Raw genomic sequence first — 55,618 nt, forward strand, 5'->3', positions numbered from 1 at the left:
GCGGTAGAGAAGGGCTGGCCCCATCAGATCGAGATTCTCGAGCATAGCCATGCGGCCATGGCCTGCGCCTTCGAAGCAGGGGCCGCAGGGCTACCGCTGGCGGTGTTGCGAGGCTATGTGGGGAGCGAGCTGCCCAACGTCAACGAGCAGATCAAGTTCATCGAGTGCCCCTTTACCGGTGAGCGCCTGGCCGCCGTTCCATCGGTACGCCCGGATGTGTCCATCGTGCATGCCCAGAAGGCGGATCGGGCCGGCAATGTGCTGGTCGAGGGCATCATCGGCGTGCAGAAGGAAGCGGTGCTGGCGGCCAAGCACGCCATCGTCACCGTCGAGGAAATCGTCGACGACCTGGGGGCGCACCCCAATGCCTGCGTGATTCCAGGCTGGGCCATCGACGCCATCGCCGTGGCGGAAAAGGGCTCGCTGCCGTCCTACGCCCACGGTTACTACCCCCGGGACAACCGCTTCTACAAGGAGTGGGACGCCATTGCACGGGACCGGGATGCCTTTACCCGGTGGATCGACGACAACATCATCCAGACCCGGGGGCACGCCTGATGAACACCGCTACCGACTACACCTCCGCCGAGATGATGACGGTGACCGCCGCCCGCGCGCTGGAGAACGGCATGACCTGCTTTGTCGGCATTGGCCTGCCCTCCGAAGCCGCCAACCTGGCACGCCTGACCCACGCTCCCGAGGTAGTGCTGATCTACGAATCCGGCACCCTGCAGACCAAGCCCGATGTGCTGCCGCTGTCGATTGGCGACGGTGAGCTGTGTGAGTCGGCGCTGACCACCGTGTCCGTGCCCGAGATGTTTCGCTACTGGCTGCAGGGCGGCAAGGTCAGCGTCGGCTTTCTGGGCACGGCGCAGATCGATCGCTACGCCAACCTCAATACCACGCTGATCGGTGACTACACCGCGCCCAAGGTACGCCTGCCGGGCGGTGGCGGGGCGCCGGAAATCGCCACCAACGCCGGCGAGGTGTTCATCACCTTGAAGCATTCGCCACGCGCCTTCGTGCGCGACGTGGACTTCATCACCACCCTGGGCTTCGGCCGCGACGGCAAGGGACGCGATGGCGTGCCCAACATCGGCAAGGGGCCGACTCGGGTGATTACCGATCTGTGCGTGATGAAGCCTGATCCCGTGGATCGCGAGCTCACCGTCGTCTCGCTGCACCCTGGGGTGAGCCGCGAGCAGGTGCAGGAAGCGACGGGCTGGGATATCCGCTTTGCTCCCGAGCTTGCCGCGACGCCCGAGCCCAGCGACCACGAACTGGCGGTGCTGCGCGAACTGAAGGCCCGCACCGAGCGCGCCCATAGCGGCCAGTAAGGGCCCCGGTTTTCCCCCTATTTCCGACACGCCCTGCGCCGATGCGTGGGGACAGCAAGGAGTCCGCCATGACCGACGTCTATCTCTGCCATCCTCGCCGCAGTGCCATTGGCCGCTTCGGCGGTACCCTGTCCAGCGTGCGCCCCGATGATCTGGCGGCCGACATCTTCAAGGCAGTGCTGGCTCAGGCGCCCGATCTTGACCCTGCGGCCATCGAAGAAGTCTTCATGGGCTGCGCCAATCAGGCCGGTGAGGACAATCGCAACGTGGCGCGGATGTCGTCGCTGCTGGCGGGGCTGCCTACCTCGGTACCGGGCACTACCATGAACCGGCTGTGTGGTTCCGGCATGGATGCGGTGGGGACCGCCATGCGTGCGATCAAGGCAGGCGAGATGGATCTGGCCCTGGCCGGTGGCGTCGAGTCCATGTCGCGGGCGCCTTACGTCATGGGCAAGGCGGAGGGAGCGTTCTCCCGCGGACAGACGATCGAGGACACCACCATCGGCTGGCGCTTCGTCAACCCACTGATGAAGAAGGTCTACGAGACCCACTCGATGCCGGAAACCGCCGAGAACGTGGCCGAGCAGTTCGCTATCTCGCGGGCCGACCAGGATGCCTTCGCCGTGCGCTCCCAGGAGAAGACCGCACGGGCCCAGCAGCAAGGGCGTTTTGCCCTGGAAATCACGCCTATCGAGATTCCCCGGCGCAAGCAGCCGCCGCTGGTCTTCGACAGCGATGAGCATCCGCGCTCCGGCACCACCCTGGACAAGCTGGCGAGCCTGCCGACACCCTTCAAGCAGGATGGCAGCGTCACCGCCGGCAATGCGTCGGGGGTCAACGATGGTGCCTGTGCGATGCTGGTGGCCAGTCAGGCCGCGGTGGAGCGCCACGGCCTGACGCCCATGGCGCGCATCGTAGGAATGGCCACCGGCGGGGTCGAGCCGCGTATCATGGGCTACGGCCCGGTGCCCGCGGTACGCCGCCTGCTGGCGCGCACCGGGGTAAGTATCGATGAGATCGACGTGATCGAGCTCAACGAAGCCTTCGCCGCTCAGGCGCTGGCCTGCATGCGGGACCTGGGCATTGCCGACGATGACCCCCGGGTCAATCCCAATGGCGGCGCCATCGCCCTGGGACACCCCCTGGGGATGTCCGGTGCGCGGCTATTGATGACCGCCGCCCACGAACTGCATCAGCAGCAAAAGCGCTATGCCCTGTGCACCATGTGTGTGGGTGTGGGGCAGGGGATTGCCACCCTGATCGAGCGCGTTTGATCCCGCCAACGGAGACCGCCATGAGCTTTGCCAAGATCCACCACCGCACCCTGAGCTATCGCCTGCTGGGCAGTGAGGCGCTGCCATTACTGGTGTTGGCCCATCCGCTGGGCATGAATCAGTCGGTCTGGGATGAGCTGCTGCCGCGCCTGATCTCACGCTATCGGGTGCTGACCTGGGACCTGCCGGGTCACGGGGCCAGCGGCCCATTGGAGCCCGGCGGCGCGATCACCCCGCAGGACCTGGCGGATGAGCTGCTGGCGCTGCTGGCCGAGGTGGGGATTGCTGACACCACGCGCCTGCATTTCGTCGGCACCTCCATCGGTGGTGTCATTGGCCAGGCGTTGATCGCGCATCATCCCGAGCGACTGGCCTCGGCCAGCCTGACCAATACCGGGGCGCAGATCGGCAACCTCGAACTGTGGTCGACCCGCGCTGGGCGCGTGCGCGCTGAGGGTCTCGCCGCCATGTCCGACGAGATCGTACCGCGCTGGTTCGCCGCCAGGGCGTTTGAGGCCAACCCGGCGCTGGCGCCAGGCTGGCAGCTGGCCATGGGCCGTGGCGACGATGAGTCCTACGCCCAGCTGTGCGAGATGCTGGGGCAGGCGGATTTCCGGGGCCGCCTCGGCGACGCGGGTCATCACCCTCCAGCGCTCAAGGTCAACCTGTTGGCGGGCAGTGAGGATCTGGCGACGCCTCCCGCCTCGCTGGAGGCCTTGGTCGAACACATCCCCGGTGCTGAGCTGACGGTATTCGATGGCGTCGGCCATGTGCCCTCGGTGGAGGCACCCCAGCGCTTGTGCGACTGGCTGCTCGATGCGCTGGCGCCGGAGCTGGGCGATGTGGCCGAGCGCGGTGTTGCCTATTCGGTCGGGATAGAGACACGCAAGCAGGTGCTGGGGGAGGCGCATGTGGCGCGCTCCACCGCCAAGGCGACGTCGCTGGACGCGCCGTTCCAGCAGATGATCACCCGGCTGGCCTGGGGCGAGCTGTGGACCAATGACGACCTGACGAGACGCGAGCGCAGCATGATCACCACCGGCATTCTCGCCGCCCTGGGGCGCGAGGAGCTGACCCTGCACTTGAACACCGCCAAGCGCATCGGGCTGAGTGAGGCGGAGTTGCGTCAGGTGTTAATGCACGTCGCCATCTACGCCGGCGTGCCGGCGGCCAACCACGCCTTTGCCCTGGCCAAGGAACTGGGCTGGGGCGCCTCCGAACGTGAGGACTAGGTACGCAGGGAGGGTATGGCAGGGAGCGCATGGCAGAGAGGGTATGACAGGGTTAATCCGCATCTGCCGCACGGTTGTCGCCGCCGTGGAAGAGTGATACATAGCTGTCACACAATGGCAGCGCTGAATGTTCCTGTAGGGAGTGCCGAGTCCTTTCTGTCTGCTTCCCTCTATTCCGTCGTTCACTACATGGCCGAGTGCCCGTGATAGTGGCCTAACGTTTCGGGCCGTTGCTAGACTGGAACGGGGACGGATGCTGGGCATGAGGGCGCGGCCCGGTGCATGCCCTTATTTGGCGGCAAGAGGTAACTCCTAGATGCGGTTCATGACGTGTGTGGCAGCGTTGCTCGGTGGGCTGATGGCCCACTCGGCGGCGGCCGATTGGCGTTTTACCCAGGCCCACCAGATGTTTGGCGATGCGCCAGCGGCCAAGGTAGAAGATGGCGACGGTCATTCGCTGGCGCTGGTGTGCTTCAATGGGGTGCCCATGGTGTCGGTGGCGGGTTACGCCTCCGGCATGGGTGCAGACCGGCGCAAGCCTCTGGATGTGCTGGTGGATGGCATCGGCTATCGCCTGGAGTCCCGTCATTCGCCCAAGGATGGTGTCTGGTTCGCGCCTTCGCCGGCTCGTCTGACGCGCACTCTGCAGTCAGGCAACGTCGCCGTGATCACTCCCCAGGACACGCTGCCAGCGCGCTTCTCGCTGATGGGGTCTGGCGAGCCCATCGAACGCGTGCTCGCTGCTTGCCAGTGAGCCCTGTCATCCCCCGTAGTTGAGATGGCCAGCGCCCTGATGCCCAAAGCACTGACGTTTTATGCTCAATCACCGTATCAAGCTGCGTCATCTCAACGCCTTTCTTGAGGTCTCTCGGCGCCGCAGCTTCGCGCGGGCTGCCGACTCCCTGGCGATCACCCAGCCGGGCATTTCCAAGGCTATCCGTGAACTCGAGGACATCGTCGGTGCCACGCTGTTCGAGCGTGGCGCTCAGGGCGTCAGTCTGACCCAGGCCGGGCTCACCCTGTTAAGGCACGCCGGCCCTGCGCTGAAGGCCCTCGAGGAGGGCGTGGGTGCCCTGGCGGATGCCCATGGTGGCCATGCCTGGTTGAGGATCGGTGCGCTATCCACGGTGGAGTCACGGCTGATGCCCGCGGCTCTCGGCCGTTTCCAGACATCGCCTCACGGCCCCACAACCAGTGTCACGGTGGTCACGGGCGCCAGCGCCTATCTGCTGTCTCGACTGTCACTTGGCGAGCTGGACATGGTGGTCGGACGGATGACAGAAGCCCGCGAGATCCGTGATCTGGCCTTTGAGCATCTCTACTACGAGTCCTTGCGGTTGGTGGTGCGTCCCGGCCATGGGTTGGCCGGAAACGCGCTTGAGGATACCGCCCCCCTGGGGGAGTGCCGCTGGGTACTGCCGCCCCAGCAGACGACCCTGCGACAGCAGGTCGACAGCTTCTGTGTGCGTCACGCCATCAGCCTGTCGTCGCCCTGTCTCGAGACCCTGTCGCTGACGCTCAGCCGCCGTTACACCCTGGAGAATGACGCCATCTGGGTGGCGCCCTTCGATGCCGTGGATGACGACCTGCAGGCAGGCCGTCTGGTGGAGCTGTCGCTGGCCTTCGAGCACCAGGGGGGATCGGTGGGGCTCTGCACCAACGCGTCAGTGGACTCCAGCCTGGCGCTGGATGATTTCGCCGAGGCTCTTCGCCAGGCTGCCGCCGAGCGCCAGCACTGAACGTTAGGCCATAGCGATCGGTGCCAGGATCGGCTGGCCATAACCTCTGGGTTATGGACGCTCGTCAAGGTCTCAATTGGCAGTCCGCGAGGGCCTGGTCACACTGGCGTCATCGCCTTGCCGGCGAGACGTGTCTGAACAACCAATAATCATCCCTTACGTCAGGACCTGGCCCTATGACTCTTCGTCGTCGTTTTGTCGAACGCGATCGCCAATCGCATCCGCCCGCCTATGCGCCCGGTTACAAGACCACGGTGCCACGCTCTCCTTCCCAGGCCTTGGTCAGCCTGCAGACTCCCAGCGTGTCGGAATTGTCCGGCCCGAACTTTCAAAAGCTGCGCATGGGACCCCATGACAACGACCTGTTGCTCAACTTCCGCGATGGCACCGCCCCCGGCCTGCCAGTGGGAGAGCGGGTCATCATGTTCGGGCGGGTCATCGACCAGTTCGGCAAGCCCGTGCCCCACACCCTGGTTGAAATGTGGCAGGCCAACGCGGGCGGCCGTTACCGCCACAAGAAAGATAGCTACCTGGCCCCGCTGGACCCCAACTTCGGCGGGGTGGGGCGCTGCCTGACCGATGAGGACGGCTGGTATCACTTCCGCACCATCAAGCCAGGCCCTTACCCCTGGCCCAACGGCATCAACACCTGGCGTCCGGCGCATATCCACGTCAGCGTCATGGGGCCTGCCATCTCCACTCGCTTGATCACCCAGATGTACTTCGAGGGCGATCCACTGATTCCGATCTGTCCGATCGTGCAGACGCTCAACGACAAGGAAGCCGTCGGCACCATGATCGGACGTCTCGACATGGCGCGCTCGCGTCCGATGGACGCGCTGGCCTATCGCTTTGACTTGGTCGTGCGCGGCGAGCTGCAGACCTATTTCGAGAATCAGTGACACGCTCGGCAGCAATGCTTCCGGCAACCAACAGTGATATGCCCTGCGGACGTGTGGCCATGGCGTCCGACGGCAAGGAGATTCCATGCAACAGCCCAATTTCACCCCCACCGCGAACCTGATGCTGCGTGAGACGGCGTCCCAGACAGCGGGCCCCTACGTGCATATCGGTCTGGCACTGGCCGTCGCCGGCCTGCCCGAGCGCGACGAAGAAATCTGGAACGAACTGGCCAAGGACAGTGCCAGCGGCGAGCGCATCGAAGTGGTAGGGCGGGTCATCGACGGCAACGGCGACCTGGTCCGCGATGCCCTGCTGGAGGCCTGGCAGGCCGACAGCCGCGGCCACTATCAACCCGCCTTTGACCTCAAGGCGCCGTTCAACAGTTTCGGGCGCACCGCGACCACCGCCGAGGGTGACAGTGAATGGCGTTTTGTGACCGTCAAGCCCGGTGCCATCGCCCGTCCCGACGGCCGCACCATGGCCCCTCACATCAACCTGGCGATCTTTGCCCGGGGCGTGAATATCCATCTGCAGACCCGCCTGTACTTTGACGACGAGGGCGAGGCCAATGCCGACTGCCCCGTGCTGGGCGCGATTGAGTCACCCAACCGTCGTCAGACCCTGATCGCTCGTCGTGAAGACAGTGAAGGCGGACTGCCGCGCTATCGCCTGGATATCGTGCTGCAGGGGGAGGGGGAAACGGTGTTCTTCGACTTCTGATCGTGTTCGCTTGACCACACGGACGTCGCGGCCTGAACCGCGACGTCCGTGTCGCTATTTGCCCGCGTTTGCAGCGACGCTTCCATGGCCTATGCTAGCGATCCTTTCCTCCCAGGCATCGAGGCTTCTCCATGGATATCCATCGCATCAACCCCACTCCCCGCTGGTCCGACATCACCGTCTACAACGGCATGGCCCACTTCGTTGAAGTCGCCGAAGCGGATACCAGCGACGACATCACCGGTCAGGTCGAGCAGATCTTCGCGCAGGCCGAGGAGTCGCTGGCCAAGGTGGCCAGTGACAAGACTCGGATCATCTCGGTGACCATCTATCTGACCGACTTCGCCCACTTCGATGCGCTGAACGTCGCTTGGGAGCGCTGGTTCGAGCCCGGCACCGCCCCTAGTCGTGCCTGCGTCAAGGCCGAGCTGGCCAACCCCGAGCTGCTGGTCGAAATGGCCTTCGTGGCAGCGGCGGGGGATGATTTTCGGTAACACCTAAGCGTTAGCCACCCGCCACAGGCAGGGCCTTGGCCCTGCCGCCCCGCGACGTTTTTCACGGATACTTCCCCGTTCTGCGATTCTCCACCAGTACCTCGAGGATGGCGTTGGCCGCCTGCATCGTCTCGCTGGGCGCTTCGCCACGTCGGCGGCTGCACACGATCGGTGAAGTGATGTGCTTTTCGGCCAGGTAGAGGTAGCGGATACCGTCGCGGTTCTGTCGCTTGACCTGTTCCGGTACCAGGGTGATACCGAAGTCCGATACCACCAGGCCCAGCGCCGTCTGCATCTCGTTGGCCTCCTGGGCCACCGTGACCTTGAGGCCGCGCCGGCGAAACAGCCCCAGCACGATATCGGCAAGGCTGGGGCGTGGGCTTGCCGGGTACAGCACCAGCGGATAACTCGCCAGCTCGGCCATGGTCGGGGTGGTGCCCACCAGCGGGTGTCCTTCCGGCACCGCCGCCATCATCGGCTCCTCGAACAGGACTTCCTGTTCCACATCCGGGTCGTCGAGACGCAGACGCCCAAAGCCGATGTCGATCCTGCCTGCCTTCAGCGCCTGCACCTGCTCCACCGTGGTCAGTTCGGCCAAGGTCAGCTCTACCTCGTCCTTTTGTCGCAACTCCCTCACCAGCAGCGGCAGCTGTCCATAGAACAGCGATGGCACGAAGCCGATACCGAATAATTCCTTGTGGCTGCGGGACATGCGGCGCACGGCGGCCACGGTGGTGTCCAGCTTCTCAAGCATCTGCAGGGCATGCTCATGGAAGAACTTGCCGGTGGGCGTCAGGGTCAGGCCACGGGGGCCGCGAATGAATAACTGGGCCCCCAGTTCTTCCTCCAACTGATTGATCTGCCGCGTCAATGGGGGCTGCGCCATATGCAGTCGAGCGGCGGCCCGGGTGATGTTCAGCTCTTCTGCTGCAGCGCAGAAATAGCGTAGGTGTCGAAGCTCCATGATACCTCCAGGGTATGCCTGATTACCCAGACCATATTGGTTCCGCGGTCCGTAGACAACCAGAATTCGTGAAGACGCCGTAAACAGGGGGTTTCGCATCATGGGTCACAAGAGATGGCGTGTGAGAGAAGTCGCCTCTAAGTAAGAAAAAGCTTACTCAGGTATGGCTTGTTCACCCGTTTCCGTTCTGTCACGTGCCGGAGTTCCTATGAGCATCACCATTGCATCCATCGAGACGTTGCTGGTCGATCTTCCGACCATCCGGCCGCACAAGCTGTCGATGGCCACCATGGCCACCCAGACCCTGGTGATTGTGCGACTGCGATGCTCCGACGGCATCGAGGGGCTGGGTGAAGCCACCACCATCGGCGGCCTGGCTTATGGCCCGGAAAGCCCGGAGAGCATGAAGGTCAATATCGATACCTACCTGGCGCCGGCGCTCGAAGGCCTGCCTGCAGACAACATCAATCTGGCCATGGCGCGTCTGGACAAGCTGGCCAAGGGCAACGTCATCGCCAAGTCGGCGCTGGAGACCGCGCTGCTGGACGCCAAGGGCAAGCGCCTCGGGGTGTCGCTGGCATCGCTGCTGGGCGGCCCTCGCCATGACCACCTGCCGGTGCTGTGGACGCTGGCCAGCGGTGACACCGATAAGGACATCGAGGAGGCCGAGCGGCGCCTGGAGCAGCGTCGCCATCGCGACTTCAAGCTCAAGATCGGTGCCAATCCGGTGGCGCGTGACGTCAAGCACGTGGCCGCGATCAAGGCCGCGCTGGGGGATCGCGCCAGTGTCAGGGTCGACGTCAACCAGGCCTGGGATGAAGCCACCGCGGTGCGGGCGATTGCCGAGCTCGAGGCCGCCGGCGTCGAGCTGATCGAGCAACCCATTCCCGCCCATGAACGGGCCGGACTGGCGCGCCTGTCCAGCCGTTTCGAGGTGACCATGCTGGCCGATGAAGGCGTTCAGGACCTGCGCTGTGGCCTGGCGCTGATCGACTCCGGCTTCAGCGGTGCCTTTGCCCTGAAGATTGCCAAGAGCGCCGGGCCCCGGGGGGCGCTGCGCCTGGCCCACCTGGCCGAAGCGGGCGGCATCGGGCTCTACGGCGGCACCATGCTCGAAGGCACCATCGGCACCGCCGCCTCGTTGCATGCCTGGGCCACCCTGCCCGAGATGGCCTGGGGCACCGAGATGTTCGGCCCCTTGCTGCTGACCGACGACATCGTCACCCGACCGCTGCACTACACCGACTTTGGCGTTGCCTTGCCGGATGGCCCCGGCCTTGGCCTTGAGCTGGACGAAGACAAGCTGCGCGAGTACGCCCGCCGTTAAGGGCGCCTTACCCCACGACCACCAGGAGACACGCCGTGCTATTTCACGTCGAAATGACCGTCAAGCTGCCGCCGGACATGGACCCCAGTCGGGCCGCCGAGATCAAGGCCACCGAGAAGGCCTATTCCCAGGAACTGCAGCGCGCCGGCAAGTGGCGCCACCTGTGGCGAGTGGCGGGCAGCTACTCCAACGTCAGCATCTTCGATGTGGAGGACAACGCCGAACTGCAGGAGCTGGTCGCGAATCTGCCGCTGTTTCCCTACATGGAGATCCGCGTCAAACCGCTGTGCCGCCACCCGTCCTCGGTACGCGAGGACGATCGCTGAATCACGTCGGGAAGGGCGTAACGCTCCCTTCCTGGTCATCCCCGAGCCCGGCCGGCCCCCTGACGAGCCTACGGCAGATGCCGTCCCGGCCAGCTCACCCCGCGCCAATGTCAACGAAGACGTCAATAACAACGATAACAGCGCCATCCCGTGAGGAGTGTGAGATGAACAAGCTAACCACCACCACGCCAGTCCGTATCTTTGACACCCCGGAGGTCCAGGACTTCCTTAACACCGTTGCCGGCTTCGACAAGAGCGGCGGCGACGAGCGCGCCAAGGAGATTCTGCATCGCCTGCTGTCGGACCTGTACAAACTGATCGACGACTATGACGTTACCCCGGAGGAGTTCTGGGCGGGTATCAGCGTGCTCAACGCACTGGGTGCCGGCACCCAGTTCGGCCTGCTGGCGCCGGGTCTTGGCTTCGATCATTACCTGGATATGCGTATGGACGCCGAGGACGCGGCCCGCGGCCTTCAGGGCGGCACCCCGCGCACCATCGAAGGGCCGCTGTATGTGGCTGGCGCACCTGAGTCCGAGGGCCTGGCGCGCATGGACGATGGTTCCGACACTCAGGCCGAAGTGATGTGGCTGACCGGTCAGGTCCGTGACACCAGCGGCCAGCCCATTGCCGGGGCCAAGGTCGAGATCTGGCACGCCGACAGCAAGGGCAACTACAGCTTCTTCGACCCTTCCCAGTCGGACTATCACCTGAGGCGCAGCATCTTCACCGACGCCGATGGCCGCTATCGTGCCCGCAGCATCATTCCCTCCGGTTACGGCTGCCCCCCCGACAGCCCGACCCAGCAGGTGCTTGACCTGCTCGGCCGCCACGGCCAGCGCCCGGCGCATATCCACTTCTTTATCTCGGCGCCAGGCCACAAGCACCTGACCACCCAGATCAACCTGGCCGGTGACCCCTACACCTTCGACGACTTCGCCTTCGCCACCCGCGAGGAGCTGGTGGTGGACGCCAGTCGCATCGACGACCAGGCCGAGGCCAGTGCCCGTGGCATTGAAGGACCCTTCACCGAGGTGGTGTTCGATATCGAGCTTGCCGCCACCAGTGATGAGGCCCTGCAGGCGCGCCACAGGCGCCCGCGTGCCCTCGAAGACGTCTGAGACGCGCACCCACTGCCCGATCGCCGGACCCGTGCCGGCCCCTGACTCACACAGGAGCGTCTCGTTCGCGGACGGTGCCTTGCCCCTGACCGGCCCGACAGGCCGACAAGCGACGGGCGAGGCGAGGACGAGATAAAGGACGAGATAGAGGACGAGAGAGGAGAACAACGATGAGCAATAAACTCGACCAGATCGAAGCCCGCGTGCGCGGTGCCGTCGAAGACAACCCAGAGAAGGGCGTCTTCCGCTGCCATCGCAGCATGTTCACCGACCCCGAGTTCTTCGAACTCGAAATGAAACACATCTTCGAGGGCAACTGGCTGTTCATGGCCCACGAGAGTCAGGTCGCCGAGCCCGGCGACTACTTTACCCTGAACATGGGGCGCCAGCCGGTGGTCATCACCCGCGACAAGGACGGGGAGCTGCACGCGCTGATCAACGCCTGCGCCCACCGTGGCGCCACCATCTGCCGCCGCAAGCAGGGCAACAAGGGCACCTTTACCTGTCCGTTCCACGGCTGGACCTTCAAGAACGATGGTCGCCTGCTCAAGGCCAAGAACGAGAAGGTCGGTGCCTACCCGGATGCGTTCAAGCAGGACGGCTCCCATGACCTCAAGCGACTGCCGAAGTTTGCCAACTACAAGGGCTTTCTGTTTGGCAGCCTGAGCGCCGACGTCATGCCCATCGAGGAGTACCTGGGCGAGACCATGAAGGTCATCGACAACATCGTCGATCAGGCTCCCGAAGGCCTCGAGATCCTGCGGGGGACTTCCTCCTACACCTACACCGGCAACTGGAAGCTGCAGGCGGAGAACGGGGCCGACGGCTACCACGTCAGTACCGTGCACTGGAACTACGCCTCCACCATGGACCGCCGCAACTATGACGAGGGCGGCACCAAGGCGGTGGACGCTGACGGCTGGTCCAAGTCGAAGGGCGGTTTCTACTCCTACGAGAACGGCCACATGATGCTGTGGACCCGGCTGCTCAACCCTGAGGTACGCCCGGTGTACGAGCACAAGGAGCGCATCGAGCAGGAGCTGGGCGAGGCCCGCGCCGACAACATCGTCAACCAGACCCGCAACCTGTGCCTGTACCCCAACGTCTACCTGATGGACCAGTTCTCGACCCAGATTCGGGTGCTGCGGCCGCTGGCGGTGGACCGCACCGAGGTCACCATCTACTGCTTCGCGCCCAAGGGCGAGTCGGCGGAGAACCGCCGGGTGCGCATTCGCCAGTACGAGGACTTCTTCAACGTCAGCGGTATGGGGACGCCGGACGACCTGGAGGAATTCCGCGGCTGCCAGAACGGCTACAACGGCGCCCTGGCCGAGTGGAACGACCTGTCCCGCGGCGCCAAGCAGTGGATCGATGGTCCGGATGAAGACGCCGCCGCCATCGACATGAAGCCGCTCAAGAGTGGTGCCTCACCAGAGGATGAAGGGCTCTACGTGCTGCACCACCAGCACTGGGTCGAGGAAATGCTGCGCGCCATCGACAAGGAACGCAGCCAGTTCATCGCGACCACCACGGCCACCGCCTGAGCGCCACACAGAGGAGCATGATCATGAGCATCAGCTATCACGATATCCAGGCCTTTGTGTACCGCGAGGCGCGGCTGCTGGACGACCGCCAGTGGGACGAATGGCTGACCCTGTATGCCAAGAAGGCCGAGTTCTGGATGCCCTGCTGGGACGATGACGACACCTTGACCCAAGATCCCCACAGCGAGATTTCGCTGATCTACTACCCCAACCGTGAGGGGCTCGAAGATCGCGTCTATCGGATCAAGACCGAGCGCAGCGGCGCCAGCACCCCTGAGCCTCGTACCACCCATCAGATCACCAACATCGAGGTGCTGAAGGAAGAGGGCGATGTGGTCGAGGTGCGTTTCAACTGGCATACCCTGAGCCACCGCTACAAGCAGACCGACAGCTACTTCGGGGTGTCCTACTACACCCTGGACGTGTCCGGCGAGAGTCCGCTTATCACCCGCAAGAAGGTGCAGCTCAACAACGATTACATCCACCAGGTGATTGACGTGTACCACGTCTAGCGCGTCGCAGGAGAACGGCCATGAGCTACACCATTGCGCTCAACTTCGAAGATGGAGTGTCGCGCTTCATTGACTGCAACGAGGGCGAGACCGTCCTCGATGCCGCCTACCGCAACAAGGTCAACCTGCCGATGGACTGCTCCGATGGCGTCTGCGGCACCTGCAAGTGCCACTGCGACCAGGGCGAGTTCGAGCTGGGTGACGAGTACATCGACGAGGCGTTGTCCGACGAGGAACTGCACGAAGGCCAGGTGCTGACCTGCCAGATGGTGCCGTCATCGGACTGCGTGCTGTCGGTGCCGGTGGCCTCGACCCTGTGCAAGACCGCGGTGGACACCCGCAGCGCCTCGGTGGTGCACGTCGAGTCGCTGTCCGAGGACTCCATTGAGCTTGCCATCGACATCGAGGGCGAACCGCTGCAGTTCCTGCCCGGTCAGTACGTGCACCTGGAGGTGCCGGGAGCCGAGCAGCATCGCAGCTACTCGTTCAGCTCACTGCCAGGGGAGAGCCGTGCCAGCTTTCTGATTCGCAATGTGCCTGACGGCCTGATGAGCGGCTATCTCAGCGAGCGCGCCAAGGGCGGTGACGCCATGGCGGTGACCGGCCCCATGGGCAGCTTCTATCTGCGCGCCATCCAGCGCCCGATCCTGATGCTGGCGGGCGGTACCGGCCTTGCGCCCTTCCTGTCGATGCTCAAGCAGCTGGCGTTGCTGGAAGCCCGGGGCGAGGGCGCCGGCCAGCCGATCCACATGATCTACGGGGTGACCAAGGACGATCACCTGGTCAAGTGCGAGGAGCTGGACGCCGCCGTCGAGGCGCTGCCCGACTTTGACTATCTGACGGTGGTCGCGGACGAGGGCAGCAGCCACGAGCGCAAGGGCTACGTCACCCATCACATGGACGAGAGCAAGCTGCATGGCGGTGATGTCGATGTCTACCTGTGCGGCCCGCCGCCGATGGTGGACGCGGTGCTCAAGCACTTCGACAGTCAGGGCATCAAGCCCGCCAGCTTCCACTACGAGAAGTTCACCCCCAACTGAGTGAATCGCCAGCCAGGCCAGGGACCCACGCCGATGGTGTCCCTGGAGACATAACGACAATCACAACCTGACGAGAATCGACCATGACAACCAGTACAAAGCGCTCCGGCGCACGTTCTCTCTTCGCTCGTCGAGCCGCGCTCGGCGCTCTGATCCTGACGCCGGCCCTGGGCCTCACCCTGGGGGCCTCCAGCCCGGCCCAGGCCGACCATGACGTCAAGCTGGGCCTGATGCTGCCCTATTCCGGTACCTACGCGGCCCTTGGTGAATCCATCACCAATGGGCTCAAGCTTGCCATCGAGCAGGAGGGCGGAAGCCTCGGTGGCCACGGCGTTGAATACGTGGCCCTGGATTCCGAAGCCAACCCCTCCAAGGCGCCCCAGAACATGAGTCGCCTGGTCAAGGGCGACGGTGTCGATGTGGTCATCGGTCCGGTCCACTCAGGCGTTGCCATGGGCATGCTGCGGGTGGCCAAGCAGACCGGTGCGATCACCATCATTCCCAACGCCGGGCTCGAGGCCGCCACCAACCAGCTGTGCATGCCCAACGTCTTTCGTACCTCGTTCAGCATGTGGCAGAACAGCTACCCCATGGGCCAGGTGGCCTATGACCAGGGCCATCGCAGGATCGTCACCATCACCTGGGACTATGCCGGTGGCAAGGAGGACCTGGCCGGTTTCGAGCAGGCCTTCACGGAGGCCGGCGGCGAGATCGTCGAGCAGATTCTGGTGCCCTTCCCGAGCACCGAGTTCCAGACCTACCTGGCCCAGATCGCCAGCATCGCCCCGGATGCGGTCTACACCTTCTTCGCCGGTGGCGGCGGGGTTGGCTTCGTGCGCGACTACGCCGCGGCCGGGCTCAACGACAGCATTCCGCTGTACGGTTCGGGCTTCTTGACCGACGGCAACCTGTTGGCCCTGGGCGACGCCGCCGACGGCGTGCAGACCACCATGCACTACGCCGAGACCCTGGATACCCCGCAGAACCAGGCCTTTGTCGCCGCCTATCAGGAGGCCTACGGCGAGGTCCCCGACACTTACGCGGTGCAGGGCTATGACGCTGGCAAGATGCTGGCCCAGGCCTACGGCGCGATCGACGGTGAGCCGACCCGGGAGGCGCTGATCGCCGCGCTCGGCTCGGTGCAGCTCGACAGCCCGCGCGGGCCGGTGAGCTTCTCCGAGTCCCATCACCCGATCCAGAACGTCTACCTGCGCGAGGTAAGGGACGGTGAGCACCACGTCACCGCCATCGCAAGCCCGCAGCTGGAAGTTCCCGACAGCGCCTGCCCGATGAAGAGCTGAGCCCAGCAGGCGGCCGCGCGAGCTTGCGTACTGCCGCCTGCTTGCCCTCATCCAGACGAGGAGAACGACGATGGATCTTGCCTTCTTCGGGGTACAGCTGCTCAACGGCCTGCAATACGGCCTGCTGCTGTTCCTTATCGCCAGTGGCCTGACGCTGATCTTCGGCATCATGGGCATCATCAATCTGGCCCATGGCGCCATGTACATGATTGGCGCCTACCTGGCCTTCGACCTGACCCAGCGGCTCGGCAATTTCTGGCTGGCCATCCTGATCGCGGTACCCATCGCGGTGCTGCTTGGCCTGGTCATCGAGCGACTGTTTCTGGACACCCTTTACAAGCGTGACCACCTCTACCAGGTGCTGCTGACCTTCGGCCTGATCCTGGTGCTCAACGAGGCCCAGCGCATCATCTGGGGCGGCGATGTGCACTCGGTGGCGCTGCCGGCGCCGTTCGACGGCTCCATCGCGCTGACCGACAACCTGCAATATCCGGTCTATCGGCTGTTCGTCGCGGCGGTATGCCTGGCGCTGGCCGGCGCCATCTACTGGGTCATTCGCCACACTCGGCTGGGCATTGTCATCCGCGCCGGTGCCGTCAACCGCGAGATGGTCGAGGGCCTTGGCATCAATATCCGCACCCTGTTCACCCTGATCTTCAGCGTCGGCGTGGCGCTGTCGGCCTTCGCCGGGATGATGGCGGCGCCGCTGTCGTCGATCACTCCGGGGATGGGGGATTCCATCCTGATCACCTGCTTTGTGGTGGTGGTCATCGGCGGCATCGGTTCGATCAAGGGGGCCTTCTTCGGTGCCCTGTTGATCGGCATGGCCGAGACCTTCGGTCCGGTGCTGATTCCTAGCCTCGCCAGCATGCTGATCTACCTGATCATGGCGCTGGTGCTGTTGATCAAGCCGCGCGGGCTGTTCGCCTGACGCCGGCCACACCCTGACACGACCTTGACGGGCGAGTATCCGCCCGGAGGAGAGGGACCATGTTGCACCGTTATCCCAAGCGCGTGACGTTTCTGCTGCTGGCGGGACTTGCGCTGTTGATCGCCTATCCGGCCTGGGGGCCGGCCCTGTTCGGGGAGTCCAGCGCCTTCTTCATGGAGAAGCTGACTCTGATGCTGATCTTTGCCCTGTTCGCCGTCAGCCTCGATCTGCTGGTGGGTATTCTTGGCCTGGTGAGCCTGGGCCATGCGCTGTTCTTCGGCCTTGGCGCCTATACCCTGGCCATGGCCAGCCCTGACTTCAGCCCGGCCTCGCTGTGGTGGATGCTGCCGCTGGTAATGCTGGTCACCGGAGCGGTGGCGGCCATCGTCGGCGTGCTGGTGCTGCGCACCAAGGGCATCTTCTTCATCATGACCACCCTGGCCTTTGGCCAGATGCTCTTCTACACCGTCAGCACATCCAGCATGACAGGCGGTACCGATGGGGTCTTCATCATGTTCAGGCCGAGCCTCGCCATGGGTGAGACGCCCCTTGTCGATCTCGACAATCCGCTGACCTTCTTCTACTTCTGCCTGGCGCTGTTGGTGGCGGTCTATCTTATCCTGCGCGCCCTGACCCGTTCCCACTTCGGCCAGGTGCTCGATGGCATCCACGACAACGAGCACCGTATGCAGGCGCTGGGCTACGCCACCACCGGCTACAAGCTGATCGCCTTCGTGGTGTCGGCGATGATCGCCGGTGTCGCCGGCATGCTGGCGGCGATGCAGTACGGCTTCGCCAATCCCGCGCAACTTGGCTGGCACCACTCCGGCGAGGTGCTGATGATGGTGATCCTTGGCGGCATGGGCACCATCTTCGGGCCGATCCTCGGCGCTTTCGCCTATGAACTGCTGCTGTACTTCTATGAGCACCTGACCGACCACTGGCCGATCCTGATGGGGATGACCATCATCGTCGCGGTGCTGGTGCTGCCCCGGGGCATCGCCGGGCTACTGCTCGATCCGCCAGGACGCAAGACGTCGCTGTTCGGGCGCTGGAGCGCGGCCAGAGATGCCCAGCAGGCAGAGCGTGTGGCCTCGGCGTCGCAGGCGTCGGCGGGCAAGTCCGCCGGGGAGGTGTCGTCATGAGCAGCATGCTGTCGACCCGCGGCCTGACCCGCAGCTTCGGAGGCCTGCTGGCGGTCAATGATGTGGACTTTCAGGTCGAGCGTGGCGAGATTCACGCCATCCTGGGACCCAATGGCGCCGGCAAGAGCACCCTGATCAACCTGCTATCCGGGGAGATTCCCCCCACCCGGGGCGAGATCGTCTATCGCGGCAGCGCCATCCAGGGCAAGAAAGCCCACCAGGTCGCGCGACTGGGTATCGGGCGCAGTCACCAGAAGACCAATATCTTTCCGCGCCTGACCTGCCTGCAGAACTGCCAACTGGCGGCGCGCATTCACCATGGTGGGGTTATCGGTAGCTGGCGCTCGCGCAAGCGCGCCAGGGAAGTGGACGAGCGGGCGCTGGCCGCGCTGGACACCTGTGGCCTGGTGCCCCGCGCCCATACGCTGTCCTCCGGCATGAGCTACGGCGAGCAGCGTCAGCTGCAGATCGCCATGGTGCTGGCCACCCAGCCGCAGCTGATGCTGCTGGATGAACCCATGGCCGGCATGGGCCGCGAGGAAACCGACCAGGTCGCCGATCTGCTCAAGCGGTTGTCTCGCGACTACACCATCGTGCTGATCGAGCACGACATGGACTCGGTGTTCCGCCTGGCCGACCGCATTACCGTGATGGTCGACGGCTGCGTGCTGGAAAGCGGCAGCACCGACAGCATTCGTGCAAGCGACAGCGTGCGCGACGTCTACCTGGGTCGCCATGACTCGGGCCAGGACGACGCCTCTGACGATATCGATGACCGCCCCCACCGCCGCGAGGTAGCGCCATGAACGCCCGTCTTGATCGCACCATGAATGACGCTGGCAGCGGAAGTGGCGCGGACACGATCGACACCAGCGCGCCGTTGATCGATGCCCGTGGCCTGCACACCTTCTATGGCGAGAGTCACGTGCTGCACGGCGTGGACCTCAGCCTGAAGGCCGGCGAGACGCTGAGCCTGCTCGGCCGCAACGGCATGGGCAAGACCACCACCCTGAAGTCGATCCTGGGCTTTGTGCCGCCGCGCCATGGGGATGTCAGGATCATGGGCGTGGACACCCGTAAGCGGCGGCCTTGGCAGGTGATTCGCCAGGGGATCGGCTATGTGCCGGAGGGGCGGGGCATCTTCCCTGGCCTCAGCGTGCGAGAACACCTGGTAATGGCCGCCCGCACCGGCGTCGATGGCCGCAGCGACTGGGACATCGAACGGGTGCTGGACACCTTTCCCCGGCTCAAGGAGCGGATCAGTCACGATGGCTCGCTGCTGTCCGGCGGCGAGCAGCAGATGCTGTCGATCGGTCGGGCGCTGATGCTCAATCCCCGGCTGGTGATCCTTGACGAGGCCACCGAAGGGCTGGCGCCGCTGATCCGTGACGAGATCTGGTCGATCATCCGCACCATCAAGGCCTCGGGCATCGCCAGCATCATCGTCGACAAGAACATCGACAACCTGCTCGAGGTGGGCGACCGCCACCTGTTGATCGTCAAGGGCAAGGTGGTGTTCGACGGCAGCAGTCAGGCGCTCAGGGATGCCCCCTCGATTCTTGATACCCACCTTGGCGTGGGGTGAGTCGTGCCCATCGCAGGACCATAGGCATAGGACTGTAAGTACAGGACCGTAAGCACAGGACCGTAAAAACAGGACCGTGAGATGAAACGATTTGAACAGAAAGTGATGCTGATCACCGGCGCCGCCCAGGGCATTGGGCGGCGGCTGGCGGAAAGGGCCGCACAAGAGGGCGCCCGGCTGGTGCTGGTGGACCGCGCCGAGCACGTGCATGACGTGGCGGGTGCGCTGGCCGACCAGGGCGCCGAGGCGCTGGCGCTGACGGCCGATCTGGAAACCTGGGACGGTGCCGAGGCCGCCATGGGGGGAGCCATCGAGCGCTTTGGGCGCATCGACGTGCTGGTCAACAACGTCGGTGGCACCATCTGGGCCAAGCCCTACACCCACTATGCGCCGGATCAGATCGAGGCCGAGGTGCGCCGCTCGCTGTTCCCGACCCTGTGGTGCTGCCGTGCGGCCTTGCCTCATCTGATCGAGAGTGGCGGTAACATCGTCAACGTATCGTCGGTGGCGACGCGGGGCGTCAACCGAGTGCCCTACGCCTCGGCCAAGGGTGGGGTGAACGCCCTGACCGTGGCGCTGGCCATCGATATGGCCGAGCACGGGGTACGGGTCAATGCTACCGCGCCGGGTGGCACCGAGGCGCCACCGCGGCTGACGCCTCGCAACGCCGAGCCCCAGAGCGAACAGGACGCGCTGTGGTACCAGCAGCTGATCGACCAGACCAAGGCATCCAGCCTGATGCATCGCTACGGCACTCTGGATGAACAGGTGGGGCCGATCCTGTTTCTGGCATCCGATGACGCCAGCTACATTACCGGTAGCGTGCTGCCGGTGGCTGGCGGTGACCCAGGCTGATCAAGGAGCCCAACCATGCGCCATCCCTCTGCTGATACCGGGAACGACCGGGCCAGCGCTTCCTGGCTAGGTTCCCTGGCGCGGGATCTGTCGCTGTCGGCGGTGACGGCGGGCTTCGTGGCGGTACTGATTTCCTATTCAGGGCCGCTGGCGATCTTCTTTCAGGCCGGGGCAGCGGCGGACATTTCCCCCGCCATGATGACCTCCTGGGTGTGGGCCATCTCGCTGGGGGCGGCGGTTTCCGGCATCGTACTGAGCCTGTGGCTCAGGGTGCCGGTGGTGACCGCCTGGTCGGCGCCGGGCACGGCGCTGCTGGTCAGCCTGTTTCCCGAATTGTCCCTGGCCGAGGCGGTGGGGGCCTACCTGAGCGCGGCGGTACTGATGCTGGTCATCGGCATCAGTGGCAGCTTCGACCGGCTGATGGCGCTGATTCCCAAGGGCGTAGCCGCCGGAATGATGGCCGGCATCCTGTTCCAGTTCGGGCTGGACGCCTTTGCGGCCATCGAGACGTCGCCGTCGCTTGCCCTCGGCATGCTGGTGGCCTATCTGCTGTCCAAGCGCGTGGCGCCGCGCTACTGCCTGATCCTGTTGCTGCTCACCGGTATCGTGCTGGCCGTGCTGCTGGAGGATGCCAGCCTGGCTGGCGTCGGCCTGCACCTGGCGGTGCCGGTGTGGATCACCCCGGAATGGAGCCTCGCCAGCACCCTGAGCCTGGCGCTGCCGCTGGTGGTGGTCAGCCTGACCGGCCAGTTTTTGCCAGGCATGGCGATCCTGCAGGGGGCGGGCTATGACACCGAGGCCAGACCAATACTGACGGTGGCGGGAGTGACGTCCCTGGCGACCGCCTGCTTTGGCGGTATTTCCACCGTGGTCGCCGCCATCACCGCCGCGCTGTGCACCGGCAAGGAGGCCCACGAGGACCCGGAACGGCGCTATGTGGCGGGGGTCGCCAACGGCGTCTTCTACCTGGTCGGCGGGCTGTTCGCCGGTACCATTGTGGCGCTGTTCAGCTCGCTGCCGGGGGCCTTCGTGGCGGTGCTGGCGGGGCTTGCACTGATTGCTGCGATCGTCAGCAATCTGGCTGCCATGATCGCCGCCGATGATCACCGAGAGGCCTCTGTGATCGCCTTTATGGTCACCGCTTCGGGCATGAGCCTGTTCGGACTGGGCGCGGCCTTCTGGGGTGTGGTGATCGGCGGCGTTGCGGTGAAGCTGTTGCATGGCGCAGGTAGCAAGAGCTGAGACCTGCCCGCAAAGGTCAGAGTCACATGTCTGGTACCTCTGGCCGGGGGTGCCGGCCCCCGCATGCAGCTAGGGTTGTTGTACGGGGCAGCCAAGTGGCCGACTCTCACCGGTGTGGCGGGCAACGATTCCCCGCTGCGTTTGTGTTCGCAGCACCAGGATGACGTCATGCAGCGCTATTCACGATGTTCCCTTGCCTGCCATTCCCTGGCGGCGTTGATCCTTGTCGCATTCGGCGTCGTCTATCTTTCGCGCAGTGAATTTATGCCTTACCACGCGGCGGCCATGGGGTCGGATTGGGCGTCGGTGGACGGCGGGACCCAGCAGGTGCTGCTGGCGTTGATGCGCGCCCTTGGCGGTGCTTGCCTTGGCGTGGCGGTATTGGTGGGCACCCTGTTGTGGGGGCCCTTCCGCCGGGGAGAACGCTGGGCAACCCTGGCGATACCCATGGCAGGGCTGCTGCTGTGTGCCACTTCGCTCTATGCCCAGCTTGGGGTAGCACTGAAGACCGCCGCCTCGCCGCCGATGTTGCCGGTGCTGGTCGCCGGGGCGCTTCTGCTGGTGGGGCTGTGGCTGTCGTGGCGCTGGCGCCGACGCCACGTCCCGTCGAGCGCCCGGTCGGACTCACGCTAGCGCACTGTGCTGATACCAACCGCAGGGTCAGTCTTCCTCCCACCTCTCCACCAGTCGGTCGTGATAGTGCCCGAGCTCCAGCAGCCGACTGGCACCCCGCCCGCTTTCGGCAAGCCGTGCGCGCAGAAGGCGCAGGCGCTTGTCGCAGGCGCCTCGCTCGGCGGCTTCCTGTGTCTGTGCCAGCAGGTCTTCCACCTCACGCATTTCGCGCTGAAGCTGAAGCTCCGGGGGCAGGTAGCCCGCATTTTTCAGCAATCGATAACCCGCCCGCAGCGTCTCGGGAATCATGCTGTCGTCGTCGAGTTCGATGGGCTTGCCGCGGTCCGGCAGATTATCGAAGGCGCCTTCCTGCTGCGCCTTCTGGATGCGTGTCTCGGCCAGTTGATCGAGCAGGGACATGGGGCACCTCGTGGCGTAAATCGGGTCTGTTGACCCGACTTTAGGCCATCGGCGTCATTCCATCAGCCTTCACCGGGTGCCAGCAGAAGCCAGCGAGGGGAAAAGGCTCGAGGGCGACAGGTCTGGATGTCGACGATGCCAGTCGGTGATCTGCTGGAAAGCCCAGCCGGCGCGTACCAGCATCGCTTCCTCGAACATCGGTGCGATGAACTGGAAGGCGATGGGCCCGCCCTGTTGGCTGAAGCCCGCCGGCAAGGTAATGGTCGGATGCCCGCTCAGGTCGAAAGGACAGGTATAGCGCAGCATGCCGGAAAACAGTGCTTCATCCTCGCCGAACTTCTCCATAAAGGCCATCGACGGGGCGGCGTAGGCGGTGACCGGGGCAATCAGCAGATCGACGCTGGCCAAGAGGCGGTCGACCCGGCCCTTGAACTCGGCCCGGCGCAGCAGTCGTTGCTGGTGGTCCACAGCGCTCTGGGCGCGCCCCAGGTCGATCAGGCCGGCAAGACCAGGGCCGTACGCTTCACGCTGGCTGGGGAAGGTCTCGGCGTGGGCGACGGCGGTCTCCACGCCGCACAACGGCGCCCAGTCGAATACCGCCTGCTGGGTGTCGGGGAAGTCGATTTCCTCGATCTGGGCACCGAGCTGTTCCAGGCTGGAGAGTGCCTGTTCGAGGACGCCTCGGGTCTCGGCATCCACCGCTTCGATGGCCCAGCGAGGGTCGAGCCCGATACGCACACCCTTCAGGCCGCGTGTCATGCCGGCCAGGTAATCCGGCACGGCGAGGGGGACAGCGGTGGGGTCACGTTCGTCGGCACCGGCAATAGCGCCAAGTAGCGCCCCGGCATCGGCGGCGCTGCGGGCGATCGGCCCGATGTGGTCCATCGAGGCCGCCAGTTCGAAGGCGCCGTGTCGGCTGACGCGGCCCCAACTCGGCTTGAGGCCGGTGACGCCGTTGGCGGCGGAGGGGAAGCGAATCGAGCCTCCGGTGTCGGTGCCCAGCGAGCCAAAGCACAGCCCGGCGGCGGTGGCCACGCCGGAACCGCTGGACGAGGCGCCTGACCACAAAGCCTCACCCCAGGGGTTGGTGGGCGGCGTGATGTCGGGGTGATGATCGGCGAAGGCGCCTTCGGTCTGCTGCAGCTTGCCCAGCAGCACGGCCCCGGCCTGGTCGAGGCGTGTAACCACGCTGGCCGTTTCTCGGGGCACGTGGTCACGGTGCAGGGGCATGCCGTGGGTCGTTGGGGTCCCCTTGGTCCACAGCAGATCCTTGACGGCCAGCGGAACACCCTGAAGCGGCCCCTTGTGGTTGCCGGCGGCCAGATCTCGGTCTGCCTGGGCCGCCTGCTGAAGTGCGCTGTCGGCCATGACGGTAACAAAGCTGTTCAGGGTGGTATCGATGCTGTCGATGCGCTCGAGCATGGTGCGAGTGACCTCGACGGCGCTCAGCTCCCTGGACTGGATACGACGGCCGATCTCGATAAGGCCGTCAAAGTGCAGCGGATGGTCTGTCATTGTTGTCATCCTGATGGTCAGAAAAAATGCACACCTTCAGGGTAGGCAGCGGGCAGGGCGCAGGTTTGCCTGAGCGGGCCAAGCGTTGGCCCGAGAGGGCCAGGACGTGCTTGTGGGGTCACATCGTCTCGGGTGCGTGGCGAGTTGCGCGCAGCAAGGTAGAGGGAGAATGGCCATAGGCCCGACGGAAGCTACGGCTGAAATGGGAGACACTGGTAAAGCCATGCTCCAGAGCGACCTCGGTGATGCTGCGGGTACCACCTGCTCGCAGGGTGGCGCGACTCTGCTCCAGGCGAATCGCCCACAGTGCTGCCATGGGCGTCTGACCATGCCGAGCGAACAGGCGGGTGAGGGTGCGCCGAGAGACATGGTTGTCCCGTGCGATGCGCTCAAGGCTCAGCGAGCAATCCTGGTGCTGTTGTCGCAGGTAGTGACAAAGGCGTCGGTAGAGAGCGTCGTTGCGATCGTCTCCCGCGCCGCCAAGCCCCTCGAGCACCAACGCCGCCAGATCGACCATCGCCTCGCCGAGCCCAGTCGACGACGCCCCGGCGTCCAGCCGGGCGCCGTCGTGGATCAACGCCTTCAATGAGGTGGCGCCCGGCAAGGTCGTCGGGATAGGCCGCGCGGTCAGCGACTCGGTGGAGGCCAGGCGACGCATCAGGGGCGCCCGAGGCAGGCGCACAAGATGAAGCGCGCTGGCGCTCAGGCACCATTCGAACGGGCGACAGGCATCGTATAGCACCAGGTCGCCGGGCCCGATGGTGATACGCCGCTGATCCTGATCGAGCCTTGCCGTGGCGCTCTCGAGAAAGCCGAGCCACAGGTCATCGTCGCTGTCGTGGGACAGGTGATGGGACTGCCGGCGCCAGCGGTGGGAAGAGGCGGCCATCGTGCTGATGGCGACGTCGCCGTATTGCCTGACGCTGAGACTGCCATGGAAGGGCCGCTCGTCGAGGCATTGACTGTCCGCGGGAATGCAGTGACGGCAGACGACGTCGTGCCAGAAGGCGAAGCGCTCTCGGGAGTCGATCTGTCGGGTGGTAAAGGCGGCCGTCATGCGGGTGTCCTTGCGGGCGGGGCGACCACAAGGTCTCGCAATGGACACCGATGTCGCCATCTTTCCGACACTATAGCGCAGGTATCGCGCAGGTGGGTTGGCTGGCGGCATGCACGTCGGTTGGCCGCTTGGCTCAGGGGATGTGGTCTGGCGAATGTCTGCAAGACGCTAAAGCCCCCGCGAGTCACTCTCGCGGGGGCTGTGGTTGTGGCGGGACACCGTCGATCAAGCCCTGCCGAGGAGCCAGGCGCCAGCCTGGACTCAGGCGTCGGCCTTGGCCTTTCTCGCCTTGCGTGCCGGTGTCTTGGCTGCCTGATCCTTGGCGCCCTGATCCTTCGATGCAGGTGCACTGGGGACCTTTGCGTCGGCCTTGGGCTCCTCGCGCTTCTTGATCACGGTGGTGCCGGCGAAGGTCTCACCCTCCACGTAGACCTCACCGTAGTAGGAGGCCCGCAGCACTTCCTTGAGTTCGCTGATCAAGGGGTAGCGCGGGTTGGCGCCGGTGCACTGGTCATCGAAGGCTTCTTCCGCGACTTCATCGAGCTTGGCCAGGAAATCCGCTTCGGCTACCCCTGCGTCCTTGATCGAGGCGGGGATATCCAGGTCGCGCTTGAGCTCGTCGAGCCAGTTGATCAGCCGCTCGACCTTCTGGGCGGTGCGGTCTCCGGCCTGTGACAGTCCCAGGTGATCGGCGACTTCGGCATAGCGACAGCGCGCCTTGGGCCGGTCGTACTGTGAGAAGGCGGTCTGCTTGGTCGGGTTGTCGTTGGCGTTGAAGCGCACCACGTTGGTGATCAGCAGGGCGTTGGCCAGACCATGGGGCAGGTGGAACACCGCGCCGAGCTTGTGGGCCATGGAGTGACACACGCCCAGGAAGGCGTTGGCGAAGGCCATGCCGGCGATGCTGGCGGCGCTATGCACCTTCTCGCGAGCGACGGCGTTGCGCTCGCCCTCGGCGTAGCTGACCGGCAGGTACTGCTTGAGCAGCTTCAGCGCCTGCAGGGCCTGGCCGTCGGAGAATTCATTGGCCAGCACCGAGACGTAGGCTTCCAGCGCGTGGGTCACCGCGTCGTAGCCGCCGAAGGCGGTCAGCGACTTCGGCATCTTCATCACCAGGTTGGCGTCGACGATGGCCATGTTCGGGGTCAGCTGATAGTCCGCCAGCGGGTACTTGATCCCTGTCTTGTCGTCGGTGACCACGGCGAAAGGCGTCACCTCGGAGCCGGTGCCCGAGGTGGTGGGAATGCATACCAGGCTGGCCTTTTCGCCCATGGTGGGGAACTGGTAGATGCGCTTTCTGATATCCATGAAGCGCATGGCCAGCTCCTCGAAGTGTACCTCCGGGTGCTCGTACTTGACCCACATGATCTTGGCGGCGTCCATCGGCGAGCCGCCACCGAGGGCCAGGATCACGTCCGGCTGGAAGCTGGCCATGGCCTCGGCGCCCTTGTCGACGATGGACAGGGTGGGGTCGGCCTCGACGTCATAGAAGGTGTGGACCTCCATGCCCTGGGCCTTGAGCAGCGCGGTCAGTTCATCGACGTAGCCGTTGTTGAACAGGAAACGGTCGGTGACGATGAAAGCTCGCTGCTTGTCCTTGAGGTCGGTCAGGGCCACCGACAGGCTGCCGCGACGGAAGTAGATCGACTCGGGGAGCTTGTGCCACAGCATGTTTTCCGCCCGGTTGGCCACCGTCTTGGTGTTGATCAGGTGCTTGGGACCGACGTTCTCCGAGATCGAGTTGCCACCCCAGGAGCCGCAGCCCAGCGTCAGCGACGGTGCCATGTCGAAGTTGTACATGTCGCCGATGCCACCGTGAGAGGTGGGGATGTTGATCAGGATGCGCGCGGTCTTGAGGCGGTCGCCAAAGTAGCGAATCCGCTCCTTTTGGGTGTCCTGGTCGGTGTACAGGCCCGAGGTGTGGCCGATGCCGCCGAACTCGACCATGGTACAGGCCTGGTCCACGGCGTCCTCGAAGGAGCTGGCGCGGTACATGCCAAGGGTCGGCGACAGCTTCTCGTGGGCGAAGGCGTCGTCGATATCGACCCGCGGGCCCTCGCCGATCAGGATCTTGGTATCGGCGGGCACCTGGATGCCGGCAAGCCCGGCAATAGTGACCGCCGACTGGCCGACGATGGCAGCGTTGAGGTGGCCATTCTTCAACAGGATCTGGCGCACCTGGTCGGCTTCGGTAGGTGACAGCAGGTAGGCGTTGTGGGAAGCAAAGCGCTCGCGCACCTCGCTGTAGACCTCGTCCAGCACGATCACCGCCTGCTCCGAGGCACACACTACGCCATTGTCGAAGGTCTTCGACATCAGCACCGAGGCCACCGCCCGCTTGATGTCGGCGGTCTCGTCGATGATCACCGGCACGTTGCCGGCGCCCACGCCAATGGCCGGCTTGCCGGAGGAGTAGGCCGCCTTGACCATGCCGGGTCCACCGGTGGCCAGGATCAGGTTGATGCCTTCGTGCTGCATCAGGGCTTCCGAGAGTTCCACCGAAGGCTGGTCGATCCAGCCGATGATGTCCTTGGGCGCCCCTGCCGCCACCGCTGCCTCCAGCACCAGCCTGGCCGCTGCATTGGTGCAGTGACGGGCCCTGGGGTGGGGCGAGAAGATGATGCCGTTGCGGGTCTTCAGCGAAATCAGCGCCTTGAAGATGGCGGTGGAGGTCGGGTTGGTGGTGGGCACGATGCCGCAGATCAGGCCCACCGGCTCGGCGATGGTCATGGTGCCGGCCTCGTCGTGGGTCGCGATCACACCGCAGGTCTTGTCGTCCTTGTACTTGTTGTAGATGAACTCCGAGGCAAAGTGGTTCTTGATCACCTTGTCTTCGAGCACGCCCATGGCGGTTTCTTCCACCGCCTGGCGGGCCAGCGGAATTCGAGCGTGGTTGGCAGCAAGCGACGCCGCTCGAAAGATCGTGTCGACCTGCTCCTGGGAGAAGCTGGCAAAGACGCGCTGCGCGGCCTTGACCCGTTCCACCAGGGCATCGAGTTCAGCAAGATTGGTAACCGCCATCAGAGGCCTCCAGACAAGAGATAGACAGACAAAAAGCAACCTGCGAAACCTCCTCCAGCTCCCTGGTTAGGCGTGCCACGGAGGAGGCTTGAAAAGCGGCTTTGTACGTACCTGTCCCCGTCAGTCTATGGCTGTCACGATTCAGCGCTGCTGATAGAGGTCAGCTTTTTCGCCGCTTATATACCGTTTCGAACATCATGATGATCGCAAGCATGGGGTCGGCCTATCCGTGGACCGGGGTATGAGACGTGCGTTTGGCGAGATTTAGTGGTGGCCGCGAGAGGTAGTCATCGAGGCTGGCATGACCCACCTGCGGCACTGAAGAGACGGCGGAGCGGTACAAAATGTCACTGTTCGCCCCCTTGCGAGGGATCGGCGAGCTGTCTAGGATTCTGTGACGATAGTTATACGAAAGTTGTTCGCAACGAAAGCTTTGCGACATAAAGCTGTGCGACGCAAGAGCTGCGCGAAACGGACGTTGTGCAAAACGGAGGGAGTCGGTATGTGGAGCCTCAAGGATTTGCAGTTGCAGCCCATCGCCGGGGAATGGCGAGACGGGGGATCTGGAAAGACACTGGAAGTGTACGATCCCTATCATCAGACGTCGTTGATCAAGATCGTCCAGGCGGATCGTCATGATGTGGATCGGGCGTTCGAAGCCGCGCAACAGGCCCAGCAGCAATGGTCTGCCACCAGTGCCATCGAGCGGGCAGCCGTACTGAGAAAGGTGGCCGAGCGTCTCGAGGCGCGTAAGGACGAGTTGATCGAATGGTTGGTTCGCGAGTCCGGGAGTACCCGTATCAAGGCGGAACTTGAATGGAACAATGCCCGGGAAATGTCGCTGGAAGCTGCCGCCATGGCGACCCGCGTGCAAGGATCGATGGCCGCGTCCAGCGTGCCGGGCAAGGAACATCGCGTTTATCGCAAGCCACTGGGCGTCATCGGCGTTATCAGTCCCTGGAACTTTCCCTTTCACTTGACCCAGCGCACCATCGGACCGGCGTTGGCCTTGGGTAATGCCGTGGTGCTGAAGCCTGCCAGCGACACGCCGTTGACCGGCGGACTGTTATTGGCTCGGCTGTATGAAGAGGCGGGCCTGCCGGCCGGGCTGCTCAGTGTTGTGGTAGGCTCTGGCAGTGAGTTGGGGACGCCCATCGTCGAGCATCGGTTGGCCAAGCTCATTTCCTTTACGGGTTCAACGGAAGTCGGACGGCAGATTGCCAAGGGCGCTGTGGGCGGTCGCTTCATCAAGCCGGTGGCGCTGGAGCTGGGCGGTAATAGCCCCTTTGTCGTGCTCGATGATGCAGACATTGACCGGGCGGTCAGAGCCGCCGTGGTGGGCAAGTTCATGCACCAGGGGCAGATCTGCATTGCGATCAATCGGCTGATTGTCGATGCCACCATCTACGATGAGTTCGTGGAGCGCTTTGTCGAGCGGGTCAAGGGGCTCAAGGTCGGAGATCCTGCCGAGTCCGACACGGTCATTGGTCCTATCATCAATGAGCAACAGCTCGAGGGCTTGAAAGAGGTCGTGCACAAGGCTCGGCAGTCGGGAGCCAAGGTTGCCCTTGAGGGGTCTCTGGAAGGGCCCTGTCTACGGCCTTGGGTATTTCGCGACGTCAGTGAACAGATGGATATGGCCTGCAATGAGATCTTCGGGCCGGTCGCCGGGATCATCAAGGCCCATGGTGAAGACGACGCCATACGTATCGCCAATGCGACCGAGTACGGCCTTTCCGCAGCCGTCTTCAGCGGTTCCCTGGAGCGCGGCGAACGCGTCGCTCGGCAGATCGACTCCGGCATGGTGCATGTCAATGACATGCCGGTGAATGACGAGCCTCATATGCCCTTCGGTGGCGAGAAGAACTCGGGCATCGGCCGCTTCAATGGTGACTGGGTGCTGGAGGAGATGACCACCGTGCAATGGGTCAGCGTTCAGCGTGAGCCCCGACAGTATCCGTTCTGATGTGGCTGACGAAATGAAGCCACGCAGTGTCAGTTTTACTTAGCTCTCGAGCAACTGCTCCGCCGGTGGGGCGCTCGCCCCCTAGCCAGTGTCACATTGGCGCGCTAGGGTGGTAGTGAACTTCGACCAATGTTGTACAAGGAGATGTCATGAAGAACAGCATGATGCGTCGTTTTGGTATGGCTTTCGTGATCGCCATGATGGCCGGTGGCCTGGCAGCCTGCGAAGAGGAAGGACCCGCGGAGCAGGCCGGTGAAGAGATGGATCAGGCGGTGGAAGATGCCGGCGAATCCATGGAAGAGATGGGCGAGGAGATGGAAGAGTCTGCCGAGGACGCGACCAACTAAGCCTGTCGATACATCGTTTTAGGTAAGAGTCTTGTCTCAGGCGAGCCGGTATTGATGCCAGTGTTCGCCGACCATCCGGCCGAGGTGGTGATCGATTGAGCAGTCTTTGCTTTATCGATATACAGCCACCGCTGATATGCCAATCGGTCGCGTGAGACCTTCAACGATCAGTAGGATAAAGAGCCTGCCCCATGGGGCAGGCTCTTTTCTTTTTGTTGGACAAGGATGACGAAAATGACTCTGTTGAAGGTCACCAGCTTTCTTAGCTGCGCACTTTTCACCTGCAGCGCGCTGGCAGCCACCGAAGCGCCTCACTGGTCCTACCAGGGTGAGACCGGACCGGCTCATTGGGCGGAACTCAGTGACAGTTACGAGATGTGCGGGCTGGGCCATAACCAATCGCCGGTGGATATCGCCTATGGTGTTGATGCGGCGCTGGCACCGCTTGAGCTCTCCTATGGCCAGCCAGGGGCTGCGGTGGTCAACAATGGCCACACGGTTCAGGTGGCCTCTTCTCAGGACAATACCCTGACGCTGGATGGTGACGTCTATACCTTGTTGCAGATGCATTTCCATGCTCCGTCTGAGCACACGGTGGATGGACGCCAGTTCCCGCTGGAGGCGCACCTGGTACATGCCAACAAGGAGGGAGATCTGGCAGTCGTGTCCGTGATGTTCGAAGAAGGTGAGCAAAATGCCGTGTTTGACGGGCTTGTGGCGAGTTTGCCCAGTAGTGCCGGAGATACGGCGGAAATAGATGGCGGCATTGACTTCGCCCAGGTGCTACCGGAAGACCAGGAATATTTTCGTCTGAATGGTTCGCTGACCACCCCTCCTTGTACCGAAGGTGTTCGCTGGTTGGTGATGAAAGCGCCGCAGTCGCTGTCCTCTGACCAGATGACTGCCTTTGCTCAGGCCATCGGCGATGACAACAACCGCCCGATTCAGCCGCGCAATGCGCGGGTCGTGATCGAGTAACCTGAGGGTTGGCGGGTGCATGCTGGCATGTGCCCGCCTGTCGCTGCAGTGGCGTCGTTTCCTTGGAAACTGCACGGTCTTTGCGGAATACGCGCAAGGAGAGGGCTAGCCAAGACGCGCCCAGGCTTCTAATGTAAATGGGGAGTTCATACTCATCATTCCCTGGAGGTGTTACATGAAGCAAGGAACGTTTCGTCGCCTGGCCCTGGCTGCTGCTATTTCATCGTTGATGTTGGTCATGGCCGGTTGCGAGGATGATGCAGCCGAGGAAGCCGGCGCCAAGGTGGATGACACTCGCGAAGCCGTCGAGGAGCAGGCGCAGGAGCTTGCAGCGGATGCCGAGCAGGCCATGGATGAGGCCGCAGAGGGCATGGCGGAAACCGCTGACGACGCGGAACAGGCCATGGATAACGCCGCCGCCGAAGCCGAGCAGGAAGCCGACGAGGCCGCCGCCAGCATGGCGGAAACCGCTGACGACGCGGAACAGGCCATGGATAACGCCGCCGCCGAGGCCGAGCAGGAAGCCGACGAGGCCGCTGCCAGCATGGCTGACGCTGCTGACGATGCGGATCAGGCCATGGATGAGGCTGCCGCAGAGGCCGAGCAAGAGGCCGACCAGATGGCGGACAGCGCCGGTGAGACGGTCGAAGAGGCCGGCGATGAAGTTGAGCAGGCCACCGACAAGGCCGCGCAGTAATCTGTCTGACGCCGCTGCGCTGTCGCCTGGGGCCCTGTCTCGGCTAGGCACCAAGTGCCGACTCACGCCGCCAGCCTTCAGCTGAATAGTGCGGAGTTGCTCGAACCGCTCTATCGTTCACGCGGCAAATGAAGAAAAAGGGGCCGAGATCCTAGGATCTCGGCCCCTTTTGCGTTCGCTGCCGATAAGCGTCGACCGCTTGCCGGCAGCGGGTAGCACAGACTGCCGTCAGGCGTTTTGTTCGATGCCCTGCACGTACCAGGGGGCATCGTCACGCATTTCGCGCACCAGGTGCCAGGTTTCGTTGAACTCTGTTTCGGTGCCGTTTTCGTTGAGCACTCCATGGAACAGCACGCGGGCTTCGGCCTGGGTGCCCAGTTCCTGCACCCCACCGAGTTCCGCAAACAGACGCACGATCTCGGTCTGGTTGTTGGCCGGCTCGCTGGCGCGCTGCTCGCGCAGCAGGTTGTAGAGCTCCGGTGTCACGTACTCCTGGATGCGCGGGAGGTCGTTGTTGTCCCAGGCCCGCTGCAGGGTCATGAAGTGCTCCTTGGCACCACCGAGGAAGCGCTCACGGTCGAACCACTCTGGGTCGCCCTGAGGACCGCCGAAGGCGGCACCGGAAGTACCGGAGCTGCCGGGCATCTGGAACGGAGAAGAGGGGGCCTGCTCGCGCTGCATGCCATGTCCGCCACCTCCGGCCGATGCCGTTGCCGAACGACGCCGGGCCAGCAACTTGAACGCCAGGAAGGCGAGGCCCGCCATCAGCAGGATATCGACCATGCCAAGCCCATCGAAGGCACCGCCGAAGAACAGTGCGCCGAGCAGGCTGCCGGCCAGCAGGCCGCCTAGCATGCCTCCCATCAGGCCGCTCTTCTTGCCCGCGGTGGGTGCCGCGTTCGGACGCGCCGTGTTTTGCGTCTGGGTGGCGCTGGGGCTGGCCTGACGCGAGAAGGAGCCGACACTCTTGCCGCCGCCCAGGCGACGGGCATCGGCGCTGTCGACGGCGAGGCCGAAGCCCATCACGCCGACAAGAATCATCACGAGAAGGTGACGCATCTAGACATCTCCATAATTCGGCCTGCGTTGGCCTGTCTTTACCGGTGTCCCTGGTGGTCACCGGTGAGTCGCTCGTCCATTCTAGCGATAACGAGCGTCGCGGGAAGCCGTGTACAACGAAAAGGCGAGGAGAGAGTATGCTGATCGAGCGTAGCGATAGTCTACTGTTGGTGGTCGACGTACAGACGGCCTTGATGCCGGTGGTGGCGAGGGGGGACCAGGCGATCACCGAAATTGGCTGGCTGGCAGCCGTGGCGGAGCGCCTGGAGGTTCCGGTGTGGGTGACCGAGCAATACCCCCAGGGCCTGGGGACGACGGAGCCGCGCCTGACGTGCGCCCTGCCACAGAGCGCGCGCTGGTTTACCAAGAGTCACTTCAACGCCTGTCGAGAACGCGAGGTGGCGCAAGCCCTTGAGGCGGCAACGCCGCGTCAGGTGGTGATCGCCGGAGCCGAGGCCCATATCTGTGTGCTGCAAACGGCGCTCGGACTGTTGAAGCAGGGGGTCGAGGTATTCTGGCTGGTCGAGGGTTGCGTCAGCCGGCGCGGGGAGGAGGCGAGACTTGCCGGCGAGCGGGCCCGTCAGGCCGGCGCCCACTTGGTCAGCGCTGACATGGTCGCCTACGAGTGGCTCGAGCGCTGCGATGACCAGGCCTTTCGTGAGGTGCATCGTGAATTGCTGCGACCCAGGGCGTCGCGGCCGCTGCGACTCGGGACCTGAGGATCCGGAGCTGAGGACCTTGAACCGAGGATGGTGACTAGAGTCTCTTGAAGACAGGGCTTTGAAGACAGGGCTTTAAAGACAGTGCCTTGGTAGAGAGGGGGCGGAAAACAGCCCCTGAAACTGGGCCCTTAAAAAAAGATCCGGTAAGCCCTCCCGGAAGAGGGCTTGTCATGCCGGGCCCCGGCGCTTCGGCCGCTGCCTCAGGCGGGGGTGTCGCGGGTGAACACCAGGGTGTTGCCCTCGGATTCGGCGGCGCTGAAACGGTAGCCGGCCACGTTGAAGTCCTTGAGGCCTTCCTTGTTATCCAGGCGCTGCTGAATCATCCAGGCGGCCATCAAGCCACGTGCCTTCTTGGCATAGAAGCTGATGATCTTGTACCGATCGTTTTTCCAGTCCTTGAACACCGGTGTGACCACGTCTGCGTTGAGGCTCTTGGCGTCGATGGCCTTGAAGTACTCGTTGGAGGCCAGGTTGACCAGCACCGGGGAGCCACTGCGCGTGACTGCGGCATCCAGCTCGGCGGTCAGCAGCGGCTTCCAGAACGCATAGAGGTCCTTGCCGCGCTCGTTGGCAAGCCGAGTGCCCATTTCCAGTCGATAGGGCTGAATCAGGTCGAGCGGGCGCAACAGGCCATAGAGACCAGACAGAATCCGCAGATGCTCCTGAGCGAAGGCATTGTCGTCATCGCTGAAGGTGTCTGCCTGCAAGCCGACATAAACGTCGCCCTGAAAGGCTTGGGCCGCGACCTTGGCGTTGTCCGGTGTGAAGGGTGTCTGCCACTGACCAAAGCGCGCTGCATTGAGGCCAGCGATCTTGTCACTGACTCCCATCAGCTCCGAGATCCTGGCCGGGCTGTAGTCCCGCAGGATGTCGATCAATTCGCGAGAATGCTCGAGATAGTCGGGCTCCGTCCAGGTGGCAGTGGTGGCCGGGGTCTCGAAATCCAGCGTTTTGGCAGGTGAGATCACGCTCAGCATGGGCGGGCTCCTGGGGTCGTTATAGGCCGTCAATCAAAGAGGGGTAGTGTATCAAGCCCCGGCGAAGGCCGGGGCTATGATGCAGATAAGGCCAGAGTATCAGGCTAGCTGGCTCACGCCCTTATGCCTGGGACGTCATGGCAAGGGCGTGCGCCAATGGTGTGTCGAAGGAAAGTCGCAGCTCACGACAAAGCCTAGGCCTTGATTAGGGGCTAGGGTTCGGGATCCGCTGGTGGATCGCCTCGATGCCCTCCAGCACTTCTTCCGACAGTGTCAGTGCCTCCGAGGCCAGGTTGCTCTCCAGCTGATCCATGGTGGTGGCGCCGATGATGTTGCTGGTCAGGAAGGAGCGGGAGTTGACGTAGGCCAGTGCCATCTGGCCCGGGTCGAGGCCGTGCTCGCGTGCCAGCGCCACGTAGGCTTCGGTGGCGGCCGTGGCCTGTTCGGAGCTGTAGCGGCTGAAACGGTCCCACAGCGTCAGGCGTGCGCCCTCTGGGCGAGCGCCGTTCAAGTACTTGCCCGTCAGCACGCCGAAGGCCAAGGGAGAGTAGGCCAGCAGGCCCACCTGCTCGCGCTGGGCAATCTCCGCCAGCCCGACTTCGAAGGTGCGGTTGAGCAGGCTGTAGGGGTTCTGGATCGATGCCACCCTGGGTACGCCGAGAGTGTCAGCCAGCTTAAGACAGCGCATCACCCCCCAGGGCGTCTCGTTGGACACGCCAATGGCACGTACCTTGCCCGCGTCGACCAGTTCTTTCAGGGCCGACAGCGTTTCCTCTAAAGCGGTGGCCTGCTCGTCCTCGTCGTGGGTGTATCCCAGGCGGCCGAAGAAGTTGGTGGAGCGATCAGGCCAGTGCAGCTGGTAGAGATCGACGTAGTCCGTGTTCAGCCGCGACAGGCTGCCATCGATCGCCTCGTGCAGGTGCTGGCGGTCCAGGCGAGGGCCGCCGCGGATATGGCTGATACCGGGGCCTGCGGCCTTGGTGGCAATCACCACGTCATCGCGGCTCTGGCGGCCCTTCAACCAGGAGCCGATGTAGGACTCGGTCAGCCCCTGGGTCTCGGCCTTGGGTGGCACCGGGTACATCTCGGCGGCGTCGATGAAATTGACCCCAAAGGCCACGGCTCGGTCGAGCTGGGCGTGGGCTTCTGCTTCCGTGTTCTGTTCGCCGAAGGTCATGGTGCCAAGACAAATGCGGCTGACGTCGATACCGGTAGTGCCGAGAGGGCGGGTCTGCATGGGAGCTCCTTGTGTCGGTGCGTGCACAATGGCACGACCGAACGGTGAATGCTGCATAGCACCGAAATGTTACCTTTGCCCGATATACGTCGCCACCCTCAGGGGTTGAGTCCTCTTCGGGCCAGGCGTATGCTTGCCAACCCGTTGCCCCGGAGGAGTCCGTGGCACCGCAGATTGAACCAGAAGAGCGCCCGTGACACAGGAGGTGTCCGGTCCGACTTCCACGCTTTGGATTCAAGGTTGTTGCCATGCAGCAGGCATCGTCACTGAAGACGCGGCTCGAGTATCGTCTGGCCCAGCAGTTGTTTCATACCCGCTGGCTGCCCCGCTCGCCGCGAACCCAGAGGCTGACCATGCGTCTGTTTCAGCGTTGTGCGGACGCCGGTCATCCGGCGGCTCTATCCCTTTATGGGCACATGCTGTTTCACCGGTCACGGGCTCCCCAAGACAAGGCACGTGGCGCCCGCTACGTGCTTCAGGCCGCTCACGGCGGAGACGCTCGCGCCCAGTATCAGGCCGGGCAAATCCATGAGAATGGGTGCGCCCTGTATCCCGCCCGTCACGACCATGCCGTCACCTGGTACGCCAGAGCCGGCGAGGCCGGTCATGCGCTGGCCGCCGCGCGTCTTGAGCGGGCCTACCGCCATGGAGAGCTGTCGCTGCCCGTTGATCGGGAGCGCGCTGACTACTGGGCATCCTTGGCCCGTCCCGGCCAGGCGCCGGCGACAAGCGACGGTGGAGACGATGTCGCTACCGCTTCGCTGGACAAAGCAGAAGGCCAGCAGCGACACTAGGGTGATCTAGCGCGACCACGGGTTGCGCGCGGGTCCCGGTAAGGCCGATGCGAGCGGCGGTTCAGGCTACCCTGACCGCCGCTGACAGTTTGGGCGTCGGGAAGGGTTTTCGTTGTCGGATAACGTCGAGTCGGCGTTTCGGCCGGCAGTCACTTCGAGGTTCTCAGCCTGTGGCGTTACCGACTCTGCTCGATATCGAGGCGTCTGGTTTCGGGCGCGGTAGTTATCCCATCGAGGTTGGGCTGGCCCGCCCTGATGGCAGTTGCTGTGCCTTTCTCATTCAGCCGCTTGATGAGTGGACCCATTGGGATCCCAAGGCCGAGCTGTTGCATGGCATCTCCCGCGCACGCTTGCAGCGGGAAGGCTACCCCGTGCGGCACGTGGCGCGCTGGCTGAATGATGAGCTGCATCAGGTGGGTATCGCCTATAGCGACAGCTGGGGCTATGACAACACCTGGCTGTCACTCCTCTTTCATCATGCCGGAATGATCCCCGCTTTCCGTCTGGAAGCCTTGAGGCGTTTGCTGGACGAGGCCCAGATGGCCATGTGGAGCGACGTCAAGGAAGCGATGATTGCCGAGCAGGGTATTCAGCGTCACCGAGCCGGTGACGACGCCAAGCTGCTGCAGATGACCTTTGCACGGACCCAGGCGCTCAGTGCGCGACGCTGAGCGCTGGCGTCAGTCAGACAACTTGTCCACAGTGGCCAGTCAGTGACTGTCTGTGGACAAGTCGTGTTTCAGAGCTCGGCCACCTGGAGCAGCACCTTGCCGGTGTTGGCGTTGGCGTCGACGTGGCGATGGGCGGCCTCGACTTCCTGAATGGGCCATTGGGCATCAATCTGCGGTGTCAGATCCCCGCGCTCTATCCTGGGCCATACGTGGCGTGCCAGCTGATCCAGTATCTTGCCTTTGGCCTGGGGGGATTTGGCGCGCAGGGTGGAGCCGATCAGGCGCTGGCGTTTCATCAGCATTCGCCCTAGATCCAGCTCGGCGTGGCGCCCTCCCATCAGGCCGATGAGCACCAGTCGGCCATCGGCGGCGAGCACGCGCTGGTTGTCTGCCAGATAGCTCGCGCCTACTGGGTCGAGAATCACATTGATCTCGCCAAACGCCTTCACCGCTTCGACAAAACTTCCGTGATGACGATTGACCCCGGACTTGGCGCCCAACGCGAGGCAGTGCGCCAGCTTGTCGTCGCTGCCCACGGTGACAAAGCAGGGGTGGTCGAACTCTCGGCATAGCTGAATGGCGGCAGTACCGACGCCGCTGGCGGCCGCGTGGATCAGCACGCGCTCTCCCGGCTCCAGCGCCCCCTCCATGAATAGGTTCAGCCAGGCGGTGGCATAGACCTCCGGCAAGGCAGCGGCCTCGCGCAGGTCCACACCGGCCGGAACGGGCAGGACCTGGCGCTCGTCGACGCACACGCGCTCGGCATAGCCACCGCCGGCCAGCAGGGCACATACGGGCTGTCCACGTCTGAGCTGCTCGACGTCGGGACCGACGGCTGCCACGCGGCCACTGACTTCCAGCCCCAGCACGCTGGAGGCCCCCTCCGGGGGAGGATAGTGCCCGGCGCGTTGCATCAGGTCGGCGCGGTTGACGCCGGCCCAGGCCACCTCGATATGCACCTCTCGACCCTGCGGTGGAGCGAGATCCTGGCTGCGTTGCCACCGTAGCTGGTCGCCGTCTGGTTGAATGGCGTACATGTGACATCCTCCTTGTCGGTGTTCAGTGGTGGCGCAAGGCGCCGAGCCGACGGCTCCGCGGTCAGCCCGGCAGATGGGCCAGCCGTTGCTCCAGTCGGTCCAGTAACTCGTCCGGGGTAGCGGCCGTGACCAGCGTCTGCAAGGTACGGGCGTCCAGGAAGCCCTGGGCAACGCCGGCTTCCAGAAAGTCCAGCAGCGGACGGTAGAACTGGCAGCTATCCAGGATGCCGATCGGTTTGGCGTGCAGTCCCAGGTAGTGCCAGGTCCAGGTCTCGAAGAATTCTTCCAGCGTGCCGATGCCACCAGGCAGCATGACGAAGGCGTCGGCACTGGCTGCCATCTGAGCCTTGCGCTCGTGCATGTCGGCGACCCTGATCAGCTCGCTGAGACCCGTGTGGGCCAACTCTCGATCCACCAGGTGATGGGGCATGACGCCAACGACCTGGCCACCGGCGTCCAGCGCTGCATTCGCCAGCGCCCCCATCAGGCCGACGCTGGCGCCCCCGTAGACGAGTCCATGTCCGCGCTCGGCCAGGCGACGGCCAAACACGCGTGTGTCGTCGATAAAGCGTGGATCCTCTCCCTGGCGCGAGCCGAGATAGACGCAGATCTGGGCCATTTGAGGCCTCCCTGAGGTAATGATGGGGTCGCGAGGAAGGCCCGAGATGAGGCACGGGCCAGGGGATTACGGCAGCAGGTCGATGATGCCGTAGTGCTCGTCGACCCATTGTCCGATCACATTGTGGCCGCACAGGTGGTGGGCGTACTGCGTGTGCAGGCAGCGAACCTGGTCGTGGTTGGCGATGCCGCCGATTCCTCGCTCGCGCAGTACCCGGTCATAGCCCAGGCGCTCGACCTCGGCGCGCTGGGCGTCGCTCATCAGCGCCCAGCGGGTGTCGATGTAGTCCTGGTGGCTGGCGTGATAGGCCGCGCGAAATTCCTCGTCTTCCTGCAGGCGCGCTTCCAGCGACTTGATCACGCCGGCGGCTTCGATTCTCGACAGCTCGACCTTGAGCAGGTCGGAGCTCAGCCAGAACAGGGTCGGGAAGGGCTTGCCATCGACGATGGGAGCCATGCGCAGGACCAGAGGAGTGCCTTTGCCGTCGGTGGCCGCCAGGGCCTCGATGCCGCGAGGCTCGCGTCCCAGCTGCTCGGCGATGATGGCCATCTGGGCAGCGTCGGGGGTCGTGTCAGGATGGATCACCATCGGGGTTGTCTCTTACAAATTTGGTGGAGCGGCCCACGGCACGGAAGAACGCGCGATTGAGCTGTTCCGGGGTGGGTACATAGGCATGTTCGCGCTCGAGGTACTCGCTGCCTCGTGCGATCAGAACGTCGTAGAGTCGATTGAAGGGCGCATCATAGTCGTAGGGATCAGCACCGAACAAGCGGATGTGCGGGTAGTCCGCGAAGCGCTCGAGGAAGAAAGTCTCGAGGCTGGCCTCAGCCGCGCGGTGGCGCACCTTATCGTCCGGATCGAGCCAGAGGGTATAGCGGATCGCCATGCAGTGCATCCTTGTTGACGTTGCGCCAACCTAGCATTTTTTGCGCCTTAGACCCAGCGTATCAGGACCGCCGCCAACGCCTGGCCGCCGCGCCAGACCCCGTGGCTGCGGGTAGCGCACCAGTGGCTGCGGACTAGCGCACTAGTGGCAATGGACTAGCGCAAGAGCGGAGCCACGGTTGCCCGCGTCAACACCACCAAGTCCTCCGGGGCCAGGCAGATTTCAAGGCCCCTACGTCCTCCGCTGACGTGCATCTGGGGCAGCCTCTGGCAGCTGTCGTCGATGAAGGTAGCCAGGCGCTTCTTCTGCCCAAGGGGACTGATTCCCCCGACGATATAGCCCGTGGCGCGCTCGGCGTCGGCGGGGTCAGCCATGCTGGCCTTGCGGGCGCCCGCCGCGCGGGCCAGCGCCTTGAGGTCGAGCTTGGCAGAGACCGGGACGATGGCCACTACCAGTCGATGGCCGTCCAGGTTCGCCAGCAAGGTCTTGAACACACTCTTGGCGTCTAGCCCAAGCTGTTCGGCGGCCTCTTCGCCGTAAGCCGCCGAGCGGGCATCGTGTTCATAGCTCAGTACGCTGAAGTTGACCTTGGCCCTTTCCAGGGCCTTGATGGCGGGGGTCATGGCGATGAAGGTTCCTTGGGGTGGGGCAGGCAGGCCATTATCCGCGAGGCCGGGCGAACGGCCAACCGTACCCTTATCGGATGATCTGGCCTGCCATCGGGGCAACGTGCTCAGGCTTCGGTCATTTCCGCCTCGTGCAGGTGTTCCATCAGCGCCTCACGCAGCGCGCCGGTAATTGGTACCGACGCCTTGGTGTGATGGTCGAAATGCACCAGCACGGTATGGCCGATGTTGGTCATGACCCCTTGCTGGTGCGCTTCCTGAGTCACGGTAAAGGAACTCTTGCCGAGTCGCGACAGATAGGTGCGGATCTCGATGTCGTGACCGTAATGAAGCTCAGCCCGGTAGTCGATCTCCATGCGCGCCATGATCAGCCGCCACTTGGCGGGATCCAGGTCTGGAGTGAACAGCCGGAACAGCTCGTTGCGGGCCAGCTCGAACCAGGCCGGCAGGCGTGTGTTGTTAATGTGGCCGAGGGCATCAGTGTCGTAGAAAGCGGGCTCGATGGTGCGGGTCAGCATGGACATTCTCACGTGCAGGAAGGTGTGCTTCAGGATTGACCCAAGCAAGCGCTAGGTCAAGCCTGCTTCCAGGTCACGACGCGCGCTGCTGGCGCCGCCGATGGCGGCGAGTCGCCCACCATTGCTGCAGTCGCATCCAGCCCAGCAGCCACAGCGTGGCGGCGACGAAGCCCAGCAGCGTGCCCTGCCAAAGTCCCATCGTCGCGTAGGTCAGCGATACCACCAGGGCATAGCACAGCAGTGAGCCAAGACCGGCAGGGTAGTGCTTGATGACCGTGGCCACTGGAGCGGTACCCTGGGTCAGGTGCAGAATCACCAGAAAGGGGTACATGGTCACCGGGAAGGCGGCCATGACCCCGGCCCAGGCGCTGGGAACGGCGTGGGCAAGACCGGTGATCAGGAAAATGATGGCGGCAGCGAGCCCAGCCCTTAGTGCCAAGGCAGGCCAGGAAAAGCCACCCTTGGGACTGGCCTTGATGTCCGGGACCGCGCGATAGAGCCAAGTGAATAGCGCAATGGCGACGAGGGTGATCAGGGTTCCGCTGATGCGATTGAGGTCGAGCTGGGTCAACAGACTGCTGGCGGCCAGCCAGGCAACGAGCCCTCCCGCAGTGCCCGTCAGGACTCCTTTGAGGCCATCCCCACGGGCCGCGAGCAGGTAGCCGCCGCCCAGCGCCAGGGTGGCCGTGAAGCCTGCCAGGGTATGCACGGCGCTATCAGCGGCAAACTGGGGGGAAAGCTCCAGCCCGATAAAGAACAGGGCGATGGCCGTGCCCAGGGGATAGCCGGAGAGCAGTCCAGCGACGCGAGTGCTGACTCTTTCGGCGATGACTGACAGGCCGAGCACGACGCCGATGGAAATGAGCAGCTTGGCCAGCTGCCAATGGAAGGGAACGTCCATAAGAAAAATGCGATCCTTAAGCTATCGTTAAAGCATGATGCCGATCCGGGAGGTCGACATGACAGAGCTGTCGCCGCCGCCGCGCCCCGAATGTTGCGAGCTGTGTGAGCGAGCCGCGCCCTTGACCAAGCACCATTTGATCCCGAGGTCACTACACGGCAAGGCGCGCTATCGACGGCGGCACGACCGCGTCGAGCGACTGACGGCCATCCTGTGGGTATGTCATGGTTGCCATCGCCACTTGCATGCGGTGCTCAGCGAGAGGGAACTGGCGGACCATTATCGCAGTCGAGACGCGCTGCTGGCACACCCTGATATTCGTTCCTTCGTCGAATGGCTGGCGACCAAGCCCGCTGGATTTCGGCCGAAGCGACCGACCCGGCGGCGGCAATGATCTGGTCGCGACGGCGACGCGGCGGGGTTATACCAGGCGCAATCCCTGACGGTCCGTCCAGGCTGCTGTCAGGGCCGGTGCCAGGGATTCCCGGAGGTGCTCCGGCAACGCATCCAGGGCCTGGTCGCGGCTGGTGAATTCACGATTGCGCAGCCAGCAGTAAGCCCATGCGCAGGCCTCGTCTTCATCTCCTGGCGTCGGGCGAGCGGGCATCTGGACCAGCAGGAACAGCGCGGTGCGCACCGCCCAGTGAGGGGGAAGGTCCTCGTCCTGGCGGTCTGCCCACAGAGCAAGCGTCGCGCCGTCGGGAGTTTCGCCCGGCTCGCCGAGTCCCGCCACCCTGGCCGTTTCAGCCAGGATCAATGCCAGTCGATCGGGATCACCGCGACCCAAGGCCAGCCATTGGCCAATCAGCGCCGGCATTCCGCGACACACCTTGGCGAAGAATCCGTGATGCGGCATGGTGCTTGTCATGGAAAATGCGTCCTTCAAATACTTGGCCAGGGTAACCTGGTAATCGAACAGCCATCGTCAGGGAGATGACCATGAACTTCGATTTTGCCACGCCGATTGATCGACGGCAGCCCCGGGATGCCGATCAGTGCCCGCCGTGGCCGTCACAGAAGTGGCATCGCTACGCCGATGACGTGCTGCCGCTGTGGGTGGCCGATATGGACTTTCGTTCACCCCCTGCGGTGATTGATGCCCTGTCAGAGCGCGTCGGTCACGGGGTCTACGGCTACGGCAAGGTGCCAGAAAGCCTCGAGCAGGCGCTGGTCGACTGGAGTCGCGAGCACTACGGCTGGGAAATCTCCCCCCGCTGGCAGCACTGGTTGCCGGGGGTGGTGCCTGCCCTTCATCTGGCGAGCTTGGCATTTACCGAGCCAGGCGATGGGGTGCTGACGATTACCCCGATCTATCCTCCTTTCCTGCAGGTGGCCGAACGAACCGGTCGCCTGGCGCAGCAGGCCGAGATGACGCCGCCGGGGTCACCAGGAGAGTCCTGGACGCTGGACCTGGATGCCATCGAGGAGGCCATCACCGAGCGCACACGACTGCTGTTATGGTGCCATCCCCATAACCCCACCGGGCGCCAGTGGCGACGGGACGAGCTCGAAGGCCTAGCAGCGCTGGTCGAGCGCCATCAACTGATCGTGGTGTCCGACGAGCTGCATTGCGATCTGCTGCTTGAAGACGGGGCGCGACACGAGCCACTGGCGGCCGCACTGCCGCAGCTTGCCGAGCGCACCGTGACGCTGTGGGCACCGTCCAAGACCTTCAATCTGGCGGGACTCACCGCTGCCTGCGCGGTGATACCCGATGGGCGATTGAGGCAGCGTTTTCGTGACCGGGCAAAAGGGCTGATGCCGGACGCCAATGTGTTGGGACTGGTAGCGGCAGAGGCCGCCTATCGTCACGGCGAGCCCTGGCGCCAGGCGCTGCTGGAAGTGCTTCGAGAAAATCGCCAGCAATTGGCCGAGCATGTGGCCGACTGGCCGGGTGTGGTCTGTGCGGCTCCGGAATCTACCTATCTGGCGTGGCTGGACCTGCGGAAGTCGGCGCTGTCGGGCCAGGAGTCACCCGCCAAGGTGCTGCTCGAACGCGCTGGCGTGGCGTTGTCTGACGGGGCCGACTTTGGCTGGCCGGGCTTTGTCAGGCTCAACTTTGGTACCACCGCCGCCCAGCTGGGTGAAGCCTTGGCGCGGATGGATCGTGTGCTCGCTGGCTGACCATGTCGGCAGCCGTGCACCCGCTGGCTGACCATGTCGGCAGCCGTGCACCCGCTAAATGCCAGCAGGGCCCATCAAGGGCCCTGCTGGTGGTTGCTGGCAGACGCTGCCGGGTGAGGGGGGTGGTATTCAGCCTTCAGTACAGCAGGGCGAACAGCTTGCGCCGGTAGCTGACGGTCAGCGGATGGTCTGCCCCCAGGGCGTCAAACACCCGTAGCAGGGTCTTGCGAGCCAGGTCATCGCCGTATCCACGATCACGCTTCATGACCGTGAGCAGTCCTTCCAAGCCGTTCTCATAGTCACCGTCGGCGACCTGGCGCAGGGCCCTCTGGTAATGGGCTTCACTGTCATCGCGCCCTTCCAGAGACGCGAGTGTGGCCGCATCGGGGGCTTCCTCGCTGAACTCGATGCTGGCACGAACGCCTCGGGCTTCGGGGCCGTCGCGATCCTCTGGCGCTAGGGCGTCGAGCAGCTGGCGTGCCTCGTCATTGCTGCCCTCTGCGACCAGAACCTTGGCCAGCTGGATACGATAGGCCACGTGGTCAGGATATTGCTCGCTCAGCTCCTGGTAGATGCCGCGCGCCGTCGCGGTATCGCCGGACGCCAGGGCCTGCTCTGCCTGTTCCTCGGGACTTGCGGGGGCATCTTCAGGAGCCGGAAAGTAGCGTGCGAGCCACTCGCGGATGTCCTTTTCAGGCAGCGCACCCTGGAAGTGGTCGACCAGGCCGCCCTGGCTGATCAACTTGACGTCGGGTACCGAGCGCACGCCCAGCTGGCCTGCGATGTCCTGGTTGTCGTCGATGTTGAGCTTGGCCAACAGAAAGGTGCCGCGATACTCGCGCGTCAGCTTTTCCAGCACCGGCATCAGGTTCTTGCAGGGTTCGCACCAGGGGGCCCAGCAGTCGAGGAGGATCGGCACGCGCATGGACAGTTCCAGCACCTGCTGAATATTGCTGCGATCAACGTCGAAGATCAGATCGCTGTCGGCCGGCCCTTGGGTAGCGGCCTCTGCTTGGCCAGCGCTGTGCTGGGCGGGTTCGGTGCTCAACGGCTCGCCGGTGCGCGGGTCGACGATTGGCATGGGGACGCAACCTTGTCTGATAAGTGGATAGAGCTAAGAGATGCGGTCGCTGGTCGCCGACTTCAAGGCCTGTCGCAAGGCCGTTGATGAGCGCTATGCGACTAAAGATGGAGGTCAAATGGGACTTAGTCTTCTGCTAAATAGGCCCATGTTTCGCGTGGGGCGGCATAACACTCGCAGCCGAGTGAACGTGCGTGTCGAAGGATGGGGCTGTGCCGGCCCGGGGTCCGATCAGCAAGGCGTCGAGATAGCAGTGGCGCACAAGAAAACGGGGCAATCTCAAGAGATTGCCCCGTTTCATGATGTTTGGTAGCGGGGACCGGATTTGAACCGATGACCTTCGGGTTATGAGCCCGACGAGCTACCAGACTGCTCCACCCCGCATCAACGAGGACGAAGTATACGGATTTTTTGGCCCACGTCAACCCTGTGCGAATTCGCGTGAGATGGCTCGTACCGGTTGAGCGCAGTGGTCCATACTGGGGGGGCTGTCATGGAAATGTCAGTGGCGGACGCTAGCCTGAAGATGACCGTCGGCTTGCCCCGAGGCGTGTGACGTTCACGACGTGTTGCGCGTCATCCGTGACAGGGCTGTCGTCAGGTGTCAGGTTGGTGGCAGGTGGGCGCAACGTGGCAGGAGGCCACGCGCGATGCCTCGACACACTGTGATGAGGATCGTCTCCCGCCGATCCGTCCCAACGTGCTTGCTACAACGTGCTTGTTACAACAAGGTCCGTCGGCAAACGGCGGAAGCATAGACAATCAGGGAGGTCGTCAATGACTCAGCAAAAGCCCGTCGCATGGGTCACCGGTGGCACAGGTGGTATTGGAAGTGCCATCTGTCGCGAACTGGCGGATGCCGGTTATCAGGTGCTGGCCGGTTACAACAACCCCGAGAAGGCCAAGTCCTGGTTGGAGGCTCAGAAGTCTGATGGTTACGACAATATCGATGTTGCCGGTATTGATCTGACCGATTTCGAGGCGTGCCAGAACGGTGTAAAGAAGATCGAGGAGCAGTATGGTCCGATCGCGGTGCTGGTGAACTGCGCTGGCATCACCAAGGACGGCACCATGAAGAAGATGTCGCCCGATCAGTGGAACCTGGTCATCGACACCAATCTGAATAGCGTCTTCAACACCTGCCGTAGCGTCATCGAGAGCATGCTCGAGCAGAATTACGGCCGCATCATCAATATTTCGTCCATCAATGGGCGCAAGGGGCAGTTTGGACAGGTCAACTACTCCGCCGCCAAGGCGGGTATGCACGGTCTGACCATGGCGCTGGCCCAGGAAACCGCCACCAAGGGGATTACCGTCAACACCGTCTCTCCTGGCTATATCGCCACCGACATGATCATGAAGATTCCGGAGAAGGTGCGTGAGGCGATTCGCGAGACGATCCCGATGAAGCGCTACGGCACGCCGGAAGAGATCGGGCGCCTGGTCAGCTTCCTCGCCAGCAAGGACAACGGCTTTATCACGGGTGCCAACATCGACATCAATGGTGGCCAGTTCATGGGCTGAACCCTCTCGTGTCGGAGCCTGGCAGGCTCCGACGTCATTTGGGCGGTCGGCCATGTCGTCGACGACAACCCGCGAACGCCAATGACAGAGCGGCAACAAGAGAAAAGCGAGGCGCAAGCCTCGCTTTCCTGTTGTTGGGCGCTGGAGGGGGGGCTGCGACGTCGCCTTGTCTCCACGAACTTACCGCAGCGCTATCACGGCGGCGGCAGCTGGCGCAGCCCATCAAGCAGCGCGTCCAACTCCTGAACCTCCTTGTCCCACAGCTGGCGGGATACCGGCCCGGTGGCCAGCAACCCACACAGTACCGACAACAGTTCTTCCTCCCGTGCGGGCATCTGGCCAAGACTGTCGTTGAGACGGTCTACCTGGATGGCCAGGCGCAGGGGTTCGTCATGCTGGCCGATAGGTTGGCCCGCCAACAGCGCCAGGTGAACGCGCAACCGCGCCAGCCGCTCGGCGACGCTGTCCAGAGAGTCCGGGGAGCGGCGTGCGGCATTGCGTTCGGCGTGTGCGGTGGCCAGTTCATTGGGGAGCGTCAGCGTGTCGGGAATCAACACATCCCCGCACTGCTGTCCGGCGAGACAGGCATCGTCGGCTTTCAGGTGCTCCAGGATAAGCGGCTTGAGCTGGTGCCAGCGGCTGACCGTTTCTGCTACTGCGATGCGTTCAAGCCGCTCGCGGCGAGCGCGGACGATGCCCGTCCAACGTTTACGCATTCCCTCGCTGCGTCGTCCCGAGGGCAGCGGTTCCAGAGCGTTGGCTTCGTCGACGGCCTTGTCGAGCCAGTCCTCCTCCTCACTGCTGGTCGGTTGCCAGGCGTCGATGCGATCGATCAGCGCCTGCATGCGATCCAGTCGATCCTTTGCTCGCTGAGCCCGGTCGTCTCGTTCCGCATCGCGCTGGGCAAAGATCTGATCACATAGCTGGCGGAATTCGCGCCACAGGGTCTGCTCTTCACCCTTGGGTGCGCGCCCGAGTTCGCGCCAGCGCTGTTGCAATGCCTTGGCCTGTTCGCCCCGTTGGCGGGCGGCCAGTGACGTCTCCAGCAGCGACCTGGCCTGGTCGATAAGCGCGCGCTTGGATTCGGCAATCTCGTTGGCACGACGATCGATCAGCGCCTGCAGCTGATGACGGATGCGGCCAAACCGCCGGCCGATAGCCTCGGCTTGATCCCGGGGCACCGGGGCAGTGCGTCGCCATTGATCGCGGGCGTGTTCGCGAATGTCCCGCAGGGCATCTGGGTCGGCGTGGTGAGAGGGCTGCGCCAGCAATGCTTCGAGCTGTTCGCACAGGGCGACGCGCTCAGCCAGGTTGGCCTCCCTCAACTGCTGCTGCTGTTGGCGCCAGCCAGCCAGGGACTCGCGAATGCGGTCAGAGGCGGCACGAAAGCGCTCTGACTGCTCCTTGTTGGCTGCGGCATCGGCCAGGGCTTTCCATTCCTTGACCAGCTGGCGGTGTCGGCGGTCCCGATCCCGATCGCTCAGGGTGCTGTCCTGCTCCAGAGCCTCGATGGCCTGGCACAGTTGCTCACGTTTGGGGCCTGCGACGAAACCGCGCCAGTCGCGTAGTTCTGCCAGCCTGGCACCCAGGCGCTTGAGCCGGCTTCGTTCCGACTCGGCTGAGGCGGGCAGGGCCTCGGCCAGGTGACGCAGGCGTTGATGCAGTCGGCTGGCCCCCTTGAAGGAGCCCTCATCCAGCAGCGCGTCAAGGCGGTCGAGTTCTTCAGCGAAACGTGCCAGCTGCTCTGCCGACGGCGCCGGGGCGGCCAGGTCGCGCTCCAGCCGCAGGTAGTGACGAGCCCGTGCGAGCCGCGGCTCTGGCGGCAGGTTATCAGGCCAGCGGCAGGCCTCCACGAGCTGTCTGAGGGTGGCTTCGTCGCCGCTCTTGATGGCCTCTTCCATCGCCGGAGAGCGCTCCACCAGGCGCTGATACGCCTGGTTGATGTTGTCAAAGGTCTTCAGGGCGGCGTCGTAGCGCTGGCGCAGCGCGTCGTCGGCCAGGTGAATCTCCGATAGCGCCTGCCAGCGGCTGGCCAGCAGCTGCTTCTGTGCTCGCAGGCTGGCCAGATCTTGCTCGCCCACATGGTCGCCCTGATACAGCGCGGACAAACTCTCTTCCAGCGCCATGACCAGCGCTTCGCGATCGTGGTCGGCCTGCTCGCGGCGCTGTCGATCGGCACGCAGCGCATGCTCCTGGGCTTCGTGATCGTGGATGACCTTGCGACAGCGTAGACAGGCTTCCTGATAGCGCCTTTCCTGCTGGTCCTCGGGCAGGTCGGGCAATTTGAGCCACTCGCGCTCCAGATGGCGGAAGCGACCGGCATATAGCGGCTCCCAGGCGGCCCGAGCATGCTGCTCCAGACTCTGCAATAGCTGCTCGCGTCGCTCCTTCGCCTCGGCCACGGCGTCAGCGTCGGCGCGCAGGCGTCCTAGCCGTTCCTTGGCATTGCGGGCGACATGGCGATCACGGCGAGCTGCCTGCACCAGCTGCTTGAGCCCCTCTTCGGACGTCACTCGCTCGGCGGCAGCGTGGCGCACAGCGGCGATGCCGTTGTCGCAGGCCTGGCGGATCAAGGCCTGTTCGTCATCGAGTCGAGCCAGGGCACTGAGCCGAAGCTGCTGGTTATCACCCTGGAGGGCAATTTGCTCAAGCAGCTGGGGATCGTCCAGGCCGTCTACCACGCGCTGGCGCTGGCTGAGCTCGATACCGCCCTGGCGGCCGATCAGCAGGCTGATCAGCTGGCGGTCGAGTTCGCGGGAGCCATGACGCGCTCTCAGTGCCAGCAACTGCTGCGGGTCTTCCAGGCGTGCCACGGCTGCCTGCCGAACCTCGGGTTCCGGGTCCTGCACAAGGGTTTCGAGCGCATCGCGCTGGCCATGGGGGTCGAGCCGCTCGGCAGCATCGCGTCTTACCTTGGGATCGGGGTGTCGCCAGCGAGGCGAAAAGAGTCGGCGGAGGAGTCCAGACATGGGGCTTCCTGAAGAAAAATAGACGGTGACGAGACTGCCTCATCATCTTGTTGTAGCGACCGGCTTGTCATGGCAGCCCTGGGTGCCAGGCGTGGAAGACGGTAGAGATCAATCTAAGCATGCGCGCCAGCATCAGAAAAGGTCTCTGCCGAGGCGTGTGGCTGATTGGAGACACTGACAAGGACCCGTTAGAGGCTTATGATCGGTTGCAGGACCGGGTGCTCTGGCATAGCTTGAGAGCAATCCCCGACCAACACCCGACGTGGAGTTCGGCAATGAGCCTCAAAGTGGACAGGGACAGCATGGCGTTTACGTTCAAGGGCGGGATGCTGCCCATGACGGTGATGGAGCTTTCCAGCGCCGATCCCGAGGAAATTCGTGATCAGCTGGCGGGCAAGTTATCGCAGTCGCCTGCTTTCTTTCAGCATACGCCGGTAGTGCTCAGTGTCGAGAAGCTCGACGAGCCGCACCTAGCACTGGAGCGCATCTGCGCCGTGTGTCGCGCGCACAAGCTGCTGCCAGTGGCGGTACGTGGGGGCACTGACCCGGTCAAGCAGTCGGCATGGGCACTAGGCCTTGGCTGGTTTCCTCCCCAGGATGCGGCGCGGGCACGCACGCTGGAAAGCGTGCCCACCCAGGATGACGAGCCCGAGGTGGCGGACAGCGAGGTCGCTGACATCGGGGCCGAGGACGTCACGACGGCGTTGCCCCGTGGCGGACGCGTGTTTCGTGGCACCGTGCGTTCCGGCCAGCAGATCACTGCCCCCGATGGCGACCTGACCGTGATTGGCGCCGTCAACGCCGGTGCCGAAGTGCTGGCGGCGGGCAATGTTCACGTCTATGGCGCGCTGCGAGGACGGGCGCTGGCGGGCATCCATGGGGACCATCAGGCAGGCATCTTCTGCCGTGAACTGCACGCTGAATTATTGTCCGTCGCGGGCAACTACAAGCGTCTTGAGGACATTGATCCTCAGCTGCTGGGGTCATCGGTGCAGGTAGTGCTGAGTGACGACCAGCTAGGGATTACCGCGCTCAAGTAGGCCCACGATGGCATGAACCGTTAATGGCCTGGCCACCCGAGTGGCCACACAGGACCAACAACATTACGACGACAGGATGCGACACTTGGCCAAGATCATCGTTGTGACCTCCGGAAAAGGTGGGGTCGGCAAGACAACCAGTGCGGCAGCCATAGCGACTGGCTTGGCGCTGCGAGGCAACAAGACCGTGGTGATCGACTTCGATGTCGGTCTCCGAAATCTGGACCTGATCATGGGCTGCGAGCGCCGTGTGGTCTATGACCTGGTCAACGTCATTCAGGGCGAGGCAGGCCTCAATCAGGCGCTGATCCGCGACAAGCGGGTCGACAACCTGCACATCCTGCCGGCCTCACAGACCCGGGACAAGGACGCTCTGACCCAGGAAGGGGTCGAGAAGGTGCTCGAGACCCTGACCAAGGATTTCGATTACATCCTGTGCGATTCGCCTGCCGGGATCGAGCGGGGTGCTCAGCTGGCCATGTACTTCGCCGATGAGGCGATCGTGGTCACCAACCCGGAAGTCTCGTCGGTACGGGACTCCGATCGTATTCTCGGCCTGCTGTCGTCGAAGACGCGGCGCGCGGAGCAGGGCAAGGACCCGATCAAGGAACACCTGCTGATCACCCGCTACAACCCGGGTCGTGTCGATCAGGGGGACATGCTCAATCTTGATGATATTCGCGAGATCCTTGCCATCGATCTGGTCGGGCTGATTCCCGAGTCCGAGGCCGTGCTGCGGGCGTCTAACCAGGGTGTTCCTGTGACCCATGACGATAGCAGCGATGCTGGCCAGGCCTACATGGACACGGTCAGCCGCTTGATTGGCGAAGACGTGCCGCTGCGCTTCCACGAATACCAGAAGAAGGGGCTGCTGAGCCGTATGTTCGGAGGGGGAGGTCGCCGGTGAAACTACTCGATTTCCTGAAGCGAGAACGCAAGAAGTCCGCGTCTGTCGCCAAGGAGCGGCTGCAAATCATCGTCGCCCACCAGCGTAGCCAACGGGGCCAGCCCGATTTCCTGCCGATGCTGGAAAAAGAGCTGCTGGAAGTCATCCGGCGCTACGTTGAAGTGGATGACGATGCGATCAATATGTCGCTGGACAGCGAAGACAACTGCTCTGTGCTTGAGCTTAACGTGACGCTGCCCCGCAGCTGAGCCTGCGGAGCCCGCCATCTGCGGGCAAGCGGTTGCGGCGAGTCGCTCTAGCGAGCGGCTCGCCGTTTGCGTTTGATGGCGCCGACAACTGCCCCGATCCAGTGCGACGCGTGGTGATGGGTGGTTATCTGGCTGAGTCAGGCGCCTGCCTGTGCTAGGCTGGCGGGCTCAAGCAGCCCGCGTGGAGACACTATCGCCATGGCGCAGCCGAAAGCCGCTCCGCTCACTTTTCTGTGGCACGACTACGAGACCTTTGGTGCCGATCCTCGGCGTGATCGCCCCTCGCAGTTCGCTGCTATCCGTACCGATGCCGAGTTCAATGAAATAGGTGAACCGGTGGAGCTGTTCTGCAAGCCTGCCGATGACGCTCTTCCCCATCCGATGGCGTGCCTGATTACCGGAATCACGCCTCAGCAGGCCCGGCGCCAGGGCCTGCCGGAGGCCGAGTTCGCGGGTGCCATTCAAGATGAGATGAGCGTGGCTGGCACCTGCGCGGTGGGCTACAACAGCCTGCGCTTCGATGATGAAGTCAGTCGGCATCTGTTCTATCGCAACCTGCTGGACCCCTATGCCCGCGAGTGGCAGAACGGTAACTCACGCTGGGATCTGATCGATGTCGTAAGGGCGTTTCATGCGTTGAGACCTGAAGGTATCGAATGGCCGACCCGGGAAGATGGCAGTCCCAGCTTTCGCCTTGAGGACCTGACCGCCGCCAATGGTATCGAGCATGTGGGCGCCCATGATGCCCTGGCCGATGTGCGCGCCACCATTGCCCTGGCGAGACTGCTGCGCAACGCCAATGCCAACCTGTTCGACTACCTGCTGTCATTGCGGGCCAAGCGCGAAGTGCGCAAGCGCCTGGATGCGACCCAGCGCAAGCCGATCGTGCACATTTCACGTCGCTACCCGGCCAGCCGCGCCTGCGGGGCTCTGGTGCTGCCTCTGGCTGAACATCCCACTAACCCCAACGGGATCATTGTCTACGATCTGTCGTTGGATCCAGAGGATCTGCTGCGGCTATCACCCCAGGAGATTCGTGCCAGAGTGTTTGTCAGCAACGACGACCTGGCGGAAGGAGAAAGCCGTATCCCGCTGAAGGTGGTGCACATCAACAAGTGTCCGGTGATCTTCCCTCCCAGCGCGCTCAAGGACGTGTCGGGTCCTCAGCAGGGAGAATACGGCGATATCGTGGCACGTATGGGCTTGGACATGGAGGCCTGTCGTGGTCACTTTCAACGTCTTTCCCGCGATCCGGATATCGCCGCCAAGGTCCAGGAGGTGTTTGCCGAAGGGCCGCCGGAGCCGCCGCGCGATCCTGACCTGATGTTGTATTCCGGTGGGTTTTTCTCACCGGCAGATCGACAGCAGATGGAGCGGGTGAGGGCAGCTGATCCTTGGGATCTGGTCGATGCCCATTTTGCCTTCCAGGATCCACGTCTGGAGGAAATGCTGTTTCGCTACCGTGCGCGCAGCTACCCCGACACCCTGACGGGGGAGGAGCAGGCGCGCTGGGAGAGTTTCCGCTGGGAACGCATGAACGATGCCGCGCTGTCGAGCCTGACTCTGAAGGACTTTGCGCGGGAGATCGAGCGTCTCAATCAGACCTCGCTGAGTGATCGTGAGCGTCAGGTCCTGGAGGAAATGGTGATGTTTGTGGAGTCCATTATGCCGGCACAGGCGTTCGGATAACGGCGACGTCGCAACCGGCGACATCACGCGACCGGTGGAGCTATCTGTGCCATCAAAACGCCCGGCCTGGACGTCATCGTCCGAGCCGGGCGTTGTCGTGTCTGACGGTGACGCTGGGCGCGTCACCGCCATGTCAGCAGCCTGTCAGATCAGGGGGTGTCGACCTTGACCGCCTGGGCGGACTCCTCCTCGCCGCGCGGCGATAGCGGTGCCTCTTCGTTCCCCGGTAGCACCTCCAGCGCGCCTTTGAGCGCCATGATATCGCTGGGAGTGGCGCCCGGATCGAAGGCGACGTCCACCACCGCGTTGTCGCGCAGTGCCTGCCAGCTAGGCAGCAGGTCGGCAAGCGTCACTTCCAGCACCGCTGCTGCCAGGCGCTCACGGCGGTCGAAGTGGGTATCGCCGAAGGATAGTGCACGCCACAGCCGATTGGTGCGCTCTTCCAGCCCGGCATCGCGCTGGGTAATTTCGTCATGGACCGCTTGACGGTAGGTGGCCAGGGTCGCTTCGTCGAGTCCCTCAAGCTGGGCGGGAACCTGGTCAAGAAAGTCATCGACGTGGGTTTTCAGCTCTTCGCTGGGGGTCGAGGGTGACTGCACCAGCAAGCTGATGCCGGGTGCATGCAGAAGCGGGGAATAGCCCGCATTGACGATATAGCCGAGCTGCTGCTCGGTGCGCAGTCGCTGGTAGAACGGGGTTTCCAAGAGCTTGCCGAGCACCGCAATGCGAGCCTGGGTAGGCAGGCTTTGATCAGGTCCTTGCAGGTAGCGCAGCAGCAATGACTCCTCGCGCTCCGAGTCGGGCGTCAGGCTAGGCAGGTCGGTGGCCTTGAGCACTTCTAGATCGGCGATGGCGTCAGCATCAAGGCCGGGTTCGAGGGCTTCGATGGCAAGCGAGGCTTCTTCTTCTGCGAGGCTGCGAGAGAGGTTGCCGACAGCGAGAAGCTGCAGGTGGAGCTCGCTCAAGAAGAGATCGCGATAGTCGCGCAGGTCTTGTGGTGTGACCTCGGCCAGCGACTCGAGTAACACCTGGGGCGACCACTGCGGGCGGATCAGCGCCTCGGACAGGGTGCGTTGGCCCTGGTGGTAGAGGGGATCGCGAGGGACGTTGCGCCATTCACGCTCCAGCCCGAAGCGGACCCGCGCGACGCTGTCATCTTCGATGCTGCCTTGCTTGAGCTGGTCGATGACCTCTGCCATGACCCGATCCTGCCGGTCGCGCCAGCCGGTAAAGGACAGGGTCATGCCGCGAGAGTGGGCGTAGGCTTCATACTTCTGCCCGGCCAGCCGCGCCGCGTAGAGGCGTTCATTGAGGCTGTCATTCAGCCAGCCCGCCAGCAGTTGCGTTAGCACCGCCTGGCGTGGCGTCTGGCTGGCGCCTGGATGCTGAAGGCTAAAGCGCCAGGACGCCTTTGGCGTGTCGAACTCGGCGTCCGCCTTGTACCACGCATCCGCCTGACCGGTGTCGGTGATGAGAGTGGGTCGTTCGGCGTGATCTTCCAACAGGGCAAGATCTTCGGCGATGAACGGGTTAGGAGCGGGCAGCGCCAGGCCGTCGAGCGGCTCCGCCGTCGACGTCGGCAGCGCTACCTGCTGCCAGCGGGTGTTGTAGTAGGTGGTGCGTTGCTCGCCCTCCACCTCTGGGCCGCTGTACAGCCGAATCATGTTGTCAGGACGCAGCGCGCCAAGCCATTGTCGAACCTCTTCGACGTCCAGCCCATCCATGCGGTAGCCGGCGCGATTGACGTCTTCCAGCGGGTAGTGCGTCAAGCTGATGGACAGGCG

56 protein-coding genes and 1 tRNA gene (2 of these 57 cut by a window edge) are annotated in these 55,618 nt (G+C 63.8%); 37 read left to right on the forward strand and 20 right to left on the reverse strand.

What is annotated here, in order from left to right; genetic code table 11:
- The 9 genes from KUV41_RS12575 to KUV41_RS12615 form a co-directional block, all read left to right on the forward strand.
- On the forward strand, positions 1-558 hold the 3' portion of the coding sequence (locus KUV41_RS12575; RefSeq protein ID WP_222486417.1) for a CoA transferase subunit A. It extends 261 nt beyond the left edge of the window; only the last 558 of its 819 coding nucleotides appear in the window; its start codon lies off the left edge, out of view; it ends in the stop codon at positions 556-558.
- Entirely contained in the window at positions 558-1,337 is a 780-nt protein-coding gene (locus KUV41_RS12580) for a CoA-transferase subunit beta (protein WP_206940581.1), read from the forward strand. Before KUV41_RS12575 ends, KUV41_RS12580 begins: the two co-directional genes overlap by 1 nt.
- Before the next feature lie 68 nt (positions 1,338-1,405).
- Positions 1,406-2,611: a 3-oxoadipyl-CoA thiolase gene (gene pcaF, locus KUV41_RS12585; RefSeq protein WP_222486418.1), complete on the forward strand. Its 1,206-nt coding sequence runs from the start codon at positions 1,406-1,408 to the stop codon at positions 2,609-2,611.
- A gap of 20 nt (positions 2,612-2,631) precedes the next feature.
- A complete protein-coding gene (locus KUV41_RS12590) occupies positions 2,632-3,843 on the forward strand; it encodes an alpha/beta fold hydrolase (RefSeq protein WP_222486419.1) in 1,212 nt (403 codons plus the stop codon).
- A gap of 316 nt (positions 3,844-4,159) precedes the next feature.
- Complete coding sequence (locus KUV41_RS12595) at positions 4,160-4,597, forward strand: hypothetical protein (protein ID WP_222163977.1); 438 nt, start codon at positions 4,160-4,162, stop codon at positions 4,595-4,597.
- Positions 4,598-4,658: 61 nt separating this feature from the next.
- Positions 4,659-5,582: a pca operon transcription factor PcaQ gene (pcaQ, locus tag KUV41_RS12600; RefSeq protein WP_222486420.1), complete on the forward strand. Its 924-nt coding sequence runs from the start codon at positions 4,659-4,661 to the stop codon at positions 5,580-5,582.
- Positions 5,583-5,758: 176 nt separating this feature from the next.
- Positions 5,759-6,484 (forward strand): protocatechuate 3,4-dioxygenase subunit beta, encoded by a 726-nt coding sequence (gene pcaH, locus KUV41_RS12605; protein ID WP_222486421.1) that lies wholly within the window; start codon positions 5,759-5,761, stop codon positions 6,482-6,484.
- An 85-nt stretch (positions 6,485-6,569) separates the two neighbouring features.
- Positions 6,570-7,205, forward strand: a complete 636-nt coding sequence (gene pcaG / locus KUV41_RS12610; protein ID WP_222486422.1) for a protocatechuate 3,4-dioxygenase subunit alpha — start codon at positions 6,570-6,572, stop codon at positions 7,203-7,205.
- Positions 7,206-7,336: 131 nt separating this feature from the next.
- Positions 7,337-7,699 (forward strand): RidA family protein, encoded by a 363-nt coding sequence (locus KUV41_RS12615; protein ID WP_222486423.1) that lies wholly within the window; start codon positions 7,337-7,339, stop codon positions 7,697-7,699.
- Between the two features lie 61 nt (positions 7,700-7,760).
- Here KUV41_RS12615 and KUV41_RS12620 read toward each other — a convergent pair whose 3' ends face one another.
- Entirely contained in the window at positions 7,761-8,663 is a 903-nt protein-coding gene (locus tag KUV41_RS12620; protein WP_222486424.1) for a LysR family transcriptional regulator, read from the reverse strand.
- A 208-nt stretch (positions 8,664-8,871) separates the two neighbouring features.
- Here KUV41_RS12620 and KUV41_RS12625 point away from each other — a divergent pair, with 208 nt between their 5' ends.
- The 14 genes from KUV41_RS12625 (at position 8,872) to KUV41_RS12690 (ending at position 22,225) form a co-directional block, all read left to right on the forward strand.
- The gene (locus KUV41_RS12625; RefSeq protein ID WP_206940561.1) at positions 8,872-9,990 is read left to right on the forward strand and encodes a muconate cycloisomerase family protein; all 1,119 of its coding nucleotides are present in this window, start codon (positions 8,872-8,874) and stop codon (positions 9,988-9,990) included.
- Positions 9,991-10,025: 35 nt separating this feature from the next.
- Positions 10,026-10,316 (forward strand): muconolactone Delta-isomerase, encoded by a 291-nt coding sequence (catC, locus tag KUV41_RS12630; RefSeq protein ID WP_206940560.1) that lies wholly within the window; start codon positions 10,026-10,028, stop codon positions 10,314-10,316.
- Between the two features lie 164 nt (positions 10,317-10,480).
- Positions 10,481-11,437, forward strand: coding sequence for a catechol 1,2-dioxygenase (gene catA / locus KUV41_RS12635; protein WP_222163981.1), 957 nt, complete (start codon positions 10,481-10,483; stop codon positions 11,435-11,437).
- A 170-nt stretch (positions 11,438-11,607) separates the two neighbouring features.
- Positions 11,608-12,981: a Rieske 2Fe-2S domain-containing protein gene (locus tag KUV41_RS12640; protein WP_222486425.1), complete on the forward strand. Its 1,374-nt coding sequence runs from the start codon at positions 11,608-11,610 to the stop codon at positions 12,979-12,981.
- 23 nt (positions 12,982-13,004) lie between these two features.
- Positions 13,005-13,493, forward strand: a complete 489-nt coding sequence (gene benB, locus KUV41_RS12645) for a benzoate 1,2-dioxygenase small subunit (RefSeq protein WP_315900584.1) — start codon at positions 13,005-13,007, stop codon at positions 13,491-13,493.
- A gap of 20 nt (positions 13,494-13,513) precedes the next feature.
- Complete coding sequence (gene benC / locus KUV41_RS12650; RefSeq protein WP_222163984.1) at positions 13,514-14,533, forward strand: benzoate 1,2-dioxygenase electron transfer component BenC; 1,020 nt, start codon at positions 13,514-13,516, stop codon at positions 14,531-14,533.
- A gap of 83 nt (positions 14,534-14,616) precedes the next feature.
- Positions 14,617-15,834 carry an ABC transporter substrate-binding protein gene (locus tag KUV41_RS12655; RefSeq protein WP_222486426.1) on the forward strand — a complete coding sequence of 406 codons (1,218 nt, stop codon included), beginning with the start codon at positions 14,617-14,619 and terminating at the stop codon, positions 15,832-15,834.
- Positions 15,835-15,904: 70 nt separating this feature from the next.
- Positions 15,905-16,765 (forward strand): branched-chain amino acid ABC transporter permease, encoded by an 861-nt coding sequence (locus KUV41_RS12660; RefSeq protein WP_222238860.1) that lies wholly within the window; start codon positions 15,905-15,907, stop codon positions 16,763-16,765.
- 59 nt (positions 16,766-16,824) lie between these two features.
- Entirely contained in the window at positions 16,825-17,910 is a 1,086-nt protein-coding gene (locus KUV41_RS12665) for a branched-chain amino acid ABC transporter permease (RefSeq protein ID WP_222486427.1), read from the forward strand.
- Positions 17,907-18,716: an ABC transporter ATP-binding protein gene (locus tag KUV41_RS12670; protein ID WP_222486428.1), complete on the forward strand. Its 810-nt coding sequence runs from the start codon at positions 17,907-17,909 to the stop codon at positions 18,714-18,716. The genes KUV41_RS12665 and KUV41_RS12670 overlap by 4 nt, the downstream gene beginning before the upstream one ends.
- Positions 18,713-19,495, forward strand: a complete 783-nt coding sequence (locus tag KUV41_RS12675) for an ABC transporter ATP-binding protein (protein WP_261396039.1) — start codon at positions 18,713-18,715, stop codon at positions 19,493-19,495. Before KUV41_RS12670 ends, KUV41_RS12675 begins: the two co-directional genes overlap by 4 nt.
- 81 nt (positions 19,496-19,576) lie before the next feature.
- On the forward strand, positions 19,577-20,350 hold the full coding sequence (benD, locus tag KUV41_RS12680) for a benzoate diol dehydrogenase BenD (protein ID WP_222486429.1): 774 nt from the start codon (positions 19,577-19,579) through the stop codon (positions 20,348-20,350).
- 15 nt (positions 20,351-20,365) lie between these two features.
- The gene (locus KUV41_RS12685; protein ID WP_222486430.1) at positions 20,366-21,592 is read left to right on the forward strand and encodes a benzoate/H(+) symporter BenE family transporter; all 1,227 of its coding nucleotides are present in this window, start codon (positions 20,366-20,368) and stop codon (positions 21,590-21,592) included.
- A 168-nt stretch (positions 21,593-21,760) separates the two neighbouring features.
- Positions 21,761-22,225, forward strand: coding sequence for a hypothetical protein (locus KUV41_RS12690; RefSeq protein WP_222486431.1), 465 nt, complete (start codon positions 21,761-21,763; stop codon positions 22,223-22,225).
- A 27-nt stretch (positions 22,226-22,252) separates the two neighbouring features.
- Here the strand turns inward: KUV41_RS12690 and KUV41_RS12695 are convergent, their stop codons facing one another.
- The 4 genes from KUV41_RS12695 to adhE all read right to left on the reverse strand — a co-directional run bounded on the left by KUV41_RS12695 (position 22,253) and on the right by adhE (position 28,217).
- Complete coding sequence (locus KUV41_RS12695; protein ID WP_206940532.1) at positions 22,253-22,624, reverse strand: DnaJ family domain-containing protein; 372 nt, start codon at positions 22,622-22,624, stop codon at positions 22,253-22,255.
- A gap of 69 nt (positions 22,625-22,693) precedes the next feature.
- Positions 22,694-24,139, reverse strand: a complete 1,446-nt coding sequence (locus KUV41_RS12700) for an amidase (RefSeq protein WP_222486432.1) — start codon at positions 24,137-24,139, stop codon at positions 22,694-22,696.
- Between the two features lie 118 nt (positions 24,140-24,257).
- Positions 24,258-25,196 (reverse strand): helix-turn-helix domain-containing protein, encoded by a 939-nt coding sequence (locus KUV41_RS12705; RefSeq protein ID WP_206940528.1) that lies wholly within the window; start codon positions 25,194-25,196, stop codon positions 24,258-24,260.
- Between the two features lie 261 nt (positions 25,197-25,457).
- The gene (gene adhE / locus KUV41_RS12710; protein WP_222486433.1) at positions 25,458-28,217 is read right to left on the reverse strand and encodes a bifunctional acetaldehyde-CoA/alcohol dehydrogenase; all 2,760 of its coding nucleotides are present in this window, start codon (positions 28,215-28,217) and stop codon (positions 25,458-25,460) included.
- 502 nt (positions 28,218-28,719) lie between these two features.
- On the opposite strand from adhE, the gene KUV41_RS12715 reads away from it, so the two are divergent.
- From KUV41_RS12715 to KUV41_RS12730, 4 genes are all read left to right on the forward strand, one after another.
- Positions 28,720-30,183: an aldehyde dehydrogenase family protein gene (locus KUV41_RS12715; protein WP_222486434.1), complete on the forward strand. Its 1,464-nt coding sequence runs from the start codon at positions 28,720-28,722 to the stop codon at positions 30,181-30,183.
- 149 nt (positions 30,184-30,332) lie between these two features.
- Positions 30,333-30,530 (forward strand): hypothetical protein, encoded by a 198-nt coding sequence (locus tag KUV41_RS12720; RefSeq protein ID WP_206940522.1) that lies wholly within the window; start codon positions 30,333-30,335, stop codon positions 30,528-30,530.
- A 234-nt stretch (positions 30,531-30,764) separates the two neighbouring features.
- Positions 30,765-31,508: a carbonic anhydrase gene (locus KUV41_RS12725; RefSeq protein ID WP_222486435.1), complete on the forward strand. Its 744-nt coding sequence runs from the start codon at positions 30,765-30,767 to the stop codon at positions 31,506-31,508.
- A gap of 175 nt (positions 31,509-31,683) precedes the next feature.
- The gene (locus KUV41_RS12730; RefSeq protein ID WP_222486436.1) at positions 31,684-32,205 is read left to right on the forward strand and encodes a hypothetical protein; all 522 of its coding nucleotides are present in this window, start codon (positions 31,684-31,686) and stop codon (positions 32,203-32,205) included.
- 228 nt (positions 32,206-32,433) lie between these two features.
- Here KUV41_RS12730 and KUV41_RS12735 read toward each other — a convergent pair whose 3' ends face one another.
- Entirely contained in the window at positions 32,434-33,264 is an 831-nt protein-coding gene (locus tag KUV41_RS12735; RefSeq protein ID WP_222164003.1) for a Tim44 domain-containing protein, read from the reverse strand.
- Positions 33,265-33,401: 137 nt separating this feature from the next.
- Here KUV41_RS12735 and KUV41_RS12740 point away from each other — a divergent pair, with 137 nt between their 5' ends.
- Entirely contained in the window at positions 33,402-33,983 is a 582-nt protein-coding gene (locus KUV41_RS12740) for an isochorismatase family protein (RefSeq protein ID WP_222164004.1), read from the forward strand.
- Between the two features lie 203 nt (positions 33,984-34,186).
- Here the strand turns inward: KUV41_RS12740 and yaaA are convergent, their stop codons facing one another.
- Together yaaA and KUV41_RS12750 are read right to left on the reverse strand one after the other, a co-directional pair.
- Positions 34,187-34,963, reverse strand: a complete 777-nt coding sequence (gene yaaA / locus KUV41_RS12745; protein ID WP_222486437.1) for a peroxide stress protein YaaA — start codon at positions 34,961-34,963, stop codon at positions 34,187-34,189.
- Positions 34,964-35,168: 205 nt separating this feature from the next.
- Positions 35,169-36,200, reverse strand: coding sequence for an NADP(H)-dependent aldo-keto reductase (locus tag KUV41_RS12750; protein WP_206940509.1), 1,032 nt, complete (start codon positions 36,198-36,200; stop codon positions 35,169-35,171).
- A gap of 248 nt (positions 36,201-36,448) precedes the next feature.
- Here KUV41_RS12750 and KUV41_RS12755 point away from each other — a divergent pair, with 248 nt between their 5' ends.
- Positions 36,449-36,994: a tetratricopeptide repeat protein gene (locus tag KUV41_RS12755; RefSeq protein ID WP_224852123.1), complete on the forward strand. Its 546-nt coding sequence runs from the start codon at positions 36,449-36,451 to the stop codon at positions 36,992-36,994.
- 170 nt (positions 36,995-37,164) lie between these two features.
- On the forward strand, positions 37,165-37,665 hold the full coding sequence (locus KUV41_RS12760) for a hypothetical protein (RefSeq protein ID WP_206940507.1): 501 nt from the start codon (positions 37,165-37,167) through the stop codon (positions 37,663-37,665).
- Positions 37,666-37,733: 68 nt separating this feature from the next.
- On the opposite strand, the gene KUV41_RS12765 is transcribed toward KUV41_RS12760, so the two are convergent.
- The 7 genes from KUV41_RS12765 to KUV41_RS12795 all read right to left on the reverse strand — a co-directional run bounded on the left by KUV41_RS12765 (position 37,734) and on the right by KUV41_RS12795 (position 42,252).
- The gene (locus KUV41_RS12765) at positions 37,734-38,702 is read right to left on the reverse strand and encodes an NAD(P)H-quinone oxidoreductase (protein WP_206940505.1); all 969 of its coding nucleotides are present in this window, start codon (positions 38,700-38,702) and stop codon (positions 37,734-37,736) included.
- A gap of 61 nt (positions 38,703-38,763) precedes the next feature.
- Positions 38,764-39,321 (reverse strand): TIGR00730 family Rossman fold protein, encoded by a 558-nt coding sequence (locus KUV41_RS12770; protein ID WP_206940503.1) that lies wholly within the window; start codon positions 39,319-39,321, stop codon positions 38,764-38,766.
- Positions 39,322-39,387: 66 nt separating this feature from the next.
- The gene (locus KUV41_RS12775; protein ID WP_206940501.1) at positions 39,388-39,909 is read right to left on the reverse strand and encodes a DUF501 domain-containing protein; all 522 of its coding nucleotides are present in this window, start codon (positions 39,907-39,909) and stop codon (positions 39,388-39,390) included.
- Entirely contained in the window at positions 39,893-40,207 is a 315-nt protein-coding gene (locus KUV41_RS12780; RefSeq protein ID WP_222238883.1) for a hypothetical protein, read from the reverse strand. The genes KUV41_RS12775 and KUV41_RS12780 overlap by 17 nt, the downstream gene beginning before the upstream one ends.
- Positions 40,208-40,362: 155 nt before the next feature.
- A complete protein-coding gene (gene ybaK, locus KUV41_RS12785) occupies positions 40,363-40,830 on the reverse strand; it encodes a Cys-tRNA(Pro) deacylase (RefSeq protein ID WP_222486438.1) in 468 nt (155 codons plus the stop codon).
- A 110-nt stretch (positions 40,831-40,940) separates the two neighbouring features.
- Positions 40,941-41,351, reverse strand: coding sequence for an acyl-CoA thioesterase (locus KUV41_RS12790; RefSeq protein ID WP_206940486.1), 411 nt, complete (start codon positions 41,349-41,351; stop codon positions 40,941-40,943).
- 73 nt (positions 41,352-41,424) lie between these two features.
- A complete protein-coding gene (locus tag KUV41_RS12795) occupies positions 41,425-42,252 on the reverse strand; it encodes a hypothetical protein (RefSeq protein ID WP_222486439.1) in 828 nt (275 codons plus the stop codon).
- Positions 42,253-42,310: 58 nt separating this feature from the next.
- Between KUV41_RS12795 and KUV41_RS12800 the strand changes: the two genes are divergently transcribed.
- Complete coding sequence (locus KUV41_RS12800; RefSeq protein ID WP_206940481.1) at positions 42,311-42,646, forward strand: hypothetical protein; 336 nt, start codon at positions 42,311-42,313, stop codon at positions 42,644-42,646.
- Between the two features lie 27 nt (positions 42,647-42,673).
- Here KUV41_RS12800 and KUV41_RS12805 read toward each other — a convergent pair whose 3' ends face one another.
- Positions 42,674-43,108 carry a hypothetical protein gene (locus KUV41_RS12805; RefSeq protein WP_206940852.1) on the reverse strand — a complete coding sequence of 145 codons (435 nt, stop codon included), beginning with the start codon at positions 43,106-43,108 and terminating at the stop codon, positions 42,674-42,676.
- A gap of 83 nt (positions 43,109-43,191) precedes the next feature.
- On the opposite strand from KUV41_RS12805, the gene KUV41_RS12810 reads away from it, so the two are divergent.
- Entirely contained in the window at positions 43,192-44,376 is a 1,185-nt protein-coding gene (locus tag KUV41_RS12810) for a MalY/PatB family protein (RefSeq protein ID WP_222486440.1), read from the forward strand.
- A 136-nt stretch (positions 44,377-44,512) separates the two neighbouring features.
- Here the strand turns inward: KUV41_RS12810 and KUV41_RS12815 are convergent, their stop codons facing one another.
- Positions 44,513-45,457 (reverse strand): thioredoxin family protein, encoded by a 945-nt coding sequence (locus tag KUV41_RS12815; protein WP_206940471.1) that lies wholly within the window; start codon positions 45,455-45,457, stop codon positions 44,513-44,515.
- A 307-nt stretch (positions 45,458-45,764) separates the two neighbouring features.
- A tRNA-Met gene (locus KUV41_RS12820) sits at positions 45,765-45,841 on the reverse strand.
- Between the two features lie 393 nt (positions 45,842-46,234).
- On the opposite strand from KUV41_RS12820, the gene phbB reads away from it, so the two are divergent.
- Positions 46,235-46,981 carry an acetoacetyl-CoA reductase gene (gene phbB, locus KUV41_RS12825; protein WP_206940469.1) on the forward strand — a complete coding sequence of 249 codons (747 nt, stop codon included), beginning with the start codon at positions 46,235-46,237 and terminating at the stop codon, positions 46,979-46,981.
- 194 nt (positions 46,982-47,175) lie between these two features.
- Here phbB and KUV41_RS12830 read toward each other — a convergent pair whose 3' ends face one another.
- Positions 47,176-49,950: a DUF349 domain-containing protein gene (locus KUV41_RS12830; protein ID WP_222164010.1), complete on the reverse strand. Its 2,775-nt coding sequence runs from the start codon at positions 49,948-49,950 to the stop codon at positions 47,176-47,178.
- Positions 49,951-50,225: 275 nt separating this feature from the next.
- On the opposite strand from KUV41_RS12830, the gene minC reads away from it, so the two are divergent.
- From minC to sbcB, 4 genes are all read left to right on the forward strand, one after another.
- Complete coding sequence (gene minC / locus KUV41_RS12835; protein WP_222238887.1) at positions 50,226-50,990, forward strand: septum site-determining protein MinC; 765 nt, start codon at positions 50,226-50,228, stop codon at positions 50,988-50,990.
- Positions 50,991-51,075: 85 nt separating this feature from the next.
- The gene (gene minD / locus KUV41_RS12840) at positions 51,076-51,897 is read left to right on the forward strand and encodes a septum site-determining protein MinD (protein WP_206940463.1); all 822 of its coding nucleotides are present in this window, start codon (positions 51,076-51,078) and stop codon (positions 51,895-51,897) included.
- Positions 51,894-52,145: a cell division topological specificity factor MinE gene (gene minE / locus KUV41_RS12845; RefSeq protein WP_206940461.1), complete on the forward strand. Its 252-nt coding sequence runs from the start codon at positions 51,894-51,896 to the stop codon at positions 52,143-52,145. Before minD ends, minE begins: the two co-directional genes overlap by 4 nt.
- A gap of 198 nt (positions 52,146-52,343) precedes the next feature.
- Entirely contained in the window at positions 52,344-53,834 is a 1,491-nt protein-coding gene (gene sbcB / locus KUV41_RS12850) for an exodeoxyribonuclease I (RefSeq protein WP_222486441.1), read from the forward strand.
- A 149-nt stretch (positions 53,835-53,983) separates the two neighbouring features.
- On the opposite strand, the gene KUV41_RS12855 is transcribed toward sbcB, so the two are convergent.
- Positions 53,984-55,618, reverse strand: partial view of an insulinase family protein gene (locus tag KUV41_RS12855; protein ID WP_261396040.1) — the 3' portion only. It continues 1,302 nt past the right edge of the window; 1,635 of the gene's 2,937 nt are visible here — the last part of the coding sequence; its start codon lies beyond the right edge, outside the window; its stop codon occupies positions 53,984-53,986.

Source organism: Halomonas sp. DP8Y7-1, from assembly GCF_019801685.1.
Classification (GTDB): Bacteria; Pseudomonadota; Gammaproteobacteria; order Pseudomonadales; family Halomonadaceae; genus Halomonas; species Halomonas litopenaei_A.

Bases quoted from the DNA above. Each gene is read 5' to 3' on its own strand.
- KUV41_RS12580 (WP_206940581.1), top strand. From the start codon at position 558: ATGAACACCGCTACCGACTACACCTCCGCCGAGATGATGACGGTGACC.
- pcaF (WP_222486418.1), top strand. From the start codon at position 1,406: ATGACCGACGTCTATCTCTGCCATCCTCGCCGCAGTGCCATTGGCCGC.
- KUV41_RS12590 (WP_222486419.1), top strand. From the start codon at position 2,632: ATGAGCTTTGCCAAGATCCACCACCGCACCCTGAGCTATCGCCTGCTG.
- KUV41_RS12595 (WP_222163977.1), top strand. From the start codon at position 4,160: ATGCGGTTCATGACGTGTGTGGCAGCGTTGCTCGGTGGGCTGATGGCC.
- pcaQ (WP_222486420.1), top strand. From the start codon at position 4,659: ATGCTCAATCACCGTATCAAGCTGCGTCATCTCAACGCCTTTCTTGAG.
- pcaH (WP_222486421.1), top strand. From the start codon at position 5,759: ATGACTCTTCGTCGTCGTTTTGTCGAACGCGATCGCCAATCGCATCCG.
- pcaG (WP_222486422.1), top strand. From the start codon at position 6,570: ATGCAACAGCCCAATTTCACCCCCACCGCGAACCTGATGCTGCGTGAG.
- KUV41_RS12615 (WP_222486423.1), top strand. From the start codon at position 7,337: ATGGATATCCATCGCATCAACCCCACTCCCCGCTGGTCCGACATCACC.
- KUV41_RS12620 (WP_222486424.1), bottom strand. From the start codon at position 8,663: ATGGAGCTTCGACACCTACGCTATTTCTGCGCTGCAGCAGAAGAGCTG.
- KUV41_RS12625 (WP_206940561.1), top strand. From the start codon at position 8,872: ATGAGCATCACCATTGCATCCATCGAGACGTTGCTGGTCGATCTTCCG.
- catA (WP_222163981.1), top strand. From the start codon at position 10,481: ATGAACAAGCTAACCACCACCACGCCAGTCCGTATCTTTGACACCCCG.
- KUV41_RS12640 (WP_222486425.1), top strand. From the start codon at position 11,608: ATGAGCAATAAACTCGACCAGATCGAAGCCCGCGTGCGCGGTGCCGTC.
- benB (WP_315900584.1), top strand. From the start codon at position 13,005: ATGAGCATCAGCTATCACGATATCCAGGCCTTTGTGTACCGCGAGGCG.
- benC (WP_222163984.1), top strand. From the start codon at position 13,514: ATGAGCTACACCATTGCGCTCAACTTCGAAGATGGAGTGTCGCGCTTC.
- KUV41_RS12655 (WP_222486426.1), top strand. From the start codon at position 14,617: ATGACAACCAGTACAAAGCGCTCCGGCGCACGTTCTCTCTTCGCTCGT.
- KUV41_RS12660 (WP_222238860.1), top strand. From the start codon at position 15,905: ATGGATCTTGCCTTCTTCGGGGTACAGCTGCTCAACGGCCTGCAATAC.
- KUV41_RS12665 (WP_222486427.1), top strand. From the start codon at position 16,825: ATGTTGCACCGTTATCCCAAGCGCGTGACGTTTCTGCTGCTGGCGGGA.
- KUV41_RS12670 (WP_222486428.1), top strand. From the start codon at position 17,907: ATGAGCAGCATGCTGTCGACCCGCGGCCTGACCCGCAGCTTCGGAGGC.
- KUV41_RS12675 (WP_261396039.1), top strand. From the start codon at position 18,713: ATGAACGCCCGTCTTGATCGCACCATGAATGACGCTGGCAGCGGAAGT.
- benD (WP_222486429.1), top strand. From the start codon at position 19,577: ATGAAACGATTTGAACAGAAAGTGATGCTGATCACCGGCGCCGCCCAG.
- KUV41_RS12685 (WP_222486430.1), top strand. From the start codon at position 20,366: ATGCGCCATCCCTCTGCTGATACCGGGAACGACCGGGCCAGCGCTTCC.
- KUV41_RS12690 (WP_222486431.1), top strand. From the start codon at position 21,761: ATGCAGCGCTATTCACGATGTTCCCTTGCCTGCCATTCCCTGGCGGCG.
- KUV41_RS12695 (WP_206940532.1), bottom strand. From the start codon at position 22,624: ATGTCCCTGCTCGATCAACTGGCCGAGACACGCATCCAGAAGGCGCAG.
- KUV41_RS12700 (WP_222486432.1), bottom strand. From the start codon at position 24,139: ATGACAGACCATCCGCTGCACTTTGACGGCCTTATCGAGATCGGCCGT.
- KUV41_RS12705 (WP_206940528.1), bottom strand. From the start codon at position 25,196: ATGACGGCCGCCTTTACCACCCGACAGATCGACTCCCGAGAGCGCTTC.
- adhE (WP_222486433.1), bottom strand. From the start codon at position 28,217: ATGGCGGTTACCAATCTTGCTGAACTCGATGCCCTGGTGGAACGGGTC.
- KUV41_RS12715 (WP_222486434.1), top strand. From the start codon at position 28,720: ATGTGGAGCCTCAAGGATTTGCAGTTGCAGCCCATCGCCGGGGAATGG.
- KUV41_RS12720 (WP_206940522.1), top strand. From the start codon at position 30,333: ATGAAGAACAGCATGATGCGTCGTTTTGGTATGGCTTTCGTGATCGCC.
- KUV41_RS12725 (WP_222486435.1), top strand. From the start codon at position 30,765: ATGACTCTGTTGAAGGTCACCAGCTTTCTTAGCTGCGCACTTTTCACC.
- KUV41_RS12730 (WP_222486436.1), top strand. From the start codon at position 31,684: ATGAAGCAAGGAACGTTTCGTCGCCTGGCCCTGGCTGCTGCTATTTCA.
- KUV41_RS12735 (WP_222164003.1), bottom strand. From the start codon at position 33,264: ATGCGTCACCTTCTCGTGATGATTCTTGTCGGCGTGATGGGCTTCGGC.
- KUV41_RS12740 (WP_222164004.1), top strand. From the start codon at position 33,402: ATGCTGATCGAGCGTAGCGATAGTCTACTGTTGGTGGTCGACGTACAG.
- yaaA (WP_222486437.1), bottom strand. From the start codon at position 34,963: ATGCTGAGCGTGATCTCACCTGCCAAAACGCTGGATTTCGAGACCCCG.
- KUV41_RS12750 (WP_206940509.1), bottom strand. From the start codon at position 36,200: ATGCAGACCCGCCCTCTCGGCACTACCGGTATCGACGTCAGCCGCATT.
- KUV41_RS12755 (WP_224852123.1), top strand. From the start codon at position 36,449: ATGCAGCAGGCATCGTCACTGAAGACGCGGCTCGAGTATCGTCTGGCC.
- KUV41_RS12765 (WP_206940505.1), bottom strand. From the start codon at position 38,702: ATGTACGCCATTCAACCAGACGGCGACCAGCTACGGTGGCAACGCAGC.
- KUV41_RS12770 (WP_206940503.1), bottom strand. From the start codon at position 39,321: ATGGCCCAGATCTGCGTCTATCTCGGCTCGCGCCAGGGAGAGGATCCA.
- KUV41_RS12775 (WP_206940501.1), bottom strand. From the start codon at position 39,909: ATGGTGATCCATCCTGACACGACCCCCGACGCTGCCCAGATGGCCATC.
- KUV41_RS12780 (WP_222238883.1), bottom strand. From the start codon at position 40,207: ATGGCGATCCGCTATACCCTCTGGCTCGATCCGGACGATAAGGTGCGC.
- ybaK (WP_222486438.1), bottom strand. From the start codon at position 40,830: ATGACCCCCGCCATCAAGGCCCTGGAAAGGGCCAAGGTCAACTTCAGC.
- KUV41_RS12790 (WP_206940486.1), bottom strand. From the start codon at position 41,351: ATGCTGACCCGCACCATCGAGCCCGCTTTCTACGACACTGATGCCCTC.
- KUV41_RS12795 (WP_222486439.1), bottom strand. From the start codon at position 42,252: ATGGACGTTCCCTTCCATTGGCAGCTGGCCAAGCTGCTCATTTCCATC.
- KUV41_RS12800 (WP_206940481.1), top strand. From the start codon at position 42,311: ATGACAGAGCTGTCGCCGCCGCCGCGCCCCGAATGTTGCGAGCTGTGT.
- KUV41_RS12805 (WP_206940852.1), bottom strand. From the start codon at position 43,108: ATGCCGCATCACGGATTCTTCGCCAAGGTGTGTCGCGGAATGCCGGCG.
- KUV41_RS12810 (WP_222486440.1), top strand. From the start codon at position 43,192: ATGAACTTCGATTTTGCCACGCCGATTGATCGACGGCAGCCCCGGGAT.
- KUV41_RS12815 (WP_206940471.1), bottom strand. From the start codon at position 45,457: ATGCCAATCGTCGACCCGCGCACCGGCGAGCCGTTGAGCACCGAACCC.
- phbB (WP_206940469.1), top strand. From the start codon at position 46,235: ATGACTCAGCAAAAGCCCGTCGCATGGGTCACCGGTGGCACAGGTGGT.
- KUV41_RS12830 (WP_222164010.1), bottom strand. From the start codon at position 49,950: ATGTCTGGACTCCTCCGCCGACTCTTTTCGCCTCGCTGGCGACACCCC.
- minC (WP_222238887.1), top strand. From the start codon at position 50,226: ATGAGCCTCAAAGTGGACAGGGACAGCATGGCGTTTACGTTCAAGGGC.
- sbcB (WP_222486441.1), top strand. From the start codon at position 52,344: ATGGCGCAGCCGAAAGCCGCTCCGCTCACTTTTCTGTGGCACGACTAC.